Genomic DNA, 55,390 nt, shown 5'->3' on the forward strand with positions numbered 1-55,390 from the left:
AGAATATCTATTCTTCCTTTTTGTTCAATAAAAGATTGAATAAGCTTTTCACGTTCATCGGCCTGCAATACATCCGCCTGAAAAATAGTGACACGACCGCCGAGCTCCTTTTTTGTTTTCTCTAACGACTCCAAGCCGCGGGCAGCTATTGAAACATCTGCTCCTTCTGAAAGAAAAACCTCAGCAATGGCCTTGCCAATCCCCTTAGACCCTCCCGTAATCAGAACATTTTTTCCTTGCAGCTGTAAATCCATTAGACCATCTCCTACTCGTTTTATGTATGACAAATGTGAAAAATCACTTTGTGCAACATCTCTTCCCTTTACTGCTATGTAAATAGTAAAAACCTCTCTTTTGCCTAAACAAGCAAAGACGAAAAAACTTATATTTATCATTAGCAAAGCGAGACGGATTTCCTTTTTTACTTGTCTGACCATTCACTCATTCCATTATAACAAGAAGTTTCCATCCCTTCTTTATAAACACGATGAAACTAGATTTTCATCCTGCAAACAAATAAAACAAACCTAATAGGGAGATACTAACGGATATGAAAACTATCACCTGAGGTGCAGACATGCGAAGAAGAGTAATCATTGGAGTTTCCATCTTCCTTTTAGGAATCGGCGCAGTCATGATGGCAAATTTAGATAGACCATCAAGAGAGCCGGAAATTTATTCTCGCGCGGGAATGGATGAAAGAAGGGTACAAGTACAAAACTTGCAGCATAAGAGTCCACACATTCAAAAGGTGGACACGATTCAGGCAAATGAGATTTTAAAGAAGAGATTAAACAACGATCCGTCTATTCAGATGATTCATCACAACGCTCAAGACAAGAGCCACTATTATGCCAACGAGGTCGTTGTAGACTTTAGTACTACCCCAAGCGGAACTAGTCTAGATAAAATAGCTAAGGACATTGACGGAGCTCTTAAGGAAAAACACAATTCTTCCTATATCTTCAAATCTTATAGTAAAACAACAACTGAGTTGATTCAGTATTTCAAACAAAACCATCAGATTAGGTTCGCGGAGCCTCATTACATTTACTTACAAAATGAGGTGAACGATACTTACTACCAGAATTATCAATGGAATTTACCCGCCATCCGTACTGAGGTAGGCTGGAACGTAACCCGTGGCTCAAAAAAGATAAAAATTGCTGTGGTAGACACCGGGGTAGACCTTAATCATCCTGACCTTTCTCGCCGGTTGACAAAGGGCTACAATGCGCTCTCTCCTAAAGATCCGCCACAAGATGATAACGGACACGGTACACATGTAGCTGGCATCATTGCTTCCGTACCGAATAATGGTGTGGGGGTAGCTGGTATTACTTGGTACAATCCAATTATTCCCGTCAAAGTGCTTAATTCCGAAGGGACGGGCGGTTCCTTTGATGTGTCAAAAGGAATCCACTGGGCAGCCGATCATGGCGCGGATGTGATTAACTTAAGCCTTGGAAATTATCAACCGTCCGCTGTGATGGAAGAAGCGATTCGCTACGCAATGAAAAAAGATGTAGTCGTTGTTTCCGCTGCTGGCAATGATAATTCCAGCCAGCCAAGCTTTCCGGCTGCCTACCCTGGCGTACTCGGTGTAGCCGCTGTAGATTGGGAAGGCCGGAGAGCACCGTTTTCGAATTATGGGGATTATATCGATATAGCAGCACCTGGTGTGCACATTGCCAGTACCTTTTTTCAGGGACAGTATGCCAGCCTGTCAGGTACCTCAATGGCGGCCCCTCATGTAAGCGCCTTGGCCGGGCTCATCCGCTCGATTGACCCTAACCTAAGAAATACAGAAGTCATGAACATTATGACACGAACGACACAACAAACAGAACGACCGCGCCCCGCCGTCTACTACGGCAACGGAGTCATTGACAATACAAGCGCTCTGGAGGCGGCTTACAGAAGAAAATATCCACTCGGCAGAACAAGTGAATGGTTTAATCAATTTTTTGGAAGATAGAATCATTTAATTCCAATAAAGATGAAAAGGCGTGATCTGTCCACTATTGGACTAGATCACGCCTTAAAATGTAGACAAAGACTATTTTGCATGTTGCCAGGTTGATTCATTTAAGGCTTTATTCATTTATTACTTAGGCTCAGTATATTTCTTGGCTCGTTCACTATCTGCATAACCTTTAGTTGTAGGATCTTGCACAATTCCTAGCATTGAAAGAATAACGAGTACAGCATTGATGACTGCTAGAAGCCAAGTGTTGAATTGATCCGTCCATGAGAAATGAATGAAACCTATTTGATTTAATCCGCCTGTAATCAATTGAGCAAGAATTAAAATTTGAGAAAAAAAACTAACGACCCAGGCAGGATTCTTAAATCTTAATTTCCAGTTAATCATTTTATATCCCTCCTACTATAAGATATGTCCTGCATCAAAAGTTGTATAATGAACAAGCCCTTATAAAAGGAGGACTTTCTTTAACTTGCTGATTTTCAACTAGTTAATCACCTAAGTGATAATTGCCATATAATAGCCTGTTTCTTATCCAAGCAATCCGAAGAAAGGGCAAACACAGAGAAATAACGTCGATCTAATTTTTGCAGCTGCTTTTCTGCATTCTATTTGCTCGCTTTCTGTCGGACGTTAAACAACTAATTAATCTGTCCTCGTTTGAAAATAAGAAATTCCCAAGAACCCTATTCTGTATTCTTAATCACTTACAAGCAACTAGCCAACCATCTTTTATGATCTCTTCGTAAACATAGAAATCAGCGGGCTGACATGGCCGTATATACTGCTTAACTGCTTGGCTGTTGCGGTCACCTTTGCCAAATCCATCTTCCCTTCCTGGTCTTGAAGCAACGATAGCAACCCTGCTTTTGGCGGTTGTTGTGGCCCTCGTCCTGGCCGGCGTCTTGGACCAGGTGAATAAGGAGCCATAGGTCGTCTCGGTCCTAAAAACATTAGCATAGCACCTCCTTTTTATTCCTTATTCCATCGTATTCATCTAGTCCCTTTCTGAAAGGGTGTGTACCCCGGGGTTTCAAAAATTGCAGATTACCGGATAGGAACCTTTAGTAAAGAAAAGCATATTCTATTAGATGAATTCACGATTGAAGGAGTGTAGATGTGAGCGTTATTCGAACCGACGAGTGGCTGCTAAATTCCTATAATAGACCTCTGGAAATATGTGAAAAAATAAAGGATTACTTTGATGGGATTTCAGCATTTGAAATTTTTGATTATTTTTCGCTTCACGGGATGTATCGCCAGCCGGTTCAAAACGATTTAGCGTTCGTAAAAAACTTGCAGCGAAACAACGCATGGAAGATCGTTGAACAGGAAGAAAAGCAGCTTCGAGCGAAATGGAAAGGACCTGAAGTCCCAATCTTTATTTTGCCGTCAAACATCCATGAGAAGAGAATACAAGTTGAATCTAATGGAAAATCAGGATTGTCTTTCAAGGATAAATTGTTTTTATTTATTTCAGAACATAATACCGAAGAAGAAATCAAAGCCTTGCTAACCCATGAATACCATCATATTTGCCGGTTAGAAAAATATAAAAAGGATGAAAAAGATTTTACCTTGTTAGACACCATTATTATGGAGGGATTAGCGGAACATGCAGTTCGGGAAAGGCTTGGGGAAAAGATGGTATCCTCTTGGACCGCCTATTATTCAAATAAGGAATTAGAAAGAATATGGCGCCGCATTATCTTTCCTAATATTAACATGCCTAAGTCTCACCATAAGCATAATGCTCTGCTGTATGGCTTACATGTCTATCCGAAAATGGGCGGGTATTGCACCGGCTATTATCTCGTTGGAAACTGTCTTGATGGCAATGGACTGACAACGGATGAATTGATCGATCAGCCCTCTGAAGTAATCGCTAATATTCCTCCCTCCTTATAGCAGAAACGAGCAAGCAAAATAAGCAGAAAGAGTCTGTAAAGCCTATTTTCCCCGACACCTTTCTGCTTTCTTCTCATACACTATATACATCCAGAGAAATATCCTTTATTTACTCTCTTAATGGAGAAAAAGTCTCCCTAATCGGTGGGTGCAACAGTAAATACAATTATATCTTTTTACAACTAAAATCGGATTACCAGAGGAAAAAGGGAAGTAAAACAAGACCAGTAATGGCGCCTAATGCGATTCCGTAGCCGAACCCGGCTCCAAATCCATAGCCATAACCATAACCTCCATAACCATAGCCCCCTAAGTTGCGCGTACCACGAATAGGCCGGATAAATACTCTTTGATTATTCGCATATTGAATAATCCCTCTATGCACTCTTCCGTCACGCGTTCTAATCTCAACAGCTTTGCCTCTATAACGTTGGCAAAGTCCATGGTAACGTTGTATTGACATTTTCTCACCCCCATATTCTAGTGCGCTATATGGTAGTATATGTCTTGCGCCAGTCATTGTAATGGACAAACATAATAGGATATATGTGGAAAAATGGTTTAACCAAAAAATCCTTGTCTATTTTTGATAAATGAGGTAATAAAAAAGCAGAAAATCAATAGAACGATTTTCTGCTTTCTATGTTTTAATTTAAGTAATGAATAAACCAAAACCTCTTATTAAAAATAATGGAGGCTATTTTATTGCTAGACATAGCAGGATAGAGGCATCCTGCCATTTCTAAATATGATGTTGTTTACAATAATGATTCACCAATTCCTCAACCTGATCATGCTCAGCAAATTCTCCCGAAAACTCAAACTTGATCTCCTCTATAAATTCACCTTCCCGATAAACATGGATGGCTCCGTTCTGTTTAATCACGCTGTATTCCGGCACAAACCGATAGCCGTTGCGTTCAATGGCTCCCATGCTGGCACCTCCTTTTCTTTTTTCATTAGTATGACCCGGAAGCCCCTCACTAGCCCATACAATATGAGCTTCTTGGGCATATTAATCGTGAAACACACGCAAAGGAGAAGAAAATATGACGAGAAGAAATAAAATTTTAGTCCCGGAAGCACGCCAAGAACTGGACAAGCTGAAGGCGGAAGTGGCCCATACTAACGATCCGTCTGCAGCCAAATTTGAAGCCGCAAAGGAAGTCGGCATTCCACTGAAAAAAGGATACAACGGCCATTTAACATCAGAGGAAGCTGGCAAGATTGGCGGCCGCCTCGGAGGCTCTATGGTCCGGGAACTAATTAACATGGCAAAGAAAAACCTGGATTAACCGATATGAGGTGAAGAAATGAAGATGGAACGTGTGCTTGAAATCCTGCAATCAGAAAAGGACATCCCTGTTCATTACAAAGGTGTCCCTATCTGGATTGAGGGTGTGGACAAAAATTCATGCTTGGCCACTATCCAAGCTAGAGGAACCCACGACGAAAGCCGGGTTCTCTCCATTGATGGACTAGAGGAAATATAAAGTGCCATCGTTTAGTTTGCTAGCATTATGAATATAAAAAATGGGCTGCTATCTTCGCAGCCCGCTATAGTTTATTTGTGAATCCAGATAGCTCCAGCCGAGTTGTCGTTCGCTTCACCAATGACCTCGAATTTCAAGCCATGATTTGGTACACTGCGGCCCGCATCAGGAATCAACAAATTCATGTACGTTTTCGAATCGTCAAATGCGGTAACCCCGCTTAATCCTTCGTATTCATACATCCCTCGTGTCGGGGAATGAATGGACCAGCTCGGCGCTGTATCTAAGCTGAAGGCAGCATCTGCCACTTGGTAGCGCGTGCTCTGATTAATGCTAGGTTTTCCATTTAACGTCCCCACAATGGCTTCAGGATGAGCATCCACTATTCCTAAGAATCCTTCGCCTGGATGGATGCCCGTCCAATTGTCCATATGGCTTTCATCGCCATACCACACGACTAAGCCTGTATTATAAGCTACCCCCCGGGAATGCATGAGCGCTTTATCAGATCCAGCGTAGTTTCTCCATTCTAAGTAATAGTAGTTGTCCTTTTTAAACGTTCCATTTGACACTTCAAAGCCATCTGTTGTGAATTTAGGCGCACCTTCAGCACCGTCTTCAAAAACTATATTTCCATCGACCGTCAGCTTGGCATTGTCGAGGGCAAATCCGTCAAGAGACAGCCCGCCATCAGTCACGTACTCAAACACCAGTTTTACTTTTGTGCCGGTGAAGGCGCTCAGGTCATAAGACTTGTCCACCCATTGCCCTTTGGTGGACTCGGCGCACGTATCGCCGTCAGTATCTTCATCACCGATTATATCAATCATTACTTCTTGCCCGTCACTCGTAACGGCCTTCACATATAAAAAGTCATAATCGTATTCAATGTCATAATAGGCTTTATAATCAAATACCGCCGTTTTGGCAGCTGTTAAATCAAATTCTGGTGACAGTAAAGTTGTGTAGAGGTCGTCACCTTTCTTGCTATAGTAATATTTTTCACCGAATTGCGGGGCAATGCCCTTAACCGTTTTTTGCGGTAAATTCACTTTTACCGTACCTGGATTTCTCGACTTTGTTACGCTTTGATCCAACACAAAGGCCATCCCGTTCTTATCTAAGTCCTTGTAGCCCACTTCGACCATATTGCTCCAGTTTCCACCCATTACTTTTTGGAAAAACTCTTTGTTTTGAGGAGAGAAGCTCGTTGGTTCTGTGCCAGCAATCTTGCCATTCCAACTGCCGCCGCTCATAATTGACCAAGAAGCAATTGGTTCGCCGTGACCTGTATATTGTGTATCATATTCATCCGGCAATCCCAAATCATGGCCAAATTCATGCGCGAATACGCCAACTGCTCCATCCTCAGGCTGGATTGTGTAGTCAAACGCTGCCATATTGCCGCCCCAATAATCCACTTTTGCCTGTGAACCCTGAACACGATAAACGCCATCCAAAGTCCAGCGATGGGACCAAATCGCATCATCTCCAAGCTTGCCGCCGCCAGCTTCCTGACCAGTTCCGGCGTGAATAATCATTAAATGATCAACAAGTCCATCCGGTTCATTTTGATTACCGTCTCCATCCAGATCATATTGATCGAATTGATCGTATTCGGATAAGTCAATCCCTGAAGCCACTGCTGCATTTAAGGCCTCTTTCACGAGGTCCCGAGGACCCTTTGGATTCATATTATCGTGACCGCCGTTTGGATTGTCGTCCCCATATTCCTTTGCTGTACCAGGGAGCGTTAACCAATCTGACACCGTGCCATCTACCGTATAGCTGCCACCAGATTGCTCTTCGTAAAATTGTTTAAACGTCTTTACTTTATCTCCATTAAATAAAGTAAATTCCTGATCGCCGAACATTAATTTCTCATAATGCTCTCTGTTAAAATTGTCCGCATACATATAGCCATCTTCCTGAATGACATTATTATGTTTGAAATCGCTGAACTCTGTTAACAGAACCAATACTTTATCATGCCGAACATTCCCTTGATAGTTTGCCTGTTTAGCAGAATCAACTTTTACCGCGCCGTTTGGCTTCCCTTTTTTAAAGTTTTCATGCCCTTTATTCAACTGCTTTGCCAGTTTATCTTTTTGCTTTGTCAAAAAGCCCTTCGTCTTTTTATCGAATTCTTCTTGTTCATTGCTGTATTTCTGATGAACCCCAGGCTGTTTTTCACCTTTCTTTTTCTTAATATAGTCCTTTACCGCTTCCTGAATTTCCGCTGAAGAGGCATGTTTCGATAACAGTCCCCGGTCTTGCAAGCTCTTGGCGATTCTCTCTTCGTTAATAATAGTTAAATCAATAGCGGAAGACTCCATTGCCGCTGCCTTCGCAGCCACCGGATGAATGTTAACGCTTACAAAATTACTTGTAAAGATAGCTGATGCTGCAATCGTACTGGCCGCTAAACTTGAAATAAACCTTGAATTCCGCTTCTTCCCCATGTTAACCCCCTGTTAAACTATTATTTTGGTACTCGAAACACTTTGATTATATATCTGTTAATAAATGGTGTAAATGTATAAATAAATCTTTGGATAAAAATGGTTAAATGTACACACGAGAATAGACTGCCAGTTTATCTTTACGGGTATTTATACTAGCTGCAGCATAAGCAAATAGGCTGTATGGCGGTTGTTTATAAATAAGCAGAACAGGCAAACAGGGGTGTGTGACATGATTTCAAATTGAAGAAAATTTATTCGTATAGATAAGTTGAATAATTAATCCTATAATACATATCCTATTCCTGCTTAGGAGGTGAAATTTAATGACTAATCAAAGAAATAATCAAAACCAACAAAATGACAAAAGTGTCGCAGAGAGCATTAAGAACACAGCAGGCTCTGCATTTGAAACAATGCATAATGCTTTAGAAACAACTGAAAATGTTGCAATGAATGCTGTTGATGCAACTAAAAATGCCGCAAACAATTTAACAGGCAATACAAAAAACAATCAAAACAAACAATAATGAATGAAGATTAAACGCCATTTATCTGGCGTTTTTTCATTTTTGCATACATTCATTTCAAACACGGAGAAATCAAATGACTCTTATTCAGGATAAATTAATACACTATATCTTCTTAACAGCGTTCTTCAACTAACGTGCTCCGTTAGCTCACTAAGAAATATACTTGTGTTTGTATGTAATTATATGTATAAATTTAGAGCATCTTTATTTTAATAACCATGTTTTAGTTCCATTGTTTCAATAGCATTATTATTTTTTATATAAAAAGAGCGCCTATACCTTTTATTTGGTATAGCTGCTCTTTTTACTGTTATATAGGTCTCAACTTACTTTTACTCTTATTGCCAGCTTGATCTTGAACGTAAATTGTCAACGTTGACCCTTCTTTTGTGCCTTAATTTTTACATTGCAGATTCCTTTTTTATCTATCGTTCCTTGTCCGAGCTTGTTCTTTCCATTGTAAATATAAACTGTTATTTAATAATATCGCTATAGGAATAAACACCTTCTTCGCTTTTTATCTAGACTCCTGCTTTTTTATCCCTTATAATCACTAGTATATTTCTAAAAAACGAACATTAAGGTGAAAATCATGAAAAAATATATGGAAGTTTTCCAAGGTACTGCTTTTTCCAGTAAGTCTCCTAAAGAAGTTCAAATTTTAAAAGACCATCTTTTCTGTGTTAACAATGAAGGGATCATTGAAAAAGTCGTAGCGCCAGCAGATGCGGATTATCAAGCATTGTTAGCAGCTTACGAAGGAGAGGAGAGCTTTCATCGTTTAGCGGAAGGCCAGTATCTCTTACCCGGATTTGTTGACTTACATGTTCATGCGCCGCAATGGGCTCAATCGGGAACAGCCTTAGACATTCCGCTCTATGATTGGTTAAACACGTATACCTTCCCCATTGAAGCTAAATTTTCAGATCTTGACTTTGCCAAAACGGTTTACAACGATGTAGTCAGCACCTTGCTTGCTCATGGAACGACGACAGCACTTTACTTTGCGACTGTGCACAAAGAGGCGAGTTTGCTGCTGGCTGAAATATGTGCCAAGAAAGGGCAGCGCGGATTAGTTGGAAAGGTCGTGATGGATAACCCGGAACAAACTCCTTCCTATTACCGTGACGCCGATACGCAAACGGCGCTGGCCGATACAGAGGAATTTATTGTAGCAGTGAAAGAATTAGCGAAATCAACGAAACAAGGGGTCTACCCGGTCGTAACACCACGCTTTATTCCAAGCTGTACCGATGACACGTTAAAGGGCTTAGGGAAATTGGCGGCCAAGTATGATACCCATGTGCAATCACACTGCAGCGAAAGCGACTGGGCTCACGGTTATGTAAAAGACCGATTCGGCAAACACGATGCTTTTGCATTGCATGATTTTGGCTTATTGCGTGATAAATCGGTCATGGCCCATTGCAACTTCTTAGATGATCACGATGCCGAGCTATTTGCTGAAACCGGAACGGCGGTTGCTCACTGCCCAATATCCAACGCTTACTTCGCCAATAGCGTGATACCTATCGCTCACTTTCATTCTAAAGACGTTGAAATTGGGTTAGGGTCCGATATTTCCGGCGGTTTTTCACCTAGCCTTTTCGATAATGCCCGACAAGCAGTAATCTCATCGAGAATGTTAGAAGATGGAGTCAATCCCGCTCTTCCTGCCGAAGATCGCGGTGTCCCGCAATCACGCATTACTATCAATGAAGCCTTCTATTTAGCAACAGCTGGCGGCGGCGAAAGCTTAAGCTTGCCAATTGGCCGCCTGCAAGAAAATTTCGCATGGGACGTACAAATCATTGATACGAAAACGGCAGCTGCCAAACTGCCGATCTTTGAGGCAAATGAAGACTTGCATGACGTCTTTCAAAAAATAATGTATTTGGTCCGTCCGGAAAATATCCAGGAAGTTTGGGTTCAGGGTGAGAAAGTGCATTCACGTCAGAAATAAGTTAATTTTCTTGCCATATGAGGAGGCCAATACCATATGTTTGGCCTCCTGTTCAATTCTTCTCATTCTTTCAATCATCTGCCGAAAAAAGGCTCTAAATAGACGTCTGTCTTGTATCTTTATTGATTAATAAGTAAGGTCAAAGATTAAGCTTTTTGCTGCTTGGCCCTTCTGACCAATTTGCCGCCATCATAGAACCTGCCGTTTTCTACTACATACTCTTTAGCTTCAGCCGAAGAAGGGATTTTACCCACTGCTTTCCACGTATGAAAGTACGACTTTACATTTCCGCTATAAAAAACCCAACTAAAAAACCTCCTCGAAAAATTATGGAATCCCTTTGTTCGAAAGCGGTTCATTAACTTGGGATCTTTCCATACAGTCATCGTTTGACCTACGCCGCCTTGCATCTGTCCTGTTAATTCCGCGTAGAGGAGATTTTCATTTTTAACTAGAGCTTTCATAATAAACTGATTCAATATCCCATTGATCATTAACCGCGGAATATTAAAGTTTTCACCCCTCGTAACAGATATAACGGCCCCTTTTGGCACCTCTATGTCTTTATTCCCTAATGTAAAGGTAGCGCCGTATTTATTGTTTGGATCTTCATGCTTTACCCATTCTCGTTTCATTTCTTCACCCCTAATAGTTTCTTGTAGTACAATACTACCAAAAAAATGAAAAATTCGTACAATTTTCTTAAAACTTTTAATGTCCATTGAGCAACAAAAAAGAGGAAGTGAATCATCACTTCCCCTTGTACTGCTTCCTATTCATTTGCTTGTGACAGCTTTTGGCTTATCCTTTAATGGCAATGGATCAACACTTTGATCATTTGCTGTTAAATCAATGCCGTAATCTTTTGCAAAAACCATGTATGTATCGACAAGCACATCTTCTTTCTTTTCGTCTAAAGTGAACACTCTAGCGCCACGCAGTCTATTTCTTTCTGCTCCCGAAAGTCCGTAAGCACCGAACCCGCAATTACCTCCATAGCCAAGCATTACCCCATAATAATTTCCCGCATATGTGTTGATATGGTCGTGTCCACAGAAGACGCCCTTTACATCACCACGGTGCAAAATGGCAGAGAACATGCCGCTATTGATTGGTCCTGGACATTCATCTTCATTTCTTTCCCCGGTGATGCTATGCTTTTTCACCGCAAGCGCATGCTTCGCTTCAGACATTTCCTCTTTACTGGCAAACCACATATACCGATGCTCCCATAAAGGAATATGCATGAACATCAAGGACGGCACTTTGCGATTAAATCGTTTTTCTAATTTCTTAGACATTTCATAATACCAATTCACTTGATCAAAGCGCAGCCAATCCCAATCCGGATAACCCTCGAAATTTTGTCCGGCAATTTCATCTGGAGCATATCTTCCGCTATCTAGTAACCATAAGTTAAAAGCAGGTGTCGTTCCCTTAGAATTATTAATCAACAGATGGGAATTTCCTGTTCCTGTTAACCCTTTTTCACTAGGCTCGTTCATATTGTGAGGGTATGACATATAAATCTTAAGCATCGCGGCCTCATCAAGCCCGTTTTTTGGAGTGGAATCTTCATCATGATTTCCAAATGTCACCGCCCAATGAATCTTTCTCTGTTCCATTGGCTGAGCAAGATTGTTAATTGCTTGTTTTACTTCCAAAGGCGTATCAGGCCCACTTGCCAACATATCTCCATTGATCACTACAAAGTCAGGTTTTTCAGCGTCTAAGACTTTCTCCATTAACTGAAGGGTTCTGCGATCAATCCGTTCATCGTCCTGCGGGTCATTAAACTGCACGATTTTAAATTTTCCGTCAGGATTAAATTTTAATTTAGCCGTTTGATGATCGTTAGCAAGGGCGGCCGTGCTGCCAAATAAATCTCCAGGCAGTCCACTAGACGCAAGCGTTAAAGCAAGTGTACTCATTCCTCCAATTTTGATAAAACTTCTTCTGTCTAACCCTTTGCTCATATCTTGATTACTCATTTAGAATACCTCCACCCATTTTTCCTAGCCATCCAATAAAGATGTGTTCTCCATCTTCCCGCTTTTGATCATAAACTGCCAATATTAGCAGAATATGAATTCGAGTCAAAAGATAAGTAAAGAAAACAAAAAGATCGAAGAAAACAAAGTCTCCCTAAATTCGGAACCGCAGCCTTCCTAAGAAGGAGGAATCATCGTTTTCATAGTCAAAAAGACAGACGAACCAGTGAATATCTCTTTTGTTTTACCAAATATTTTTGAAAAATTAACGTTATTGAAACCCTTTCTTTATAATCCATTTTTATAATGAAGGAACAACAAGAAAATGGTAGAAATGTGGGAGAGAGATATGAATAAGTCGTTAATGTCAGAAAGATATAAAGTCATTTTACGAGAATTGGATATGAAAACGAGAGTTAGTGTCATCGACTTAGCTTTAAAACTAAACGTAACACCTGAAACGATTCGGAAAGATTTAAGCGCACTTGAAAAAGAAAAAAAATTGCGCAGAATTCATGGCGGTGCCGTTAAATATGTAGGCGTAAGCAATGAGCCTGACTTCAATCACAAAGTTAGTCTTGCGCATCATCAAAAACAATTAATCGGAGAAGCGGCGGCCTCTTTTATCAAGGACGGCGAAACGATTGCGCTGGATGTCGGGTCCACTACCTTACAGATCGCCAATTCCATTAAAAACGTCCGAAATGTTTCCATTGTCACCAACTCTTTAGCGGCAGCCGTGACGTTAAATAATCGACTAGAAGCGAATCTGTTTAGCGGAAAAGTTATTGTCATTGGAGGAACATCGAACCCGCGGCAGCGTTCCATTAGCGGTTCCATCACCAATCAACTGCTAGAACAATTCTATTTTGATAAAGCGTTCATTTCCTGCGGTGGAATAAGCCGGAACGGAATCTGTGATTTCGATGTAGAGAAAGCAGCGGCCTCTTCGATCATGATTAAGAAAGCAAAGCAAGTATACGTTGTCGCCGATTCCTCTAAATTTAATCAGAGCGCCTTTTTTCATATGGATCGCTTATCATCCATTGATGTCGTGATTTCAGACCAGGACATGCCAATACAGTGGGCAAAGTATGCGAATATTGGAAAATTGGATTGGGTGAAGGCGGATGAAAGGATGTATGTTGATTGATGAGTTGCTGCCGCTTTTTTAGTTATAAGATAGAAGGCTAAAATAAAAAACAGTCCTTGAGGTCAAGGGCTGTTGGGTATGATTCTGACTGGGTTTGGGCTAGTGACCTCTGCCATTTCAACAAAATCAGTAGAGGACCATTCTATTATATTCAGAAATCAGAGAAATTAACTATATAAGTATGACTCAAGCTTTCAACATAGCTAACGCTCCAATTAGCTGGAGCATCTAGACACTTGCCTAGATGCTTCATAAATGAACGGATGGATGCACAAATCTCTTTTTATGTGGCGTAAAACAGATTGACGACCACGCTGCCTTTTAGCCAACCTTGCATAAGCTCAACCGCATTGAGTTGGGAAGAGTACGGCGGCAGGAAAAGCAGTGTAAGCCCGGTGGCCCTTCTTTTTCCAAAAAGGCTCCAACAGCTTCGTGTGATGAATTCAGCTATTGTCCAAAATCATGACCAGCTCTTTTTGAAAGGCTTCCTGTTTCTTACGGTCTGCACGCTTTAATATATACGCCGGGAGAGTGCGGCTGAAGCCCAAGCGTTTCAGCATTTTGCCAATGCCTACCTGAGTCATCGAAATCGAATAGTTCTCTTCCAGGGCATGTTTCAAAATGCAGGTATCCCAGCTTGATTCATAGCCATAGCCTTCTTCAGCCGATGTGCTATGCTCAATCATCCGTTTCACTTCGACTTCCTGATCTGGTGACAACAGAGAGGGGCTTGTCCGGAGAGGAATCGCGGTGAAGCAGCGCTTCCATACCGCCTCGGTTAAATTTTTTGATGTAGGCGGAAACTGTATCGCGGTGAACATTCAGAAGCCTGGCGGCGAACGAAGAATCACTGGAACGGTTTCTCGTCTCCCAGTTTGACCAATACAACCAGCGTTTCGTCAATCGCTGCTACTGGGGATTCCATCAGGCGCGCTTAGAACTAGCGCGATGTCTAAAACAAAAAACTAGAGAGAGTTTAATAAGAAAAAGCATTCTTTATTTACATAAAATTATTAACGGCCCTCGGCAGGTGACAAGTGCCAGACACCTGTTACTTTGAAATTAAATTATTTATTCATAAAAGCTTTGATTTCTTCTTCCGGCATGGATGAATCGCATTTTACGTTTACTGTGTCACCATTAGTAAAGATAAAACCCGGAACCGTTGGAATGTCGTATTCCTTACGGAAGGCCATAATCCCTTCTATATCAGATTCTTCCACACTATCGACATAATAGATATGAGCATCAGTTTCCTCAGCAACTTTTTTAAGTTTTTTAACGAAATTTTGACAATAAGGACATACAGCCTTGCCAATATAGATAATGGCTTCGCCTTCCCCTTTTACTAATTCCTGTGCTTTTGCAGAATTAATTTTATCAAAACTAGCTACATTTTCTTCATAAGTAGTAACCATCACTCAATCTCCCTTCTCTAATGTCATTATTGTACAACAACGTGTAAATAATCAAATAAATTATGCTTACACTTTTGAATGTCGAACCTTATCGAAAGCTGGTGTAAAACACAAAAAATTAATTTCAGTCAAAATATCAAGAGACTGAAACGTAAAGATATAAGTTCTTTCTAAAAAAATCAATTATTGCAGAACAGTTTTGAAGTATCAGAAGAAATGCCATACATCATTTTAAACAATATTATATTACTCCTGTCTCTGCCGTTGCAAACCCACGTCCTGTTAGTCGTAACCCTGGTTTGACTAACTTCAATTCTAATTTTGTAATAGTTCCGGGAATAAATAATGTATTATATGCATAGTCAAACGTCGAGACTTTCCCTTGTATGGATAGATATGCATATACATGGATGGGTTAAAGTTCGCTTCAATAATTCCATAAGCATCTTTATTAGCTGCAGGAGCTTCTTTATTTGCAATAATCAAATCGATGCCGCTAATTTTAGCTCCAAGTGCCGCTACCGCATCCACCGCTATTTTTTTATAGTCATCAGGAATTTCATCTGTCACATCAATCGAGTCTCCACCCGTGCTAATGTTAGAGTTTTCACGCAGATAGATGATTTCACCAGCTTTTGGAATCGAGTCCATTCGATACCCTTGACCTTTAAGCATAAGGTTCTCCAATTCACCTAATTGTATGCTTTCTAAAGGAGTCCTATGGTCTCTTCCTCTTAACGAATCGCGGTTCTTTTGAGTGACTAACTCTTCGATGGTATGTTTCCCGTCACCTTTCACGTTCGCAGGAATTCGCAATAAAACAGCATAAACTTTATCATCTAACACAAAAAATCGATATTCTGTTCCATTAAGAAACTCTTCTATTAATACGGAAGAATCTTCTTTAAATGCAAGTATGATTGCTTTTTGATAATCCTCGTAATTTGCCCCTTCTTTGAAGATCGATATTCCTAATCCATAGTTTGTTGTTTTCGGCTTGACAACAAATGGCTTGGCAGAAAATAGATCATAGGAACGCAAAGCTTGTTCTATTGTGTGAAATTCCTCACCTATCGGCACACGGAATCCATGCTGCTGAAGAATTTTCTTTGTTACTGTTTTATTTTCCATAATTAAAGTAGATACATACGTATCTTTACTTGTCATATTACCATTTTTCACATATTCGATATGGTCTTTTAATTGAAGCTTCAAAAACTGATCTTGCCGATCCAGAATTTCGACCCGGATTCCTTGCTGAATAGCATCAAACATTAAAATCTGGGTGGACAGCTCCATATCAGTAAATCCTGTTAATTGATATGGCTTTTCCCATGATTTCTTATAGTTTTCTTTAGCAATGCACGTAGCCACGTGAGCTTGACTGCTCTCTTCACTTTCTTTGCAAAGCCTTCCAGCCAAAGTCTTGCTTGGGTCCCTCAGCATTTCCCTCAGATTAACAAATAACGAATCCGAGATAGTTAAATCTAAAGTTTTTACTAACTGTTCCATCTCATCCACCATATGGTGAGCCTCTACTGCAAATTGTGTAGGCTCTAATGGATGCTCAAGAGCCACTGCATCATTGTAAAAATCGCCCATTTCTACCCACTCATCACAATGATTATCTTCATCTTTCCATAGTAAATAAATTAAGAAAAGATGTAGAAACTCTGCTTGTTCATAGCTAATACCATACGTTTCAAAAGGATTTAAATCTATATTACGCAATTCAACATAACTAACACCGTGTTCTTCTAAATCGGAAACTTGATGTCCGCCTCTTAAACGGATAGCTGAATAAAATTCTTTTTCTTCTATTAGAAGCCCTCTTTTAACCATTAAAGAGAGATCTGATATATAGTTTCGTATACTACTATATGACACTCGAACATCATCAGAGTTAGTATACCCATATTTACTGCTTCTAATACTTCTTACTGGCTCATTCAAAGAACCTTCTTCAAAAAAATTCTTTTCACTACTAGGAGAAGCTCCATAAAAATAAGTCACTAACCAGCGATAACGTAAATAGTTTCTTGTGACTTTTAAATAAATCTCTGTTTTAAAATGCTGATAATCTTTTATCTCCGATTGTAAGTTAAATAACGATTGGATTAACTCATCACTAAATTCAAAGTTGAAATGAACACCACTGATCATCTGTTTACGGCGGCCATAAGAATTGGATAACGATTGACGGTATAGAACATTTTCAACACTTTTGAATTTCGCAATCACAATATCTTCTTCCTTTTCTGGTAACTGCGGTGGCATGCTCAATGGCCAGAGCATTTCATTATCACCCATAGAACGATAAGCAACATCATGAATAGCTGCTAAGTAATTAAACAGTTCCTCTAGCGTTTCAGTAACAGGTGTAATTAATTCCATCTGTGTTTCTGAAAAATCCCGCTGAATATAAGGATGTTCATCTCTTATCGAAATACTTTTAGGATGATCCGTCTTAGCTAAATTTCCTGATAAGTCAACTCGTTGGCCTTCTTTTTCAATCCCATAACGGGCTTTTAATAAGTATGGTTTAACACGGTCATTGACTAACATTTTTTTCATATCCATATTATCTGTGCCTCCTAATTAACTTATCTTTAAATAGTAAACTTAAAACACGACAAAATACAGTAATAGAAAATATCCACATTTAGTCACAATGTGGATATTTTCCATTCCATATTTTATCGTAAAAAGAGTATCATCTTAAGTACTTCATATGGAAAGAGAAATGGTCGTCTAAGAAAGTAGCAATAAAGAAATAGCTATGATCATAACCTTCCTCTTTGTTGTAACTTACTTCTTGATTATTTTCTCGAGCGTTTTCTAAGAAGATAGTTTCTTCTAATTGCTCTGGATAAAACGTATCTTGAGCCCCTTGCGTAATGAGAATAGGCGGCATGCCAGTTTCTTTGACCAGTTCTGAGGCATCCCATTCTTTCCAAGAAGCTTTGTCTTCGCCTAAATAAGCTGAAAAAGCTTTTATTCCCCATGGGACGTGACTAGGACTTAAAATAGGAGCAAAAGCAGAAATCGCTTTGAATCTCGCAGCATTTTTCATGCCAATTACTAAAGCTCCATGCCCTCCCATTGAGTGGCCCATAATGCTTTCTTCCCCTGAAAAATTAGGTACCAAAGTTGGCGCAATAGCTGTTAATTCCTCTACTATATACGTATACATGTTATAATGCTTGGCCCATGGATCTTGTGTCGCGTTTAAATAAAAACCTGCCCCTTGTCCAAGGTCCCACGCTTCATCATCAGCAACATCATCTCCACGTGGTGAAGTATCTGGAATCATGACGGCCACTTGATATTTTTCAGCCAATCTTTGAAATCCGCTCTTTTGACTAAAATTATCATCTGTACAAGTTAAACCGGATAACCACCAAATAAGAGGGATTTTTTTCATTTCTTTATTGGACGGCAAGTAGATACTAAATGTCATATCACATTGTAAGGCTTCTGAATAATGGCTGTACTTACATTGTTCTCCGCCAAAAGAGCGATGTTTTTCAATAAGCTTAAGACTCATTTTCTCACTCTCCATATGTTAAAATTGTACGGATCGACTCACCCTTATGAAGCAAATCAAACGCCTCATTGATATCTTTAAAATTTAAGTGGTGTGTGATAAATGAATCTAAATCAATTTCACCATTCATATAATCTTCAACCATTCCTGGCAGTTGGGTTCTCCCCTTAACTCCTCCAAAGGCTGATCCACGCCATACCCGGCCTGTTACTAATTGGAATGGACGAGTATGAATCTCTTTGCCCGCACCTGCTACACCGATAATCGTGCTTTCACCCCAGCCTTTGTGACAACATTCAAGAGCAGATTTCATTACTTCAACATTTCCGATACACTCGAAGCTATAATCTACTCCTCCATCCGTCATTTCAATGATGACTTCTTGAATTGGTCTATCAAATTTAGAAGGATTTATAAAATCAGTTGCCCCCATCTTTTTAGCCAATTCAAATTTATCCTCATTTAAGTCTATCGCAATAATTCGGCTTGCTTTTGCTTGAACCAATCCTTGAATAACAGCTAACCCAATAGCTCCAAGACCAAATACGGCTGTTACAGCTCCTTCTTCTACCTTTGCTGTGTTATGTACAGCGCCAATACCTGTAGTAACCCCGCATCCAAATAGACAAACTTTATCAAGCGGCGCTTCTGGATCAATTTTTGCTAAAGAAATTTCAGGAACGACTGTATATTCACTAAATGTACTTGTTCCCATGTAATGATAAATAGGCTCTCCATTATAAGAGAAACGTGTTGTTCCATCAGGCATTAAACCTTTACCTTGAGTTTCTCGCACAGCACTACATAAGTTTGTTTTACCCGAACGACAGAATTTACATTCTCCACATTCAGCCGTATATAGTGGAATAACATGGTCCCCTGGTTTTACTGAAGTCACTTCATCCCCTACAGCCACGACAACACCAGCACCTTCATGACCTAATACAGCAGGAAATACGCCTTCGGGATCGTCACCTGATAAGGTAAAAGCATCTGTATGACAGACTGAAGTATAAAGAATTTTTACTAATACCTCTTTTGCTTTTGGTTCTTCCACATCGATTTCTACAATTTCAAGTGGTTCTCCTGGTTTGAATGCAACAGCAGCTTTACTTTTCAAATGAACCCCTTCTTTCTTTATTTTCTGATATTTACATTCTCATAATTACATATTATAATTCAGCATACAATACTGACATTTTTGTCACTATAGACACAATATTATATAGAAAAGAGTGAATATATATATATGGTGATTCATTATAAAGAAAAAGCTTATTTTAATAGCAAAGATTTGGCCTTATCCGTTATAGGCGGACGTTGGAAAATAGCTATTATATGGTGTTTATTCCAACAGTCTCCACTAAGATTAAGCGAAATACAACAAAAACTCCCCCATGCCAATCAACGCATGTTAATTAGACAATTAAGGGAATTAGAAGAAGATCAAATCATTACTAGATTTGTACACCCTGTTGTTCCTCCTAAAGTGGAGTATCAATTAAGCGAAATGGGGCTTCGTCTAGAATCCGTTGTCACTTCCATTTGTGACTGGGGTGATAGTTTTAGGGACTTTTTGCAAAATGATACTAATGAAACATCAGTTGATTAGCAAATTTCACAAACGGTTCTGAAAATGAAAGCGACGAAACGCTGGTATGAAGGCGTTTCGTCGCTTATTAAGGATTCCAAAACGATCATTTAGGAATCTTTTTTCCTTTAGGATGCGTATTCTGTCCCTAACATATTACCAAATTATTTATTTTTATTATGGGTAAATTTCCGAGAAAATAAGCCCCTATTGCCTATCATTTTATTTAATAAAATATTGCTGAAAAATGTATATTCAGAAACACAAAAATTATTAGATACTCCTCTTGCACCATCAACCATGCTCTGTAAAACTGCATCGATTAATTCATTATGAATCCCAAAGACGGATTTTAAGAAATTGTTCTCTCCACCATCTTTTCCGGTTGGAGAGACTACTGTCTTATACCCTTTTATCTCTAATATAGAAGCGACTAAATCTTGAAGTCTATGACCGCGAAATCCTTTTCGATAGCTACTCTAATTTGATCGCACCCGAGAGTTTCCCGATCAACATCTTCTTTGTTATCCACAGAAGATGGAATTTTCCCCAATACAGCAGCTTCGCCTAAAAAAGCGTTTACAGCCGCCGGTATGCGTGCTTCCGTTTCATTACTATGAATACGACATACTGTTAGAAATGCTCCTAGTGAATAGAGTAAGTCCTGATCCAATCTCGTACGTGTCATATCCTTTGTAATCCATTCTACTTTTCTCATGTGGCTTGCTTCTGAACTAAGATCAGTTTTATACATGTATGCGTCATTAACGGCTCCAACTGCAATCGCCGGCTCTTATTTTAATGGGAAGACAACAATGTCTCCCACTTTAATTTCAGATCTAAATCTCCACACTTGGTTAGCTTTGTTTTCAATCGCTTTTGGCTTACCATCAGGATACGTTTCTTCAAATAATTCAAGTAAACTTTCCTTATCCTTGATTGTTGAAAGATCCCCCAAGTTCATCCCAGTCAAACAGGCCTTTTATACTAACATCTAACGTTTCATTTCCCTTTCTCATTGCTGATTTTTCTTTATTTCACCATAGAAGTCTCAATTAGCAGCTTATTAGCTTCAATAAAAAACATGGCAGAAAGATAAAGCCTATCTTATAGGAGAACTCTCTTTGCAATTATACGAGCACTTTGACTCTACAACTTTTCTTATACCCCACTTGTTTACTAGTTCTATTTCCATGGTATTATAAACCTATTATTACCCACAAACTAGATTAGATTTCAAGTTAAGGAGTTAAGATTTTTATATGTAAAGTAATCACTTATCTTATTATCTAATTATAAAAATGAAAAGGAGCAAATTAAATGAAGAGATTATTTAGTCTATTGTTAGTTTGTTGTTTAACTTTTACAAGCACTACCTTTGCTTCAGCTGCATTTAAGGATGTTAGCCGTGATTATTGGGCAAAAGATGAAATCACATACTTAACGGACAAAAAAGTCATTAACGGTTTTTACGATAATTCATTTCGTCCACAAGCACCGGTTACCCGATTACAAGCTATAACGTTGATGGCTAGGGCTCTAAATCTAGATTTATCTAATCGTCCCAATCCAGGCTTTAAAGACTTATCAACCATGAATAGTAGCTATAAATATGCTGCAGCTATCGTGGACGAAGGTATATTTCCAAAAAGTGCATATTTAAAACCAAATGAACCTATGACTCGTGAATTAATGGCTAGAATGCTTACGTCCGGATTTAAATTAAAATCGACAAAAAAAATTAGTTTCAAAGATGTTCCTTCAAGCCATTGGGCTTATCCATACATCTCTGCTTTAGCCGAGAACAATATTACTCTAGGGTATCCAGATGGAACATTTAAACCAAGCACACCACTTACACGTGCTCAATTTTCTGTATTTCTAGCAAAAGCTTTAAATGACAATTTTAAAACCTTTACTTTTTCTAATGATAATTATCACTTTAAATTAGAATTACCAAACTACATGAAATCCCAAGTAGTGTTTGACGATGGATTAGGTATAAGTGAGAATAAAGTTTTTTCGGTTAACTTTTATTATAACAATGCTACTTATCTTGGTTACACACCGTTCGCTGGATCAATTCATATCATTCCTGCTTCATTATGGAAAAACTTCTTCGAAGATGCACCTTACTATCTGATTAAAAAAGCAAACAACTACTATTACTGTTATCAAGGTCAAAGTGAGGATCCTTATTATGAGGTAGGCAAACAAGGATCTAGAGAAGCTAAAACATACATGAGTATCCATGATAGACTTGAATATGCCATTAAACATATGAAAATCAATTAATGAACAAGCCCGCTGGTTAGTTTCCAGACGGGCTTGTTCGTTTATAAGGAAGAATAGGGATATTCTTCAATTATCAAAGCTGCACCTAGTTTTCAGTCATCTTATAAGCTGGTCAAGAGAAGTACATTATACTTAAATAAGAGCCTTCACCGTAAATAAAAAAGCGCCAGAAACGCTACTTTCATAACGTTCTGACGCTTGCGTATGATTCCGACTGGGTTCGAACCAGCGACCTCTACCCTGTCAAGGTGTCAATGTAGGCTATTTCATAAATTCATAGGGTACAAAAAGCTTTATTTAACAACGCTTAAAACTCATTTTGATAAATTAAGATTCTTTAAGAATTATTATGTTGGTCGGCAAGATGTCGGCAGAGTGTCGGCGCAAAATAAAGATGAAAAACTTAAAAGATAATTGCTAAAATCATTAATACTCCACTCAATAACAACAAATCCCTCTCTCCTTCTGTTAACCATTGTGTCCTCACAAAATAAGATCCATATGAACCTTTCACTTTCACTAATTTAATCTTACGGACGGAGCTGGATGGTAAGACCTCCACCTGATGTTCGGACTCTACCGCGAACCTCCCTTTCTTGTCTCGGGATCGACTGCTGACATCTCGTTTGTTTGTCTTCTCTTCTTCTTTGTCCAGAAGTTCCAACAAGTTCTTCAGTTGACGTCTCTCTTCTATTGTAAGCACTGACGTCCCCCTCCTTCTCTTTGATATCCGGATTCTGTTCCCTCCACAAAACAGCCTGATTCATCGACCAGTTAGGACGGGGGAGAGGGACGTCTTTCTTTTTATTGCTGTGAAGTATAGATTGAAATTCTTTCGAATGAGCTGCCGCGAAGAGAGCAGCCCGGACAATTTGATTGCGATCCAGGTGTGTTGCTTGGAAAAGCTCATCTACATATTTTTTGAAAGTTGAATGGTACCTGACTGTCGGCCTGTAAACCATTGACGTCCTCCCCTTTCGTTATGACGTCTGCTGACGTCTTTGTAAATGATATGTAAAACCACTTTGTATTATCACAATCAAATTGTTATTTTCAAAATCATATTGTGAAAGGGAATGATAATGCAGTTCACGAATTTATATAGTGGGTGATAAATTATGATGATTAGTTTAATTGGGCATTGGATTAAGCAGTCAAAGCTCACTAGAAAGGAATTATGCGAGGTCTTTGGGGTTTCGCAAAATACACTTTCAAATTGGTGTACAGGAAAGACTTTCCCAACAATTCCACAAGCATTCAAACTTGCAGCACTTTTTAACGTAAAAGTAGACGATCTATATCAATGGAAAGAAGAAACGAAAAAACCCCCTCTCGAATGAGAGGGGGTTCAATGTTTAAGAAATTAATAATTCGTCTATGTCATGAGCATCCCGTTCAATAACATCGCACAATTCTAACACTTTTCTCGTATCGTCCAAATCTAACTTCAATATTCTATTTGCATCCAATGAAGACAGATAGTTCAATACCCCCATAAAATCTTCCATATTCTCAATATTAGAGGACTTATACATTAGGTGTACTTTTGTATCGTTCTCAATATTTTCAAACATGAACTTTGTTTTAGCAAGCCATTCTGTATTTTTTGATGGGCCTCCAATGTAAGGAATTGCTTGGAGATAATTCCACACACCATTTTTATAGCCAAAATCGATATTAATTTTAATAATATCTAAATCTTTTATCGGTGTAATCGAAAAGTCCTGCATCACTTTCCTGTCTAATAATTTTTTCTCCTCGAATAAACCCTTTAGCAATCTTTTCGTACTAACTTCTTTATGTTCAGTCTCTAAATAACTTATTCCTACATAGGTTTCAAATAGGCTTCTAAACACCCCTTCCAAATTTCTAGTTAGAGAAAATTTTGGCCTAGACAGGAATAGCTTCTTATCTTTATAATGCTCGTAAAGTTTATCTAAGAACTTCTCGTCCATTAATGAACCTATCTGTACATCTCCGACAATGCCCAGCAAGTTCTCTGTGTTTTTGGTCATATAATATTCAAGCGCATCTTTGAATGTTTTATAAATATTAACTTCTACTTGAGAGTCAGTAATCGCACGGATTTTGGGAGAGTTTTCGCTTATTAGTTGATACTTTATTAATGCTTTTTCTTCAATTGAGTGTAAAATAACACCGACATTAACCACTTCGCCTGTTAATTCATTTGCACAATAACGTACTATACTGTACCAACATGCCTTGCGGCTTTCCATTCTAAAACACCTCCCCTGAAATTTGAAAAAGCCTCTCTGTCTGCCAGCCTTTGAATTATAAAACGCACTAGATCTTTTTGTTTCATTATAAAATATTTATAATAAGCAATTTGGCTATTCTTGTCTACAAACCACGTATTAGGAATAGCGCTGAACCACTCGTCAACTACTGCCTCACTCAATCCTTCTATGCAACTCACGGCATCTTGAAACGAATGATTTGATACATTCTCTAGTTCAATATTATTCTCTATAGCACGAAACACCTCTCCCAACCCGTTTACCGAACCATCGTTAATATTATTTCTAAGAATAAAATTAACAAATGTATCAGTATATTCTGGCGTCGCACTGGGGAATTTCAAATAATTGATTTTATTTGTATTCCAGGTAGGACCAAAAAATGAATGCCCATGATCAATAGTAAATACCTTTCTTTCATTATTTTCTTCTGCAATCAGAAGGTTTCCTGTGTTACCGTATCTGTCAAAATTTGCAATGAGCAAATCAAACGCAATTATCCTTGATATATCCTCTGGATTTTTTATATTATCAAAAAAACGTTTCCATGATCGACTAACATAAGGCTTTCTCATTTTCAATAAATCTAGGTAGTTCTCTTTTAAATTCTCTTCCTTTTTGCTTAATTCTTTCGAGGCAAAGTGTACTCCCGAATAAAATCTGTGCACAAACGTAATTTGCGGATCGGCATCGATTAATCTTTGATCTAAATGTGCAATAGCTGCATCTGGAACTGGAACTTCTAAAAATTTAGCAGCTTGATAGGCAATTAGCTCATTCAGAAACATGCAATCATATGTAACTAACTTCCCATCTTCCAAGACCTTTTGAGTTTTCAAAATGTATTTGTAAGAGTCATCCCCAATTATTAGAGCTGGCCTACTTACACCTTCTCCCAAATAGCTCAAGAACGCATCAACATCTATTTCTTTAATCACTATATTCCCCCTCTCCCCAACTATCCCTTCATCAAGTAATTTTATTTCAAGTAAGAGATGTATTCAATGAATTTATTAATAAAATTTGGTTTTAAAAAACAAAAAAGCCCCTCTCTAATGAAAAGGGCTAGGCACTAACAGAACTTACCGCCAATATATCTATAAACGGTACCTTTCTAACATCTCCATACTTCTCTTCCACATGGATCAGTTTTGTTTGGCCGTCCATTTTCGCAACTTTTCCTTGGATTTGCTCATCTACCTTCCAAACAGACAATATTACTTCTGTTTTCTCTGTGAATGCTTCTGTTAATTGGTATGCAATTTCTTCAAGTTCAAATTCATCGCGAGCTGGGCGTTGGGGTTTACTTTGTTTTTTAGTTTTAGCCATTATATATCCTCCTTAATTTTCTTTATATTCCAATTATACAGAACAAACATTCTCTTTTCGACAAAAAACACGAACATATATTCTTGTTTTTAAAATAAAAAAGCCTCCCATCCGCTAAGGACAGGAGGCTTTTACATCAACTTTCTTTTATATAAATTGTCCAACCAAACGTTTTTCTAATAGTCTCTGCGTGAAACTCAGCAACGTTCCTGCCAACAAACGTGCCAGTGAACAGCCGCAGCCCTGGATTAAACTGCAAATCATCTGCCCGTTCATAAATCATCCAGTGAGGATAAGCTTCTTTAAGCTGTTTCTTCGCTTTCGCTAATGCAGCTGCATCCGGAAAAGTACCTGTGGCCAGACGATATGTTTTATCATCACTTGGAGTTGGTGCTCTTACAATGGATGTAGCCTTTACCTGTCCCTTATTTAGAAACCATTCAAGTGTCTTAGTTCCAATCAATGTATTCAGGTCCACATTCCCATTCACACCCGCCAGCCGCCCTGTTTCTGTATATTGATGTAAATCGCAAGGATAATCAGGTTTCTTTCCTCCATAACGAGGAATCCAAACAAAGTCTGCTTTGATTTGATCTGCTCGGAATAGCTTGTACGTATGATGCCCAACATACAGACCGACTCTTTTTGCTCCTAACCTTTGCAGTTCGTCAATAAATGCCTGTGTGCCAGCGCTCATATCATTCATAGTTTTGACTTCTACATCAGCTACCCAGAACAAGGCTTCCTTATCCCCTCGTTCCCAGAAGTCTCGGGCCTCTTTTTTTGCATCATCAATAGAGACAAAACGACAAAAAGCGTAATTACCAAACGGCACCCCGTACTTCTTCGCCCCTTCTACATAGCTTTTATACTGCCGATCCCGAACTCTACTTCCGTCCTGGACTCTGAGAATAGCGAGGGATAATTCTTTTGAAGCCTTGCCCCAGTCAATGAAGCCTTGATGATGAGATAAATCTGCAATTTTGCTCATTATTTCAGCCCCTTCCCTTCGGTTCTTTGTATCTCATGGCTAGATCGCTGTCTCCCACGCCTTTTGTTGTCGGATCGTTTAATGAATTAAATACACTCATCCCCACAATAAACAGCACATAGGGATTGGATAAGGCTTTAAAAGTGACATCAAATAAAATAGGCCAAGACGTAATGTCCTGACCTGTTAATCCGAAATATGCACCGACTGGAACGACGATTGACAAAAACAGTTGAAACCAAAAAAGCGGGTTTTTCGCCCGCACTTTCCAGTTAATATTCAATTGAATCCCCTCCTAGTTATTTATTAAGTTGAAAATAACGGTAACGACAAGCCCTGTGAGACCGATACTGGCCGGCACCACAATGCTGATCCATTTAAAAATTTTATTGGATGCTTCCTGCCGATCAGCCTTTCTCTCCGCAGCACTCTCGCGGAATTTGCTATATAGCCGATCGATATCCTCTTTGTGATCTGCAATGAAATCAAGAGCTTTATTTGCCTTGTCATTTGCAGCCATTGCTGTTTCGGCAGCACCTTTCGCCATGACTTTAACATCTTCAATTTTGTTGTTCATGTGATTGAGCTTTTCATCGATGCCTCGCATCGTGGCAGACACTTCCTTTAAATCCCCTCGCAGGCCGCCGATTTCTTCAAACATCTTCAAGGCAAAGCTTTCTGTGGTCATGAGACCGCCCCTTTCTTCCGACACACCCACTCACCCCTTTCTTTATATAAACAACTTCTCTCTCTTTTCCTTGCATAAAAAAACACCTATTCTTTAGGTGCTTTGCGTCGTATTATCGATCTAAGCCGACATTTATTGAGTTGCTATTTGTTGAGATAACTCATCATATTCTACTTGTGTTAGGCGATTATTTAATAGAAAAATATCCAATTTACTTTGCATATCCTCTTTGGTTGTATAAGACTGACGATCAATCATTGATTTACAAGCTTTATAAGTTAACGACATATTAAAATTCCTCCTAATTTAATAAATTATAATAATCCTAGTTCAACCATCGACAAACGAAAATCAACATCGACTAAATAGTCCATCTGTTCATTCATTGACTCGCTCAACGACTTCTGATAAACCGGCGCTGCGTCTGGCTGGTCGGGGTCAGGGTATGCGAATTCTATAGCGTCCGCTTGCCTGTCTGTTGGTAACGTCTCCAGCAGGTCTACATTTACGCGAGCGTCTACAGCTTCTATAAAGTCTTGACTACGGCGTCCAAAAGGTAAATCAATTACACCAAAAGACTCTCTTTCTCGCTCTGATAGCACTTTATAAGACGCTATATCTTGCTCGACTGTCGTCTGAACTACAGCGCCCAGCTTTTCGCCTGTATTTACTAACAAATTGCCTGTTGCTTTGTCGTAAAACAATCTGCGGCCTACTTTATTAATCATGAACTTTCCTCCTTATTCGAACGCTATCCAGTTAGCTGTTACGTTTAGATTTGTACTAGGGAACGTTAATGTCTTGGTGCTTTCATCCCATGTAAGAGCGTTTGTTTTAATAAAAGTACCGCCGTATGAAGAATAACTATTACCTTCTGACGTTTCGACCCTTATACCTTTTTTAATATCTGCGAATGTTCCGTAGTTCCAGCTATCAGAAGGAATTGTCGTAGAACCGTCAAACATGGCAGACGCCGCAACTAATACAGACGGTTTAAAGGCTAGGCCGTTAAACACTACAGGGCTGCCAGATTTAAACGCGACTGTTCCGCTGGCCCATCTTACGGCAGGAAGCAGGCTTAAGGCTTTTATGATTGTGTCCAGGGTATCGTTATCGTTTATTGTCCCGCCCTTAGCTCGTACTGCAGCTATTAAATCTGTTTTCCTTGCCGCTAAAAACGGCGCGAGCTGTTTTAAACCTAAATTTACAACGTCAGGAGTCTTCGTATCGTCCGCCAGGATTTTTGTAAAGGTCCATGTACGAACGCTTGGTACATGCGGCGGGTTATTGTAATTATCATTAATCTCGACTGTTACAGTATGTGTGCCAATAGATAAGCTATCCCATTTAGAAGCTGTATTCAGTGTTTGCGCTCCCGTTCCTATAAAGGTACGAAGAGTTTCCCCGTTCAGCTTTTCTGTGACAGTGATCGGGTCGCCTTCCTTGTCTGAAAGCGTGTAAGACTTCGTAAGAGCTGCTGCAAAAGCTCCTAAATACCCGTCGGCCCCGTCCATTTTAGGCGTTTCATTTGTAACAGGAATAAAGAGTAACGACGTAGACGCGCTATAACCGCCCCCTGAAATGGGAATATTCATTTCGGCGCCTGTGTAGGACGTTCTTTCATGGTTATAGGTAGTCTGCATTGCCATTTCCGTAGCGGTCGTAACACTCTCTAAACGAAATATACGGGTAAAGTTTGGCGCTTCGTGCGAACCTATGTCCCTAGAGCCGCCATAAGTCATGAGAATATTTAGTAAAAGGCCGTTAGGTGTTAAGCCGCTTACAGGTTTAAAGCTGGGATTAAGAAGGTCTATACCGTCGGTTCCTACAAAACTAAAGTCTTTTACATTTCTGTAAATATGAGTCGAAGCGATACCGTTCAGGTAAGCGTCTGCCCCGCTTGTAAACTTCGTATCTGTTTCGTTTCCTACAGCTCTTTTTGTTAAAATCGCCATTCCCATGTTATTAGTGCTGTAGATTTTATTGCTGAATAAGGTCCAGCCGCTGGGCGGTGTTATAGTTTTAACAGTCCCGAAACCATAATGAATGAAGGCGATCAGAAGATCGTCTGCTTGCGCTCCTGCTGGTACAGGTACTTTGTTTTGATTGATAGAGTCTATAAGTTCGTTTTTAGTAGCGACTAACTCTACCTGTTTTTTATCTATTGTCGGAAGCGTATATTCAATGGTTATAGTCGGACGTAAGCTTCCGGTCGCGTATTCCGTAGAGCAGTAAGGATAATCATTAGTGTTTATCTCGCTCGTTTTAATGATAAATCCAGTAGCATTTCCGTTTACCATTTCTTGTACAGATTCCGTTATATCTAAAACTGTAGGTGACGGCGCAGCTGAAAAAGAAGCAGTAGAACCTTTCGCTGCATTATAAGCAGGTGCATTTTGCCAAGTCACCGTATCATGTGACCAAGCTCCTGTGATTGGATGTGTATTGATAACTAACGGCGTTGACCTAGACGCAAGTAAAGAAAGCGTTATACTTGCGCTAGTGATAATTGCGTTATTTGGTATAAACCCCTTGTCGAAAGTGTAAAGCAGCCTGCTATTTCCGCTTCCTCCTAGAGTTAACGAATCATAAGCATAGAAATTCGATGTAGGATACCTGTTATCTATTTGGGTATCGTATATTTTCGCGTTAGCGTAACTAAGTGTAACTTTTGGCACCCTCTCGCCCCCTTACATCTGAATAATTTTGTTAATTTCTGTAATCATGCCCTGTCTATCGGTGTCGGTTAAATCACTCCCTTCACCCTGTAAGATAAAATTTACGCCGTTATAAACGAGGGTATACACGCTGCCTGCCTTGAGGTTGCCAGAGCCTACGTCCGTTCCATTCGCCTTCTTAATCGGCTTAGCACCCAATCCGTTCACATTGACAGTTGATGCTCCAGTATTATCTGCGTTTATCTTTAGACGTAGAGAAACACCCTCGGCATATGCGGAGAGTGCTGGCGTAAGTGTGGCGATATATGCGTTAGCTGTTCCCGTTGCAGATGCGTAGCCTGTGTGAGTCTTATAATCTGCCAAATGCGACGTAAGGGCATCGTTGCTTGCTGACGCATCTGCTTTATTCAGAGAAGCTTGAACATCGGCCGCCAAGTCTGCTTTTGGTATTCCACTTCCTGGTTTTGTGTATCGACTATTGGCATTATCATTTGCTTTCTTAACGGCGTTTGCTGTAGCTGCTTGTGTAGTCGACGTGCTTGCCGTGCTGTCATTTAGCTGGACAACTCCTTTTGCAGCAGTCGTAGCGTCAGGAACCGATTGCAAGGCCGAATCTGCCTTATTTAACGAGGACTGGACAGCTGTTGCTAAGTCTGCTTTTGGAATACCTAATGCTGGCTTTGTATATTTACTCGTCACATCTGTTTGAGAAGCAGCATTCGCCTCAATAGCATCGATTAACAATTGATGGTTAGCCAGATTGTGTGTATCTGTTTCTTCTGGTCGAGGCAGTTTTAATTTAGTTGTATATTGCATGTGACCAGCTCCTTTCTAAATTCTTCTTATTTCTATTGCTTTTCTTTCAATGGTAGGTGTGCCGTCAAGCAGGCCATACGCTTCCACATAAAATGTCCCTAACTGTTCCGCTGTGTAGTCACAGGCAATGGTATACCCATCTATCACAATTGCCTGGCTCAATGGAATTTCTTTTAGCTTTGTCCAGTCGCTTTTATACACGATAAATTTGATATCTGCAGGAATTGTTGGTTGCCCCTGCCAATCCTTAAATTCTGCTTTAAGCCGTATGGTATCGCCAAGCAGATAATAGGGTCTATTCAATGCTTATCACCCCTGTTCTCGTTTGCGGATTTATCACTTTTGCGCGAGCCGCTGAGTTCATCTCCGTTCCCCTTGAAAAAACAAGCATATTTTGCTTTCTCTTGGTCAGTTCATAGTCAGGTGAACGGCCGTAAATGGAGAAATCCACTACTCCTTTTAATGGATTGCCGACGATGTTTATGGAAAGCTCTGCTTTTGGCGCCACATTCCCCACTTCATCTTCTGCTACCGCATAAAAGGTAGTGATCCCATTAGGAAAGTCATTAAATCTCACTTCGCCTACGTAGTGATCTTTTTCATGGAGGAATGTCACATCATGGCGATCTCCTAAACTGTCAATAAAGTAAAATTCCTGTTTTGAGCCTAATACCTCATTCCCCTGCACGACGACTTTGTTCCAGTTATCTCGCCCGGCGTATGAGGGAGCGATAATGCTTATCTCTGGTGCGGTTGTATCTAATTCGACAGTAAAAAAAGACACCTTCTCTCCCTCCTAGCTTTGGTATGGTGTCCATTCGTTTTTAGCGTTCTTTCCATAAACATTTATCCTGTATTCGCGATCTCCCCATGTCAACTCGTTAAAATCCACATCGAAAATACCAACTGGTATCATGGATGGAGATGATAAACTCATTCGTGCTTTATTTGTCAAGCCGCTAAAGTGGAAGCTGAGACTGTCACTGATATTTTCTGGATGCGTCTTGATCAACCACTCTACGTATTTCCATCCATCAATAGGCTTCACCGTTAAATACGGAGTATTAATTCTCTGGCCCGGGTTTTGAGCCTCTGTGTTGTCTGCTGTGTAAGCTTTGATCGCTATATCGCGTTCCCAAGCTTTGACCCAGACGCCTACCAGATAATAGGTGTCTGATTTTTGAGGAGCTTTATCCTCATAACAATACCAATAAGCGGATCCGTCTGTATTGGCATCTTCGAATGTAGCAACGACTGCCCCAGCAACTGGCCCGTCTTGTGTATACATGATATTTGTGTTGTAACTCTTCACCCAGCTCGGGTCATCAATCGATGGATTAAGCAAAATATTTTCTCCAGCCGGCAATGCGATTGCTATATCTGCCCACTTATAGCGGCGTGCATTCAGCTGGCTCCAAGATAAATTCTGGGCATCCCATTGTTTCCAACTATCTCTCACATTTTCTGCAATACCTACTAAATCTCCCTGTCCGACCCCTTGCCCATCTGCTCTTGCTTCCCAATTTGCCAAGGGCTGATCAACTGCAAAAACTACAGTTGACCGATTTACCCCTGTCTCTTTGCTTATTTTACTTCTTGAAACACTTTTAATAGTGATAACTGGCACCGGCATTAAAACACCACCCGCTTATTAAATTGACCAGTTGCCTGCATCGTCTTGGACAAAGACTTTGATCGTTTTATTTCCGTCACCAGACTTAGCTGCTTCTAAATCTGCTCCTTTAACCGAACAGTTAATAACAGTACCAGACGCAAAAATTCCTGTTCCTTGCATATTTTCAGATCCATTGACAATACCGATTTGAACATTGGTTCCCGTGTCGTGTGCGGCACCGCTAGAAGCCACGTACATAACCTTGTAAGCCTTAAAGTCCGAATCAACTGTAAAACTAAAGCTCACAGTATCTTTTCCTGCCTGCTTAGAAATCTTAGGAACATCTGGACCGGTAATTGTCACGATTGGACGAGTAGTGTCTAACGTAATACTGTCAGATACCTGGGCTGATACGTTGTACACATCATCTCGGAGCTGTAAATTGATTGTTTTATTGCCATCTCCGTTAGATAACTGCAGCTGTTGAGACGCTTTAAATCCAATCCATAAAGCGCTGGCTACATCCACTGCTGTTGCGGCAGCGCCTACTAATCCGTTTGCTTTCGCCCAAGCCAGGTCAATGTCTCCCCAAATCTTCATTTGGTATCCGGTCTTATCGGCGTCGTTCGTATTGATTGTTGCTGTAACCAGCGCTGATGTAGAGTATTGCGCATTACTGTTTAATAAAATTGATGGATTCGATGGTCCGGTTGTATCTAGAAGCACCGTAAAAAAGTTCGGCATGTATTTTCCCCCTATACTCTCTCAAATTGACCCCATGTCAAATTCATGGTGTCCAAGTCACTCCAAGTCCAATTTCGTTTATCAGATTCTCCCCAAGTTAAATAAGTAAATTCATAGAGCAGCTCTAAGTGGGCCGGAGTGATCTCGCGTAAAGCTTGTTTCACATCCGGTAAATTTCTCGGTATCCCGCGATTAGATATAAATCTTACTGCTATGGCTCCGTTTCTTTCTTCTGCTTTGACTTCACCATTTACCCAAGATTCTGCTGTTTTCTTGATTAGTTCAATTGTTACTGTACCGACCCCGATGTGTTTAGCTAATACGACAGAGCGGCGTTCTTCTAATGGCTTGTTTAAATCAATCGGGATGCCGTACATGACTTCCCACTTGATTAATTTCTCGCTGTCAGCTGTTAAGATAGAATGACTGTCTACATATCGAAAAAATTCCACAGCGAATAACGCCAGTTCGTCTGCCGATCTGTCGTGTAGGTTTTTCATTTCTTTTATGTCTTGCCAAAACAGAGGGATAGCGAATCTTAACCGTTCACGGATTTCCTCACGGCTGAACATTCAAAATCACGCTCCCTAGCACCGGAACTGAACCTGCAGGGATGACAACGTTCGCTGTACCGCCGTTTACGGTGAAATTTGTAAAGTCAATGATGCCCTCGGTGTCCAGCAGGATATTTTGCAGACGGACAACTCGAACCGTCCTCTCTTGATCGAAGCCCGGAGCTCCTTCTGTTTCCCCTGTAGCTAAATCCTCCAAATAAGCAGTGGCCGCCGCTGTATACTCTGTTTGCACATCCATTCCATTGGTTTGGACGTTTGCTGTAATATTGATCGGGATCTCTTTTGCTGCTTCTACTGTAATCGGGTCGTTTTCACTGCCGATCACTGGCCGCACACTGTCGATGTATTCTTTAACTTCTGCTACCTTCTCAGGTGTTGGAGCACCATAATCAGATGATAGGACAATCACTTTCACTGTGTTTGGCCCGTTCCACACGGGGATGACATAAGCATCCACAATGCCAGGTACTTCTGTAGCCCATTGATGATAATGGTTGGGGTTGCCGCTTGTTGCCGGACGCCTGCGATTGTTCAAAAACCTTTTGGCTAATTCTTCGTCTGATTCTTCATCGAAACCGTTATCTGTTTCTATTGGGTTTGTAACTGTTATAATATCTGCTAAATCACCTACAACACCGGTAATAGCGCCTGCTGATACATTCCCGTCTGCACCTTCAAAAACGGCTGTAATCCCCACTGTAACTCCTACAGGCGTAGCGGTTACGTCTTCATTGGTGACAAAAAGAATGTTTAGAGTTGCCGGAGCAAAAAGCTGTGTTCCTGCTGGCACGGGTGTTGGTTCATCTGCTTTTAACAACGCTTGTCCCGTTGCTCGGCCGCCTGACTTGCGCGTTTCTCCCCACATCGCCACAAAACTATCTAACTTATTGCCAGACATGGTGACTTCGCCGCTTTCATTGACGATAAACCCCTCTTCCTCCTGCGCTTTTAACTCTGCATAGAGGTTCATGATCTCGTCAGCGATTGGAGCTGCGGCTGTATAAGTCGGAGTCCCCTCCCGTGTATCAATGTCTGACGGAGTATTATTGAGCATGTTGGTTAATATCTGTGCCGCTAAACTGTCATCCATTGTGTAAATCATCGGCCGATCACCACTCTTTCTTCCTGCCCATTCACTTTAATATCGATAAACGCTTTCTTCCCTTTGAATTCTACAGTTGTAGTCGCATTTCTTAGTTCCTCATGCTGCTGTGCTAATTCCACGACCGCCCGGGCAATCTCTCCTTCTATGATTTCTCTAGGAAGCTGTTCCTCAATTAATCTTTCAAAGAGCGCGCCAAATTCATCATAAATCGTGTACTCGTATTTTTCCGTCATGCAGCCGATCTTCAGCCATTGCACCCCTTTGTCCTGCCCAGTGATCTTTTGTGAGGTCCACCGCCCATTTTCAAAGTCAATGTAATAGTCTGATTCTCCATTGGCCGTCTGAGCTTCTTGATTTTCTAATACTTCTGCATCCGCTTCAATTTCTAGAATGTTTTCTGGAATGAGAGCCATGCTACACCTCCACCTTATCCAGAATAAAACCAGTTATTTTGTTATCAGTATCGTCGTAAATCACTGCTACTCGGTCGTTTTGATCGAGCTCATTGTCAATCATGATAGATGCTTCCCTTTGTCCTAATGAGTCGTTAAAAATGATATGAGCCGGATAATATGCAGGGAGTAAATGACCGAGCGGCACAAGAGTGGATGTTTCCAAGCCGGTATCATCTAACTTTACAGTGAGTGGATCTGTCTTCGTCACGATACCGAACGCAAGGGTTACATCTTTGTTGTGTCCCGTTTTCTTTATCATTTTAGCGAAGTCTGAAAAAGGATCGCTTTTTTCTCCAGGTACATGGCGCATAACATCACTTCCTTACAACAAACTGTTTATTTGCATAAAATGTTTTCCCCAGTATCCATTGCTGTACGAGTGCTCTTTACAACCGCTTGAAGCCAAACTAACACAGTAACCTTTTCGTGTAACAATGCCGACGTGGCTGACGGCGTTCTTTCCTCTTTCTTTAATGGTCCCTTTGAAGAAAACTAAATCCCCTGGCTGTGCGGCTGATTTTGTTATTTTCTTTCCTTTTGTTATCTGCGACACAGTTCCATGGCCAATATTCACCCCGGCTGCTTTCAAGAAAATATGATGAGAAAAACCAGAACAATCTCCGCGGCCGGAAGGAATATTTTTTCCGTTCCATTTATATGTGAGTTTGCCAACGTAACTTAAAGCCATCCGCACAACCGCTTCTCGTTTGTCAGATACTTTACCTAATCTTTTGTCTAACTTATCTTCTTCCTCTTGGAGTGCATCAAACTTCTTCTTCCACTTCGCCGAAACACTGTTCCAGTTGTTCGCTTTCGTGCGTGCATCCGCTTTGCCTTTCCCTTGCTCCAATACCGCTACTTGTACGTCTCTTCGCCCAAATGCCATCGCTTGGTCAGGATCCACCGCAATGTCAATTCGTTTTCCTTTGATCGCTCCTCCGGTGTCCTCGGCTAGATAGATACCGCTGTATCTTTCCATTGAAGGTACATAGATAGCGACAATAGAGCCATAAGGAATGAGTTTAGGATCCACCGCAATGGTTCTGTCCTCTCTGACTGTTGTGCCAGATGCCGTAATGCCGTTTTTCTGCTTGTTGCCATTGATGCCACCTAGTTTCCACGCATAAGCGGTTGCGACATATCCTGCTGTGTAGCTCACATTCGGCAGTTTCTTCGATAAGTCAGCCGCACCGCCTCCACCCTCATCTTTCGTCGGATCATCATATCTTACAAACTCCGGCTCATATACCTTCGAGAGTTCAAGGGACATAGTGCCATATCCGTTATTTCCTGTATGAGAATGAGCGGTCACGTAATAATAATCACTCGCTCCTGTCAAGCTGTCATACACTTCTATTACTGTTCCTGCTCGGACATAGTAATCAGCCATTGCTTCGACTGTGATATGGTCAGATGCCACACTCAACTTCTTCAACAGCACTTTTGCTTTTTGCTGCAGAGCGGATGAACTGGTTTCCTCGTCGTCATGGTCAGCAAACGTCATGAGACCGTATTCTGCTTTCGCTACATGATCGGTGAAGACTGCTTTCGGTCCTGTTAATTCGTTACCGGCACTTAGAATAACTTGAGTTTTGGTTTCCTCAATGGAAATTTCTCTGGACGAAGAAAGAAGGTTCTCTCCTCGCTTGATAATTTTCCTGTCAGCAGATAGCGTGACTTCTTTTAAGGTCAAAAACCCTTTTTCATCCGTCACTTTATACCGCTTGCCCGTTCGCAGAAATGTTTCAGTTAAGACGGTTTGAACGATCTCCCAGAGTGTTTTACGGATAAAGGTGAGGTTATCAAACACGTAACCTGTATTAACAAGCTTCCCTGTCTTCACTCCGGCTTTTTTCGCAAGAAAGGCAATTACCTGATCTGCTCGCTGTCTCTCGAATACGTGTGTTAGATAGTTCTTAGCTAAATAGCCGTTGTAATCGTGGGTGCGGATCGTTTCTCTGCCTTCTCCGTCAATCTGTGTAGTGACGATAACGCCCCTATATAGCTCCGCTTCTCTTCCATCCTTGTAGATCATGACCTTTACCATCCGACCACATTTAAAATCAATCTGGCGGCGCTCTTTAGCTCTGTTATGAACGGTTATGTCAAACGTTTCGGCAGCGGCATCAATGTCACCGCCAAAATCATGTGATGTGACCATTTCGCTAATGTGGTAGCGGTAATCCTTGTCAAAATAATAAAACCGAAGCTTCGGGCGGTCGGCTTCGGTGTATACCTCTTTTACTCGTTCTATCTTTGTTGCCAAACAGCCCACCTCACTTCGGTATCGTTAGTTTCTGACCAGGATAGATTGTGTACTTCGATTTGGCTTTACGCTTTTTATTTTCAGCATCTATCACTTTTTTGTTTGCGTTATAAATTTTGAGATAATCCGCTTTGCCATAGTAAGCCACCGCTAATTTCCCCAGTTGATCGCCTTTTTTCACCGTGTACGTGCGGGGCAGCGCGACTTTCTTCGTTGGTTTCTTCTTAGGTGGCGTTGTGGTTTTCGCACGCAAAAAGACACGGGAGTATATTGGCGGCTTGTACACTTTTAATTCAAGCGTGTACCAAACATCACCAATATGTCCGTGTCTCTCTTTATCGTAATTCAAATTTTCAATGACTACTGTTGTATTAATGTTGGCCTCTTTGCAGTAAACCCGAAATGCCTTCTCGCTGTTTTTCCAGCCTTTTAATTTCTCGATTGAAGCATAAGGCGGCAGGTATTTAGAGGCAGTCACATAACTTGGATCATGCACACGAGGAAAAAAGGATTCAATCGTGAAGGTTTCCAGCTTTTCTCCTCCGAACACAATCCGTTCACCAGCTCCAAGAATTTCAACTGTTTCCGCTCTACCTGGCGCTTCAAAGGGGAAAGATTCAGGAGGAACAGGCAAAAACATCTTGTTCGCCGTATTACCTTCCTCCCACATGGCGAGGTTCAACATTAGACCACCCCCATGTTGATAACGTGCTCAATGTTCTGCACCAGTTCACGAGCCATTTCTTTGGTTGTTTTCTGCGCACCATGAATATGGATGCCGCCGTTGATTGTGATAGTTTGGCGTGTAGGAGCGGCGTTCCCGCTACTTTGAGAACCAGTAGACTTGCTTTGCCCTTTATTTAAAGCACTTGTGTCTAATACAGGACGTTTACCGTTAGACTTCAATACTCCTAATTTCCGGAGTGTATCAGATTGCTCTGCTGTTAATACACTTTCGTTACGGTGAAGCAAAGCTGGAAAATCATCAAACGGTACTCTTTCTAACCCTGTTGCAAACCCTTGAGGTTTGCCTGGATCACCAATCCTTGTTGGTACTCTGCTCGGTGTTCGGAATGAGGTAGGTGGTTTAACCGGCTGCGGCTTGTGATTCTTATTTCCTTTTGGTTTTGTTTCTCCCCAATCTACCTTCGCAACAATCGGCACATTTACACCCGGTATTTTGTTGATAAACCTAATCAATTTATTGATATTTGTAATGACTGTATTAACTGCTTCTGCCGCTGATCTTTGAATGGAACTCCAAACATTTGCCCAAACAGATTTTGTTTTATCCCAGCTGTTCATCATTTCTGCAGCCGCCCCTATAATTAATTTAATAGGAGTCAAAACGAGTCCTGCCACACCGTCCATTTCTTTCAGCTTTTCCCACAACTGTTGAGTTTTCTTTTTGACAGTATCCCAATTTTTCCACAACAATACACCTACTGTAATGAGTGCTGTAATTCCCGCTACTATCCATGTAAGAGGATTGGCTAATAAGGCAGCATTCCATCCCCATTGAACAACTGTTACTCCGGTAATGAGATTACGAAGAGTTGTAAAAGTTGTATAAATTGCTTGAGCTGCAGCAATCCCTAACAAGATACCTTTGAATGTTAAGAAAGCTGTACCAGCTGCCAACACTGTATTACTGATAAGCGGCCAATTTTCATAAACGAACTTTGCAAAACCCTTTACTGCATTGTAAGCCGTAGATACAGAATCTTTAAGGTTTGTTCCAAACTCCTGTATAGCTTTCGGGTCAATCCCTTCTGAGAAATCAGCCATTTCTAATGCAATCTCTTTAATAAGAGGAAGCATTGGCTGCATAACTGCAATCTGCATGGTTTCCATCGCTCCAGAGAATTGTTCTATCGCTCCGGCCACATTATTCATTTTTTCTTTCGCTACATCAAGAGCGGTAACTTTACTCATTTCTGATTGAAACTCTTTAACACCTTCTGCTCCTTCTTTGAAAAGGATATTAGCTGCACGAATGGCATCTGAACCGAATAACGTTTCCATAGTCGAAAGGCGTTGTTGGTCGGTTAATCCTGCCATTGATTTTTTCAGGGTGCCGGCTATGTCCTTTAGGCTCTTTAACTTTCCTGTAGCATCAAAGAAGGCGTTTGATCCATCTTTCGCCATTAAGCCAAGATCGAAGAATGCTTCTCTTTGCGCTTTGGTTGCTGGCTGTAAATTCATCAACATCGTTTTCAAAGATGTACCGGCATCTGAACCTTTTAATCCGTTGTTTGCAAATAAACCTAGAGCGATGTTTGTATCCTTAAAACTCATGCCCACGCCCGCTGCAACTGCAGATACAGCAGCAAGACTATATTGTAATTCTTCTACCGATGTTGCAGAAGCGTTCGCTGTGCCAGCTAAGATGTTTGCTGCATCTGCTGCACTCATAGCATCGTCTTTATAAGCATTTAGAGCGGTAGACATGATTTCTGCCGCTTTCGCCAGGTCTAAACCGCCTGCTGTAGCTAAATTAAGCGCCGCTTCGAGTCCGCCTGCTTGTACGGTTGCTGGCGTAAGACCCGCTTTCAACAATTCTTCAATTCCTTGTGCCGCCTCAAGTGCTGAGTATTTCGTTTTGGCACCGAGATCCATTGCAAGGTCGTTCATCTTCTTCATTTCTTCTGCGGTGGCTCCGGTGAGCGCTTTAATGCTTGATAATTGTGCTTCAAACTCAATAGCCTTGCCAGCAGGAGCAAGCAAAGCTCTCATACCAAAGTATCCACCTGCAGCACCGGCAAGTGCACCGGCCGCTCCTGTAATTCCACTCATAGACGGCATTCGGATTCCGCCAAGCGACGTTCTCAATCGCCTGGCTGCTCGTTCTGCATGATCAAGAGAATCACGCATTCTATCTGCATTTTGTGCATTTCGTCGTAAAGAGTTATCTAAGCGACTGGACTCTCTTGTTATATTTTTAAAGTGATGTGCCGCTTGCTGGGAAAGTTGTACAATCTTTCTCATGCTGGAGACGATGCGATTCAGTTGAGCGTTCAATCGTTGCGCTTCTTGTGCCATTCTTTTCATGTGGTGGCTAGCCTGATTCAAATTGCTAACAAAAGCGCTATTGATCTTCGGTACTTTTATTTGTTTGGAACTGTTCGATGCTTTTTGAGCGTTTTTACTAACATCCTTGAAAGCGCGGGAAAGTGTTCTTGCTTGTGTTGTTGCTTTCTTAATTGATTGCGCCATACGAGTCATACCAGTTGTAGCTTGTCTCACGCTTTTAGCTAAACTTACAAAAGATTGATTGGTTTTTTTGACTTCAGACGATAGAGTTTTAACTTCTTTCGTTCCTTTTTTGATTGCCGGAGAGAATTCGTCGTCTACTTTGAACTTCGCTCGCAAGTCAAACGCCATTTATTTCACCTACTTTCCCTGCGACTTCTTTTTCTCTTCTATCTCTTCTGCTTCTAATTTCAATGAAGCGACTAGCAATTTGCGCCGGTATGGATCCATTTCCAACACGTCAATGATGTCGTACTTATTTCTTGTGCTTATCCGTATACCGTGCGCTATATATAAGTGATAGTCGCTTTTTATTAGTTTTTTAACTCTTCAACCTCTTCCTCTTCATCTTCTTCATTAAATCCTGAGATTTCTTTGATAATCTCATTCGCTTTTTTGATTTCTCCTACTGAAAACAGTTTGTTTACTGCGTCCTCTGTTGAAGTAAAACCGTTTTCTTGTAGGGTTTCTGGATTATTCAGATCAAGCGGCTCCCCGTCAGCAGAAACAAGGGAACGAGCAATAATAGCCGCTGTATAAGCATCCTCTTCGAACCGCTCTTTTCCTTTTTTTAATTTGACTGTATGTTCTTTAATTAACTGCTTCTGCTCACTCCATGTCAGCGCTTCAAACTCTAAGTCAAATCCGATCCGTGGGAAGTGTTCTTTCTTTCTGATCTTTACATCCTTTTTCAGCCATTTACCTAATACCGATTTACTCATCTATAGTTCCTCCTCATTTTTCCCATCAAAAAAAGGACCGACAAATTGTCAGTCCTTCTAGTTATGATAATGTAATTGGTGCTTCTACTTCTTTTGTTTCACCGTTTGCATCAGTTACTTTGAAGTAGAGCGTCATTTTTTTAACTGTTTTAATATCCGTGCCTTCTGGCAAGCGGAACAAAACCATACCATCTTTATTGGTGTTTGGCTTCATTTCTTCTTGCAAATATTCACTAAAAGCAAGATCAATATCTAATTGCTTGCCACTCTCTCCAACAAGTGTCGCATCCATGAAATCTGCAGTAACAGGTTGGTCATTTTGGTTGTTCAACCCTACACCGATCATAACACACGGAATGCCTTGTAGATCATCAGCAAAGTTTGGATAGTTGGTTGCCATATCTTCAAGTAAAGAAACGCTGTACACATCCGTTTTTAAACCAAATGTCTCTTGTTCCCACTTGGTACCTTGATATTCCAAATAACCGTCATTCTCGACAACCCGGCTATTATCCGTTTCCTTTACAACCTTGTCACCCTTTTGTAACCCCTCATCAGCGGGCTTGTCTGACTCTTCTACTTTTGCTGGTCCCGCTTCGGTTGCCTTTTCTCCTGCTGAACATGCGGCTAACACTAAAGAAAGCAACACGAGCATCCATACTCTCTTCATAATCTTCCCCTTCTTTTCCTATTTTTCCATATTATACGATATGTCAAATAGAAAAAGAAGGAGCGGTAAGAACAGTTAATCTAACGAGCGGCGATTTCTTCTACATATTCATAATCTCTGAACGTAAACTCGAACTCTAAATCCTCCAGGGAACCATGCTCAAATCCGATAATTGGCCACTTCGTAAACTTTACGCCATATAATCGGACCTTTTCATAACCAATGGCAGCTGGATCTTCTAATGCTACAAGCCAGTCCGTTACAAAAGGCTTTTGATTCGGATCCTTCGAGCGAGCCAAGCGTTTTTTAAATTCTGTTTCATAATGCTTGCACACCGCTGTCCCTGTGTATTCTTCCCCCATATACTTTTTCCCCATGGTATTGTTTCCGGCTTGGGGAACATCTGCGTATTTGGCTTCTGCGTCTGTTTTAACTGAATGGAATTGAGCAAGCCACTTACCTTCTTCATATACTTTTCCATACGTGCCGGATATAGCTTCATAATCTTGATATGGATTCATTAATTACCGCCTCCTTGCGACACCGTGATATAAAATTCTTCCATTGTTTCGAGATCAACAGCGACTACCTCAACTACTACCTGCCTTTTTCCTGGTCCAGGCAATACTTTCAACGACCAGTCCGAATCAATTACTTCTCGGTCTTCATACGTTTGCATGTATTGAGATTTGATAGAACCTTCTGCTGATAAACGTTGATTTGGTCCATTCGGAACCTTCCCGATAAACACTTCTTCCAGATAAAACTTGATATCTCGCGTAAAAGCTTGTTTAAAGGCGAGATTCTTTAACGATGTACCCGCTGTTGTAACTCCTCTGACAAGCCGCACCTTGCGTCCGTTGTATTCGAACACCATTGCCCCTTTGGACAACGCTTCGACGATCTGAGGGTTTGTCAGACGTACAGAAACATCCGTTGCTCCTTCTACCTCTGCATATGTGAGAGATTGAGAGAGCGGGGTAGATGCAAACTTACCAGCAATCCAGTTAGCCGCTTCCCACGACTTCCACGTTACATCGCCAAATACAGGAGCATTGATTGCCGTAGCTACTAATTCGCTTTTATCTGCAACCGCACGAGCAATCCCTGCAGCTGTGTCGGTGTCATCATCTACGCCGTAAAAAACAGGCAAATAACGTTCTTCTTTTGCTTGGGTTGTGGCCCAATCTTTCCAGCTTGTGACTGCCGCTGCAGTAAGCGGATGATCAAATGTCACACCTTCAAAGAAACGCAAAGAAAGCGCCGTTTGGGCGCCTGTGTAGTCGTATTCTTTTTCTAGTCCTTCTGGTGCTTTCAGCGTGTACACAACTACTTTGCTGGCGCCGCCTTTAAATGCCCGTCGGATATCATCCATTTTTGATGTGCCGATAATCTCTTTTGCTTCTGTTAAAGTAGTAAACTCATAAGCCGTATCCGCTGTAGCAGTAGTATTATAGTCTTTCTTGACAATTGCTACCGCTCCGTCTGATCCTTCAATTGCTTGTTCCACAACAGGTGCAAAATTGAACCAGACGCCCGGCCGGCCTTTATTCATGTCTGTAAATGACATCATCTAACCTCCTTGTTAAATGCAATTTCCTGCATCATTTCAAATTGCTCAACGTTTCTTACGCCTTTTGTAATTGTTTCTAATTTTGAAAACGTGTATTTTAAATCACTTTCATTCTCGAAAATCTTGCTAGGTCTAAATGTTTGCACGCGGATATACCACATCTGTCCATCTGTATCCATATAAGGAATAGTGATCCCATGAACGAATGCTTTCCGTAATTTTTCTGTTCCTTCCACTACTCTTGCAGCGTGACTATGAAAATAAAGTACATCCCATGTCGTAATAATTCGTGACTGAAATCCGTTAATGATTTGTTCGTCTGGTACAGGATTCATTAATACCACTAGGTCACTCGCTGGTACTTTTGGAAGGTTTAATAAAGCGATTTGAGCGGTAGGCAAGGTTTGTTTACAGAAGGTCTCTAGTGCATCGAGTAGAGTCAATGTTTTCATGCAATCACCATCCTTTCCCCCTCATTTTTTGTACAATTGTCCTCTCTACTGTTTCGAGAGAGCGATCAGGGTCGTTCGTTACTTTTAGCCATTCAAGAGATTTACCTGCTTTCTTTGGCTTGTATCCTTTCTGGCTGCCTACTTCATGCAGATAGTAGGCATAATTAAAACCGGTGCTAGAGTAGGCGTTAGAGATCAACGAGCCTTCCATTAGCGACCGGTTTATTTCGGTTTCTATTTCATTTTTCAAGTTGCCTTCATCAACAGGAGCTACTTTTTGCGCTTCCATCATCCATTCTTGGAGAGCAGCATGCACCCCATCGACAGCGGCATTTTTAAGGTCATGAGGCAGCTTCTGCAACTCTCTTATGGATTCTGCATAGTTGATAAACTCAATCATCAGCAGTACACCAATGTCAAAGTAGGCTTGCCGCTGAACATGCGCACTGACTCGATCTTAATTGGCTTCCGCTCAAGGGTGACACCTAGTTCATTCGTGTACTTAATGTCATCGTCATACCGAATGTCAGCAAGCTTATCCAGATAGATTAACATGCCACTGATAACTTCTTCTCCCACTTGATTAGTCACCTTGTTGATTGTTTCCTCGACCCGGCATTTAAAGGTGAGCGGTTCACCGTAATAAATCGGTTCACCATACTTATCTTCTCCTGCCACACGCCACACGGTGATCGTTTGTTTTAATGGTACGAGAGCCATTAGATCAGCCTCCCAACAAACGCACCGCCGCTCGTGTTTGTCTGCTCAATGAGCGCAATCACATCTGGGGCAATTGCTGTGCTTTTGTCATCGAAAGAGAGGGAAATACCCTTAACTCCGAGTGACTTGATGCCCTGCCGCTTGTACTTGGCGTATTCATCCTCTTCGCCTTCGATCATGTATTTTGTTTGGAGCGCAATGATTTTAGGTGTGAGGATGTCTGCCGGATAGTATGTGGTTAGCAGCTCATAAGCGGTGAATACACGCTTTTCCCGTTCCAGTACGTCAAACTCTTGGTACTGCTCAGTGTAAGCTAGTGAGAACAGGTAAGTGTCAACGTCTGTGAATACATACATGCCGATCACTCTTTTTCTTTATTGGATTTTTTAGCTGCAGCTTTCTTCTCTACTTTGTCACCTAAACGATTTACCTGATCATCATTTAAATCTACTGAATCACCAATATTCACAATTTGACCGTTATGAGTAAGAGTTGTTTTTGCGATATATTCAGCCATTTCCTATTCCTCCTTTACAAAATAAAAAAGAGCCCGGTTAAGGACTCTTTAAACAGATAGAATGACGATTGACTGCGGACGTTGCAATGCTGGGAACACAGCTTTACCGACAATGATTGCTTGCCCTGGTGGATCTTCCATGATCTTTGGTGTAACGAATTTCCCTGGCTCATAGTTGTTTTCAACTGTTGGCCCTGTCATCGTCACCCCTAATTTCGCCCCAAGCAGAACAACTTTGTTGTCCTCAAGCAATTGAACCTCTCCAGTTTCAAGCGCGATCACATCATCGTTAATTTCGTAGCGCGGTAAACCAAGTGCTGTGAAAGCAGCTTGAACGTCATTCGGAGTTAGCAAACGACCGCCATTGCTTGTGCCATAAACTTGGGTGCGAATTTGCTCGTTTTGAAGCAATAATGCTTCTGTCGCTGATGTCATATGCATAACAGCAGGCTTCTGACGACGATTTTCTTTTTGATATTGCTTCACAGCTGCTTGAAGATCACTTAATGGTTTTGCTGCAGGATCAGACCATGCTGTAGTAGTCGTCATCTTATTTCCGGCAGGAGCATCGAATTCAAAATTGATATGGACATCGTTTTCATTGTCATCATACTTCATAGCAAGAGTATAGATCGCTTGAGCACGCATGAATTCCTCGATGTCATCCACACCGGCCACTAAATCATCTGTTGTGTCATAGACATAATCAATAACCTGTGCACGCTCTTGGTCAGACCGTGGACGATTAAAGGCTAATAGTTCCTTTTCATCAAGTCTCTGTCCATGTTGGACCTTTGCTACTTCAGCAAATTCTTTTTCCAAAGCTTTTTTATCACGCAATGGAGCGGAAGCATTCCAACCTGTGATAGATGCAGCTTTAGCATATTCCCCGTTAATAACGTTGTAAGCAAAGTTAATATCAGATGTTGGTTTTTCTGGCATGAAAGCTCGTAGTTTGTACTCGCGTTGCGGCGGAATGTTTTCGATATATCCCTGAAGCTGTTCTCTTTGAAATTCATCTAAATGTAATGGCATATTGTTATTCCTCCCTTATTTTCTTTTATCACACATCAAATACAAGGCGGCCTTTAGTAGCTACCTTGAAGTTAGCAGTAACACCTGTGCATTTTGACTCAAGCGGATGACCGGCAACTAGAATACCCACGATTGGATTAGAACCAGCAACCACTTTCACATCATGGGCGGTTAATCCAGCACCTTCCATTGTGGCCGGCGTCGCTTCAACTACTGGCTTATAAAGTCCGTCAGTATCTTTGAACACCGCTGTTCCGGCTTTTACGTAATCTCCGGCAGTAAAAGAAGCCGCTGAAAGCGTTGCGCCCGCTGTTTTAAATTCCATCCCGACTGAGTTACGTAAAAACTCTTTTTGGCCGAAAATCGTTTCGCGTCGTGGTTTTAAATTCATTTAGTTTTCCTCCTTTTTCTTGTGCCGTTCTAATGCCTTTTGGCGACCGGCTTCTTTCGGGTCTTTTTTCTTCATCTTGTCATTGCCTTTTTGGCGAGACCCTGGCTTATACCCGCTGTGTTTCTTTTGTTTTTTGTCGTCTTCATCCTCATCGTCCTGTTGGCCAAAGAACTCAGGGAAATCTTCTTGAATTTCCTCAAACAATTCATCCAAGTTTTCCGGCTCACCATCTTCATCTAGTTCAATAGCGTCAATGTCGATGAGTCGAGCAAGCAATTTAGGGTTATAGCCATTGTCAGCAGCAAACTCTTTCACAGCCGCTCGTTTTTCTCTACGTTCAGCACGCAGGAGCTTTTGTTCTTTCTCTTTAGACAGAGAATCCGATTCTTCACCATCTTCTTCTTTGTCTTTGCCCTTCTTTTTATCAGCCTGTTCTTTGAGTCGGCGATACTCATCCGGATCAATATCGGCGTATTTCTTCATGCGTTTGTTTAGTTGCTCTTTCAGTTTGGCTTGATATTGTTTCTTAAACGCCGGGTCTTTCAATAAATCATCCAGATTCATTTCATCGGCTGAATCGTCACCGTCATCGTCGCTGTCGTCATCATCTGAACCGCCATCTCCTCCCTCTGCAAAGAATTGTAGGTTGAGCGGCAGCCATTGTTTAAATAATGGAGCGGCGAATTTTTGATTTTCGTTAAGTTTCATGTGTCTTTCTCCTTTCACACTGTTTTACAGGTACAGGCACCTTTACTCATGCAGTTTATAGCGTCGCCAGCATGGTTATGGACAAAAGAAAAAGCACCCTAATTAGAGCGCTTTTCGATAATCCTTAATTAAATTTTCCTTCTTGATAATCATTGAGTAACTTTGAACGAACCAAACTTCTGCAACTTGATGATAACGTCGATCTTTGGTTATGAACTAAATCTCCATAAAGCATTCCATCTAAAAACTTTACTATTCCTTCGAACTCTCTGCCTTTTTCAGCGTCGTATCCTGCCACTTCAACAAACACCGACTTATCGTTAACTCGTTCAAAATCAACTATACTCACAGTATGGTGATGATCTGCATACATTGCTGTTGCCTCCTTTTCCCTAATATAGTTAATACAAGTTGTGTACAAGGAAAAGCAAGCATTTTTTATTAAATTATTGTTCTTCTACACTGATAATCTCCAAAAAGCAACGACACTCAATATCTAAAGAAGCTACCCCAAACATTCTTGGTCCTCTCGATCGATATCCACTCACATGAAAATAGCCCTCTTTATCTGCAATTTGCCCATGTAAAACACGATGAGCTGGACGGACCACGCTGTCTTTCAAGCTGTTCCATCCATACTTGATAAAGACACCTTGCTTTTTAGCTTCTTCAAAACTCTTAACCTGTGCTTGTGTTTGCATTCGTCCTGTCTCATGTCTGACAATCCGTTCGATCCGCTTCTTGTCCGATCCGACAACTTCCTCCACTCGTTTCATGAGCTGATCCTGTGTTTCGCCTTTCTTCCAGCCTTCCTGAAAAGAGCGGCGTAGCTGCTTAAGTGTTTTCCTTCGGTTGTAGGTCATCGTCTTGTTGAGCGGATAACCCTTCTTCATTTGCTCTTGGATTGTTTTCTCTGCTAGTTCCTTGCCGAGTTCCCATCCGACTGCCTTTGAGTATTCTTCCATGTACCGCTCATAGGCATGTTTAAAACCGCCTAGCGCTTTGTTTAGCGTGAGTTCTTTTACTTGGCTGTAATGCCTCGTGAGAGTGGATAAAACCTCCGAAAAGAATTTTTTCTTGCGGTTCCTCCGGTTCATTTCCCGGTTGCTGAGTATGCCGTCCTTTGCATAGGAGCGGTAGGTTTTATATACCTGAATAGAGAGAGCGGCAAGAAGAGCGGCAGCTAGAACCTTTGCTTCAGGTGAGTTTTGATCTTGTTCCAGTTCATCTTGTAAGCGTTCATTGTCGATCATGACTGCCCACTATCCTCCTCAGGATAAGCATTATCGTCAATTTCATTTTCCTCATTAATCCGCTTGATCTCTTCTAGAATCCATTCTTCCGAAGCATGCGGGTTCATACGTCTTACTGTTGTTTCAAGCGATTGCACGCCATCCGAGAAAGCTGTGCTGTTCTCTTCTGACAATTCTTTCTTGCTAATCGGAATCATGGCGCGTAATTCGATTTCCGGCTCTTCAATCACGACATTTTCATCTTCATCATTTGCTAGCCATAAGCAGTTTTCAAATAGCTGCTGCAGGAAGTGAACGTATTCCGCTTGGATCTGTTCCGCTTTAATGATAGACAGCAACAAATCATAAAACTTCGCTGTTCCCGATTGAGCGGCGTTTCCACCTTCCATATAGAAATCAATCGCCTTTTCAGACGTTTTCGTTTCCATGAGCATGGCTTTCATGAGGTCTTTAATCCACTGCACACTGCCGATTTTGGTAATATCCAATTGAATTAACTCAATTGCCTTGCCGTCCTTATCGTAAGTGATAATGTTAAAATCTCGGTGATCAATCAGACCTGCAGCTTCTTCGCCATAACGTTTTATAGCCTTTTCCTGCGCCGCTCGGAATGCCTCTCTTGAGACAGCGATTTTCGGATCGCCATTCTTCGTAAAGACCATAGAATTTTTAGTGAACGTCCAGTTAATCTCATCCTGCTTGCCCAGCTGGCCTTTTAGACAACTTTGTCCATATGGGTCCTGATATGTTGGCTCATTAGCCCAATACACAACAAACGGAGTAGAACGGCCCGGATAATCCCTGTTCAACTCTTTCATTTTCAACAGCGCTTTCGCTTCCTCTTCTTCCACTTCCTCGGTGCGGTCGCCGGTTAACTTAAACAGCATATTTGACGTTTTCAGTGTGTAATTACGTTTGTTGCTTTTATCCCGCTCGACTTCCACTCGTTCTCGGTACACATGTAAATACTCATTTTCACCTATCGTCTTATGAAAAGCTAAGTCCACGCCCATTTCATCTTCATGCGGGTAATAGACATCACGCTTTTTAAAGTCGATACGCAAGCCTCGGTCATCATCAAACGGCACGCCAACTAATCCACCATCGATCTGATGCTGGACAATGTTTTGCCAATGAATAAAGGCTAATTTGCTTACTTTTGATATTTGGTCAATCAATTCCTGTTGCAGGTCGTCAATCTTATCATTTACCAGGTCACCATCTGGCCCTTCAATCATGCCGTCTGCCGCTCCGGTTGTTTGATTCTGCTCTTCTGTTGATTTTACAGATGTTTTGACTTTCCCAATAGAGCGACTAACGAACATAGCCGGGATCTCACAGATCAACTTTGAAATATTTGCTTGGATATATGGCGTTTTAACGTTTGGTGGTAACGTCTCTCCATACTTCATAGGGTCGTACACTTCGTTTTCTTTGAGCATTCTTTGTGCCCTAGGAAATAAATCAATATGGTCACCGTCGTATAGCTTTCGGTAAGCATACACATCACCGTGCGTCTGTTTGATCACATCGGTGTTCCACTCTTTCCAATCAATCATGTCATCACCATCCTCTCGAGCTGCTGATGCCAGCTGGAACGTATGATGCTTCAGTGTAAACGGCATAGCGAAGTGCATCCAGAACATCATCCCATTGCTTCACTGGCTCACCTGTATTTTTGTTCCACACATACATGTAAATCTCTTCCTTGAAGCGTTTAGCTGTATCAACAACGAATAGCTTTTTCTGCTTGAATCCTTTGGCTACTTCTTCAATGCCAGATATGACCGCTTTATTTGCATTCTCAGCATATAGCCCTTCTCTTTCGAACCGGTCGATATGCTCCGGGCGAGCGGTATCACAATAAAAGTTAATGCGCCCGTAATCTTTGACTACTTGTTTAGCGATTTTGACCCAATAATCAATTTCCTCGTGTTGAGCGGCATACTCTTTCACCATGTATAAGTTTCCGTTATCTGCTTGGCCGACAACTACAATGGATCCATAGTGCTCATATCCCCAGTCAACGCCAGCAAAGTATTTTGTGAAGTTAATTCGCTTTAATTCTTCCTCGCTGATGTAATGGACATCATCCGAGAAGTCTTTGTACACAATTCCTTCTGGCGCCACCCACCGACCGTATATGTCTCTTTCCGTAAACATGCCGCTAGGTGTGGAAGCAACGATACTTTCGATATATTCCGGATCCAAATGGTCATTATCAAACAGCGTAAAGTGAAAGGCTTTAATGTTCAGCCTGCCGCTTTTCAGCCGCTCACCGGATTTATCAATATAATCCGTTTTAATGCTGTGCATTGGATTCTCTGGGTTTGTATCAATAAAAATTCTCGCACCCGGATATGAGCAGCGAGAAATAACTTCTTTTACGAATGTGTCATGCAGAGCAGTCCCCTCATTCAAAAAGGCGCCGGCCGCTGTAAATCCCCGCGCTTTTTTCCATGCTGCCGCATTTGAACCGTCAAAGCAATAGACTTTGTTACCGAACACTTCTACAGCGCTCGTTTTGTCTAACTTCAACTCTTTGCCGATGATCCCTTCCAGATCATCCAGCACATTACGCCGTATACTCGCTTGTGTTGCCCCGCCGATAATGAATGACAGCCCTTTATTTTCAAAATGAGCAACATGAGAGGCAAACATCAGGTTCAATATAAATGTTTTACCTGCACGCTTTGCACCGCTGGCAATGAGGATCTTCGGGTTTTCCCTCTTTACTGATTCTAATACCTCATTCTGTTTAGCTGTTAGTCCCATTTGATCCACCTGCCGTTAATTGACGAAGCATAGCCGCCATTTCACTTTCTTGCGCACCCGCTCCTTGCTGACTATTGATCTTCTCAATTTCAGCTTTCGTTTTCTGTATATTGAGATTCATCTGCTCAACTTTCAGGCGGCGCTCATCATCAATATGAGCTAGTTCATCAAACTGCTTGATGAGAGCACGCAATTCACCCATAGCTCTGCTTTGAGCATTTAGGAAAGTCGCATGTCGGTCCCAAGCAAACTGGAACTCGTACTCTTCTTCGGTAACTGCTTTCTCAAGCCCACCGCCTTGATCTTTTGGCTTCTCAAAGTGATCATACTTTGCCTTTTTCAGTTCTTTGATCATTTCGCCTTTATCTTCAACGAACATGATCCGCTGTGCTCGAATAATAGCAGCATATTGGATTTGGATTTGATCCCAGATTAAATCAGCAGCAGAGAATTCGTTTATCGCATCCATAATCTCTTGTGTTTCCTCTGGGAGATACTTAGCGAAGAAGCCATGCTTTACTGCAGCACTGTTCCGTTTTGTAAACTGATTTTGTGGATGAGGGTTTCCACTCCTCTTCCCTTGTTTCTTCAAGGTTTTTACGGTTGCAACCTTCTTTTTAGGGGTTGCATCCTTTTTGGGTTTTGTTGCATACTTTTTAGTTGGATCTCTGGACCAACCTTCGCGACTTTTCCGGCTTTTTAAAGTCCCGAGTTTAATGTCATGCTTTTCAGCTAATGCATTTAATGCGATTTTTGTTGATTCCCATTCACGTCTGATTTCTTCCCAATTTATCATTTCATATCAACACCACCTCCACTAATTCAATTTTGGGCAAAGAAAAAAGCATCCCAATGGATGCTATAAATCACTCAATTTTCTCGTAATTCATAAAATGTTTAGGAGTTGTCCAACTGATTCTAATAAGCTTTACTCCTTTTTCATCTGATTCAGTATACGCATGAATATTACCAGGGTAATTCTCAGGATTATTATTATAATAATCTTTATGATGATAGCTAATCACATAATAAGTTAGATTTTCATCAGTATCTATTAACCGCTTAGTTTCTGGTGATTCGTAATACTTTTCTAATTTCTTTTTCTTAGGCAGATAACTTTTAATTATCTTTAGCGCTTTTTTATCCGATATTCTTTTCTTTTTTGTATGATCAATGTATATTTCTATATCATTGACACATTCATCATCACTATCATCAACATGTAATACACTTTTATCGTTGTATTCATATTGACCAATAGTCACCAAGTCTTCTTTTACTTTCTTTCCGTACTTCTTAAACTTCTTGACACTGTCACAATACCTTGGATGCTTTTTATTTGTTACTACAGATATCCCCGATAGCTTTTTTTCTTTAGCATGAACTGAATTGAAACCAATAAATGTTATCGAGAAAATCATACAAATCATAATAAGTAATTTTATATATTTCATTTTTCCCTCTCCTTTCGCCGACTTACTACTTTCGACAAAAGAAGCAGTTCTCCTTGTCCTTCTCTGTGATAAAATAATTACTGGACTTCAAATGAAAGGTGATCAGCATGGAAGAGAGAAAAGAATATGATCTAACTACCGTTTATGACTATAAAGAATTGCCTGATATTATCTCTGGCCGCTGTGACAACTGCAATAATGCACAGTTTAAGAGCTCCATGAAAGATGGTATTTTCCTCAGGGAGTGCCGGTATTGCGGCATCAAGAAAATCATTTAACCCCGCCAATCGGTAGAGTTTTTATTTTGAGTAAATAAACAACCAAAACATGAATAGCCCCAAGCTTTCGGAAGAACAATAAAAATATTCTTCGAAAGGGGGTTTTCATGTGTACCTAAAGATACGCTTTAAGGTAGAGTGCGACATAAACTTTCTGCTTATCGTTGCTCTACTTCTTTTTTTAATGTGATGTAATACACTGTACCTTTATAGTGAAATGCTCTATCCCATCTAGGGCATTTCATTTTGTAGTGCCTTACATTTGTAGTATGTCCATTACGTAATAATTTAAATTAAAAAAATAAAATCGTTGCTTTTTTACATTTACCTTTCAAAAAAGCCTATTGTATCAACACTTTCAACCATATAATAATTAATATGATAAAAAACGCCACCGCAAGGATGGCGCATAGACCAACCAAAGTCTTTCATATATAGGTGGCAAAGGTATGACAAGAATGCATATTTTTATCCAAGGCTAAGTAACATTGCTTCCATATTGCCAGTTTTAAAGGAAAGAAAAAGCCCTAACATTGCAGCTAGTCCCCCTAAATCTCTACTACCAGTTATCCTCCATACTATTCCACTTGGCAAGACTGCCCATATAATAGTAAAACTAAGGATAGTCATTACAGTAGGTACCAAGCTATTTATTATTTGTTCTCCTATTATTTCCACCATCTTCACCTCACTTTCATACCCAATACGAAATACCTATAAAATTGTTTCACCTTTTTCAAATTTTTTTATCACGCCAAGCAGAAAAGGCTCTCATTCATGCGCTTTGACAATTTGATCTCCGCTCGTCTCATGTTGGTTTGAACCGTTGATTTTTTGACATTAAGTAATTCAGCAATCTCATCATACGAATACAATTGAACCTTATTTAGGATAAATATTTCTTTCTCTCGTCTAGTTAATACAGACAGAGCATCATCAATTCGCTCCAAATCTGTTTGAGAAACCGTCCCATCAGGCTCATTTTTCACTTCGGAAGAAAATGCATCTATGATTTTCGGATCTTTCAATAACATCCGCTGGTAGGAATCTCTTCGATCATAGCCTCTTTTTGCTCCTGGAAGCCGGCCCTTTTCTAGCCACTCAATAACAAACTCTAAATCAGTAATAATACTACTAATAATCTTTTTATCCGCGGCCTGCTGAACGGTCAATTTTTTCTCTTCTGTTTCCTCAAAAGCTTTGTACATTTTCCGAGTTTCCTGTAGCGTCCGACGATATTCAAAGAATAAATCTTCCACCTGATAAGCTCCCCTTTATCCCTTTATTTATAAGCTCCGCCTTTGCCCCGTTTCAGCAGTTTCATGTTCATACCCATTAATTCTCTTAACTCCCAATCAGACAGCTTCTCTTTTTTCTTTACCGGCTTCTTTTTAGGCTGCTCTTTCTTTCTCTCTACAACTGCCTGATTTTTCCGCTTCCATTGCTGCAACTGATCCTTTAAAGTAGAATTCATATCCCTATAACCCCCTTATAAAAATAAAAGAGGACACCTAACAATAAAGCAGCTGCGGGCTGCTCTAAAGTTTTGGTGTCCTCCAGTTTGCTGGTAGAACTATTGCAGACTATTCCGGATGTAATCTATACTTTTTTTCGTAAGATTACTGTCTAGATCAATATAAGCATTTTTTAGAAGCGCTCGCTGTTTAGCAATTTTGCTTCTTTCATTTTCAAGCAGGAATGATCTAGAAAGAAAATTTCTAAATAAAGT

General features: G+C 40.8%; 71 protein-coding genes (2 of these 71 running past the window's edge). 11 read left to right on the forward strand and 60 right to left on the reverse strand.

Annotation, left to right across the window (positions count from 1 at the left end; all coding sequences use genetic code 11):
* Positions 1-254 carry the 5' end (the start) of an SDR family NAD(P)-dependent oxidoreductase gene (locus A8F95_RS11905; protein WP_065410699.1) on the reverse strand. The gene continues 508 nt to the left of window position 1, outside the view, so the window shows 254 of its 762 coding nt (coding positions 1-254); the start codon lies at positions 252-254; its stop codon lies off the left edge, out of view.
* A gap of 323 nt (positions 255-577) precedes the next feature.
* On the opposite strand from A8F95_RS11905, the gene A8F95_RS11910 reads away from it, so the two are divergent.
* Positions 578-1,978 (forward strand): S8 family peptidase, encoded by a 1,401-nt coding sequence (locus A8F95_RS11910; protein WP_065410700.1) that lies wholly within the window; start codon positions 578-580, stop codon positions 1,976-1,978.
* 129 nt (positions 1,979-2,107) lie between these two features.
* Here the strand turns inward: A8F95_RS11910 and A8F95_RS11915 are convergent, their stop codons facing one another.
* Both A8F95_RS11915 and A8F95_RS11920 read right to left on the reverse strand, forming a co-directional pair.
* A complete protein-coding gene (locus A8F95_RS11915) occupies positions 2,108-2,374 on the reverse strand; it encodes a phage holin (RefSeq protein ID WP_065410701.1) in 267 nt (88 codons plus the stop codon).
* A 345-nt stretch (positions 2,375-2,719) separates the two neighbouring features.
* Positions 2,720-2,941, reverse strand: a complete 222-nt coding sequence (locus A8F95_RS11920) for a YppG family protein (protein ID WP_065410702.1) — start codon at positions 2,939-2,941, stop codon at positions 2,720-2,722.
* A 165-nt stretch (positions 2,942-3,106) separates the two neighbouring features.
* Between A8F95_RS11920 and A8F95_RS11925 the strand changes: the two genes are divergently transcribed.
* Entirely contained in the window at positions 3,107-3,895 is a 789-nt protein-coding gene (locus A8F95_RS11925) for a DUF2268 domain-containing putative Zn-dependent protease (RefSeq protein WP_065410703.1), read from the forward strand.
* A 193-nt stretch (positions 3,896-4,088) separates the two neighbouring features.
* Here A8F95_RS11925 and A8F95_RS11930 read toward each other — a convergent pair whose 3' ends face one another.
* Both A8F95_RS11930 and A8F95_RS11935 read right to left on the reverse strand, forming a co-directional pair.
* Complete coding sequence (locus tag A8F95_RS11930) at positions 4,089-4,358, reverse strand: hypothetical protein (protein ID WP_065410704.1); 270 nt, start codon at positions 4,356-4,358, stop codon at positions 4,089-4,091.
* A 279-nt stretch (positions 4,359-4,637) separates the two neighbouring features.
* A complete protein-coding gene (locus tag A8F95_RS11935; protein ID WP_065410705.1) occupies positions 4,638-4,829 on the reverse strand; it encodes a YbxH family protein in 192 nt (63 codons plus the stop codon).
* Between the two features lie 115 nt (positions 4,830-4,944).
* Between A8F95_RS11935 and A8F95_RS11940 the strand changes: the two genes are divergently transcribed.
* Both A8F95_RS11940 and A8F95_RS11945 read left to right on the forward strand, forming a co-directional pair.
* Positions 4,945-5,190: an alpha/beta-type small acid-soluble spore protein gene (locus tag A8F95_RS11940; RefSeq protein WP_065410706.1), complete on the forward strand. Its 246-nt coding sequence runs from the start codon at positions 4,945-4,947 to the stop codon at positions 5,188-5,190.
* A gap of 18 nt (positions 5,191-5,208) precedes the next feature.
* Positions 5,209-5,388, forward strand: coding sequence for an H-type small acid-soluble spore protein (locus tag A8F95_RS11945; RefSeq protein WP_065410707.1), 180 nt, complete (start codon positions 5,209-5,211; stop codon positions 5,386-5,388).
* Positions 5,389-5,459: 71 nt separating this feature from the next.
* Here A8F95_RS11945 and A8F95_RS11950 read toward each other — a convergent pair whose 3' ends face one another.
* The gene (locus tag A8F95_RS11950; RefSeq protein WP_065410708.1) at positions 5,460-7,850 is read right to left on the reverse strand and encodes an immune inhibitor A domain-containing protein; all 2,391 of its coding nucleotides are present in this window, start codon (positions 7,848-7,850) and stop codon (positions 5,460-5,462) included.
* 326 nt (positions 7,851-8,176) lie between these two features.
* Here A8F95_RS11950 and A8F95_RS11955 point away from each other — a divergent pair, with 326 nt between their 5' ends.
* Positions 8,177-8,380 carry a hypothetical protein gene (locus tag A8F95_RS11955; RefSeq protein ID WP_065410709.1) on the forward strand — a complete coding sequence of 68 codons (204 nt, stop codon included), beginning with the start codon at positions 8,177-8,179 and terminating at the stop codon, positions 8,378-8,380.
* Between the two features lie 595 nt (positions 8,381-8,975).
* Entirely contained in the window at positions 8,976-10,346 is a 1,371-nt protein-coding gene (guaD, locus tag A8F95_RS11960; RefSeq protein WP_065410710.1) for a guanine deaminase, read from the forward strand.
* 146 nt (positions 10,347-10,492) lie between these two features.
* On the opposite strand, the gene A8F95_RS11965 is transcribed toward guaD, so the two are convergent.
* Together A8F95_RS11965 and A8F95_RS11970 are read right to left on the reverse strand one after the other, a co-directional pair.
* Complete coding sequence (locus tag A8F95_RS11965; RefSeq protein WP_065410918.1) at positions 10,493-10,981, reverse strand: hypothetical protein; 489 nt, start codon at positions 10,979-10,981, stop codon at positions 10,493-10,495.
* 141 nt (positions 10,982-11,122) lie between these two features.
* On the reverse strand, positions 11,123-12,337 hold the full coding sequence (locus A8F95_RS11970) for a metallophosphoesterase family protein (protein ID WP_065410711.1): 1,215 nt from the start codon (positions 12,335-12,337) through the stop codon (positions 11,123-11,125).
* Positions 12,338-12,686: 349 nt separating this feature from the next.
* On the opposite strand from A8F95_RS11970, the gene A8F95_RS11975 reads away from it, so the two are divergent.
* Entirely contained in the window at positions 12,687-13,490 is an 804-nt protein-coding gene (locus tag A8F95_RS11975) for a DeoR/GlpR family DNA-binding transcription regulator (protein WP_065410919.1), read from the forward strand.
* A 443-nt stretch (positions 13,491-13,933) separates the two neighbouring features.
* Here the strand turns inward: A8F95_RS11975 and A8F95_RS11980 are convergent, their stop codons facing one another.
* The 6 genes from A8F95_RS11980 to A8F95_RS12000 form a co-directional block, all read right to left on the reverse strand.
* Positions 13,934-14,209, reverse strand: a complete 276-nt coding sequence (locus tag A8F95_RS11980) for a helix-turn-helix domain-containing protein (RefSeq protein WP_245671282.1) — start codon at positions 14,207-14,209, stop codon at positions 13,934-13,936.
* Positions 14,169-14,378: a helix-turn-helix domain-containing protein gene (locus A8F95_RS23405; protein WP_176713679.1), complete on the reverse strand. Its 210-nt coding sequence runs from the start codon at positions 14,376-14,378 to the stop codon at positions 14,169-14,171. The genes A8F95_RS11980 and A8F95_RS23405 overlap by 41 nt, the downstream gene beginning before the upstream one ends.
* A gap of 179 nt (positions 14,379-14,557) precedes the next feature.
* Positions 14,558-14,908, reverse strand: a complete 351-nt coding sequence (locus A8F95_RS11985) for a DUF6568 family protein (RefSeq protein ID WP_065410712.1) — start codon at positions 14,906-14,908, stop codon at positions 14,558-14,560.
* Between the two features lie 315 nt (positions 14,909-15,223).
* Positions 15,224-17,488, reverse strand: a complete 2,265-nt coding sequence (gshAB, locus tag A8F95_RS11990) for a bifunctional glutamate--cysteine ligase GshA/glutathione synthetase GshB (protein WP_065410713.1) — start codon at positions 17,486-17,488, stop codon at positions 15,224-15,226.
* Positions 17,489-17,621: 133 nt separating this feature from the next.
* Positions 17,622-18,455 carry an S-formylglutathione hydrolase gene (fghA, locus tag A8F95_RS11995; protein ID WP_065410714.1) on the reverse strand — a complete coding sequence of 278 codons (834 nt, stop codon included), beginning with the start codon at positions 18,453-18,455 and terminating at the stop codon, positions 17,622-17,624.
* Positions 18,456-18,459: 4 nt separating this feature from the next.
* Positions 18,460-19,575, reverse strand: coding sequence for an S-(hydroxymethyl)glutathione dehydrogenase/class III alcohol dehydrogenase (locus A8F95_RS12000; protein ID WP_065410715.1), 1,116 nt, complete (start codon positions 19,573-19,575; stop codon positions 18,460-18,462).
* Between the two features lie 129 nt (positions 19,576-19,704).
* Here A8F95_RS12000 and A8F95_RS12005 point away from each other — a divergent pair, with 129 nt between their 5' ends.
* Positions 19,705-20,067, forward strand: coding sequence for a winged helix-turn-helix transcriptional regulator (locus tag A8F95_RS12005; RefSeq protein ID WP_065410716.1), 363 nt, complete (start codon positions 19,705-19,707; stop codon positions 20,065-20,067).
* 412 nt (positions 20,068-20,479) lie between these two features.
* Here the strand turns inward: A8F95_RS12005 and A8F95_RS12010 are convergent, their stop codons facing one another.
* Together A8F95_RS12010 and A8F95_RS12015 are read right to left on the reverse strand one after the other, a co-directional pair.
* Entirely contained in the window at positions 20,480-20,764 is a 285-nt protein-coding gene (locus tag A8F95_RS12010; RefSeq protein ID WP_065410717.1) for a hypothetical protein, read from the reverse strand.
* A gap of 75 nt (positions 20,765-20,839) precedes the next feature.
* On the reverse strand, positions 20,840-21,019 hold the full coding sequence (locus A8F95_RS12015) for a hypothetical protein (protein WP_065410718.1): 180 nt from the start codon (positions 21,017-21,019) through the stop codon (positions 20,840-20,842).
* Positions 21,020-21,366: 347 nt separating this feature from the next.
* Here A8F95_RS12015 and A8F95_RS12020 point away from each other — a divergent pair, with 347 nt between their 5' ends.
* Entirely contained in the window at positions 21,367-22,341 is a 975-nt protein-coding gene (locus A8F95_RS12020; RefSeq protein WP_065410719.1) for an S-layer homology domain-containing protein, read from the forward strand.
* Between the two features lie 530 nt (positions 22,342-22,871).
* Here the strand turns inward: A8F95_RS12020 and A8F95_RS12025 are convergent.
* Positions 22,872-23,303 carry a hypothetical protein gene (locus tag A8F95_RS12025; protein ID WP_065410720.1) on the reverse strand — a complete coding sequence of 144 codons (432 nt, stop codon included), beginning with the start codon at positions 23,301-23,303 and terminating at the stop codon, positions 22,872-22,874.
* A gap of 156 nt (positions 23,304-23,459) precedes the next feature.
* Between A8F95_RS12025 and A8F95_RS12030 the strand changes: the two genes are divergently transcribed.
* Positions 23,460-23,681 carry a helix-turn-helix transcriptional regulator gene (locus tag A8F95_RS12030; protein WP_077247342.1) on the forward strand — a complete coding sequence of 74 codons (222 nt, stop codon included), beginning with the start codon at positions 23,460-23,462 and terminating at the stop codon, positions 23,679-23,681.
* Between the two features lie 15 nt (positions 23,682-23,696).
* Here A8F95_RS12030 and A8F95_RS12035 read toward each other — a convergent pair whose 3' ends face one another.
* From A8F95_RS12035 to A8F95_RS12215, 39 genes are all read right to left on the reverse strand, one after another.
* Positions 23,697-24,578 (reverse strand): DUF3037 domain-containing protein, encoded by an 882-nt coding sequence (locus A8F95_RS12035; RefSeq protein WP_065410721.1) that lies wholly within the window; start codon positions 24,576-24,578, stop codon positions 23,697-23,699.
* Positions 24,545-25,537, reverse strand: a complete 993-nt coding sequence (locus A8F95_RS12040) for a HipA family kinase (protein ID WP_218060671.1) — start codon at positions 25,535-25,537, stop codon at positions 24,545-24,547. Before A8F95_RS12040 ends, A8F95_RS12035 begins: the two co-directional genes overlap by 34 nt.
* A 127-nt stretch (positions 25,538-25,664) precedes the next feature.
* Entirely contained in the window at positions 25,665-25,928 is a 264-nt protein-coding gene (locus A8F95_RS12045) for a YolD-like family protein (RefSeq protein ID WP_065410722.1), read from the reverse strand.
* Positions 25,929-26,064: 136 nt separating this feature from the next.
* Entirely contained in the window at positions 26,065-26,919 is an 855-nt protein-coding gene (locus A8F95_RS12050; RefSeq protein WP_065410723.1) for a glycoside hydrolase family 25 protein, read from the reverse strand.
* 4 nt (positions 26,920-26,923) lie between these two features.
* Positions 26,924-27,202: a phage holin gene (locus A8F95_RS12055; RefSeq protein ID WP_176713680.1), complete on the reverse strand. Its 279-nt coding sequence runs from the start codon at positions 27,200-27,202 to the stop codon at positions 26,924-26,926.
* Between the two features lie 12 nt (positions 27,203-27,214).
* Positions 27,215-27,637 carry a hypothetical protein gene (locus A8F95_RS12060; RefSeq protein WP_141676264.1) on the reverse strand — a complete coding sequence of 141 codons (423 nt, stop codon included), beginning with the start codon at positions 27,635-27,637 and terminating at the stop codon, positions 27,215-27,217.
* A 102-nt stretch (positions 27,638-27,739) separates the two neighbouring features.
* Positions 27,740-27,895 (reverse strand): hypothetical protein, encoded by a 156-nt coding sequence (locus tag A8F95_RS22485; RefSeq protein ID WP_176713681.1) that lies wholly within the window; start codon positions 27,893-27,895, stop codon positions 27,740-27,742.
* Between the two features lie 26 nt (positions 27,896-27,921).
* Entirely contained in the window at positions 27,922-28,335 is a 414-nt protein-coding gene (locus A8F95_RS12065) for a hypothetical protein (protein ID WP_176713682.1), read from the reverse strand.
* A gap of 12 nt (positions 28,336-28,347) precedes the next feature.
* Positions 28,348-30,285 carry a DNRLRE domain-containing protein gene (locus A8F95_RS12070; RefSeq protein ID WP_065410725.1) on the reverse strand — a complete coding sequence of 646 codons (1,938 nt, stop codon included), beginning with the start codon at positions 30,283-30,285 and terminating at the stop codon, positions 28,348-28,350.
* 12 nt (positions 30,286-30,297) lie between these two features.
* Positions 30,298-31,101, reverse strand: coding sequence for a tail fiber protein (locus A8F95_RS12075; protein WP_065410726.1), 804 nt, complete (start codon positions 31,099-31,101; stop codon positions 30,298-30,300).
* A gap of 15 nt (positions 31,102-31,116) precedes the next feature.
* Positions 31,117-31,404 (reverse strand): hypothetical protein, encoded by a 288-nt coding sequence (locus A8F95_RS12080; protein ID WP_065410727.1) that lies wholly within the window; start codon positions 31,402-31,404, stop codon positions 31,117-31,119.
* Entirely contained in the window at positions 31,397-31,885 is a 489-nt protein-coding gene (locus tag A8F95_RS12085) for a hypothetical protein (RefSeq protein WP_065410728.1), read from the reverse strand. Before A8F95_RS12085 ends, A8F95_RS12080 begins: the two co-directional genes overlap by 8 nt.
* Positions 31,886-31,897: 12 nt before the next feature.
* On the reverse strand, positions 31,898-32,734 hold the full coding sequence (locus tag A8F95_RS12090; RefSeq protein ID WP_065410729.1) for a hypothetical protein: 837 nt from the start codon (positions 32,732-32,734) through the stop codon (positions 31,898-31,900).
* An 18-nt stretch (positions 32,735-32,752) separates the two neighbouring features.
* Entirely contained in the window at positions 32,753-33,460 is a 708-nt protein-coding gene (locus tag A8F95_RS12095; RefSeq protein WP_065410730.1) for a hypothetical protein, read from the reverse strand.
* An 11-nt stretch (positions 33,461-33,471) separates the two neighbouring features.
* Positions 33,472-34,032 carry a putative phage tail protein gene (locus tag A8F95_RS12100; protein ID WP_065410731.1) on the reverse strand — a complete coding sequence of 187 codons (561 nt, stop codon included), beginning with the start codon at positions 34,030-34,032 and terminating at the stop codon, positions 33,472-33,474.
* A complete protein-coding gene (locus A8F95_RS12105; RefSeq protein ID WP_077247343.1) occupies positions 34,019-35,137 on the reverse strand; it encodes a baseplate J/gp47 family protein in 1,119 nt (372 codons plus the stop codon). The genes A8F95_RS12100 and A8F95_RS12105 overlap by 14 nt, the downstream gene beginning before the upstream one ends.
* A complete protein-coding gene (locus A8F95_RS12110) occupies positions 35,134-35,553 on the reverse strand; it encodes a DUF2634 domain-containing protein (protein ID WP_065410732.1) in 420 nt (139 codons plus the stop codon). Before A8F95_RS12110 ends, A8F95_RS12105 begins: the two co-directional genes overlap by 4 nt.
* Position 35,554: 1 nt before the next feature.
* Positions 35,555-35,854 (reverse strand): DUF2577 family protein, encoded by a 300-nt coding sequence (locus A8F95_RS12115; protein WP_176713683.1) that lies wholly within the window; start codon positions 35,852-35,854, stop codon positions 35,555-35,557.
* A 63-nt stretch (positions 35,855-35,917) separates the two neighbouring features.
* Positions 35,918-37,861 (reverse strand): C40 family peptidase, encoded by a 1,944-nt coding sequence (locus A8F95_RS23055; RefSeq protein ID WP_065410734.1) that lies wholly within the window; start codon positions 37,859-37,861, stop codon positions 35,918-35,920.
* A 10-nt stretch (positions 37,862-37,871) separates the two neighbouring features.
* Positions 37,872-38,546 carry a LysM peptidoglycan-binding domain-containing protein gene (locus A8F95_RS12125; RefSeq protein ID WP_065410735.1) on the reverse strand — a complete coding sequence of 225 codons (675 nt, stop codon included), beginning with the start codon at positions 38,544-38,546 and terminating at the stop codon, positions 37,872-37,874.
* Positions 38,546-41,245, reverse strand: coding sequence for a phage tail tape measure protein (locus A8F95_RS12130; protein ID WP_065410736.1), 2,700 nt, complete (start codon positions 41,243-41,245; stop codon positions 38,546-38,548). The genes A8F95_RS12125 and A8F95_RS12130 overlap by 1 nt, the downstream gene beginning before the upstream one ends.
* Before the next feature lie 182 nt (positions 41,246-41,427).
* Entirely contained in the window at positions 41,428-41,835 is a 408-nt protein-coding gene (locus A8F95_RS12135) for a phage tail assembly chaperone (protein ID WP_065410737.1), read from the reverse strand.
* Positions 41,836-41,896: 61 nt separating this feature from the next.
* Positions 41,897-42,505, reverse strand: coding sequence for a hypothetical protein (locus tag A8F95_RS12140; RefSeq protein ID WP_065410738.1), 609 nt, complete (start codon positions 42,503-42,505; stop codon positions 41,897-41,899).
* 80 nt (positions 42,506-42,585) lie between these two features.
* A complete protein-coding gene (locus A8F95_RS12145; RefSeq protein WP_065410739.1) occupies positions 42,586-43,026 on the reverse strand; it encodes a phage tail tube protein in 441 nt (146 codons plus the stop codon).
* On the reverse strand, positions 43,026-44,078 hold the full coding sequence (locus tag A8F95_RS12150) for a phage tail sheath subtilisin-like domain-containing protein (RefSeq protein ID WP_077247344.1): 1,053 nt from the start codon (positions 44,076-44,078) through the stop codon (positions 43,026-43,028). Before A8F95_RS12150 ends, A8F95_RS12145 begins: the two co-directional genes overlap by 1 nt.
* A complete protein-coding gene (locus A8F95_RS12155; protein ID WP_065410741.1) occupies positions 44,075-44,530 on the reverse strand; it encodes a hypothetical protein in 456 nt (151 codons plus the stop codon). The genes A8F95_RS12150 and A8F95_RS12155 overlap by 4 nt, the downstream gene beginning before the upstream one ends.
* Before the next feature lie 4 nt (positions 44,531-44,534).
* On the reverse strand, positions 44,535-44,930 hold the full coding sequence (locus tag A8F95_RS12160; RefSeq protein WP_065410742.1) for an HK97 gp10 family phage protein: 396 nt from the start codon (positions 44,928-44,930) through the stop codon (positions 44,535-44,537).
* Positions 44,930-45,250, reverse strand: coding sequence for a hypothetical protein (locus A8F95_RS12165; RefSeq protein WP_065410743.1), 321 nt, complete (start codon positions 45,248-45,250; stop codon positions 44,930-44,932). The genes A8F95_RS12160 and A8F95_RS12165 overlap by 1 nt, the downstream gene beginning before the upstream one ends.
* The gene (locus A8F95_RS12170) at positions 45,250-45,606 is read right to left on the reverse strand and encodes a hypothetical protein (RefSeq protein ID WP_065410744.1); all 357 of its coding nucleotides are present in this window, start codon (positions 45,604-45,606) and stop codon (positions 45,250-45,252) included. The genes A8F95_RS12165 and A8F95_RS12170 overlap by 1 nt, the downstream gene beginning before the upstream one ends.
* Before the next feature lie 5 nt (positions 45,607-45,611).
* On the reverse strand, positions 45,612-45,767 hold the full coding sequence (locus A8F95_RS22490; RefSeq protein ID WP_176713684.1) for a DUF7210 family protein: 156 nt from the start codon (positions 45,765-45,767) through the stop codon (positions 45,612-45,614).
* A 48-nt stretch (positions 45,768-45,815) separates the two neighbouring features.
* Positions 45,816-46,802 (reverse strand): major capsid protein, encoded by a 987-nt coding sequence (locus A8F95_RS12175; RefSeq protein ID WP_065410745.1) that lies wholly within the window; start codon positions 46,800-46,802, stop codon positions 45,816-45,818.
* Positions 46,803-46,830: 28 nt separating this feature from the next.
* Entirely contained in the window at positions 46,831-47,193 is a 363-nt protein-coding gene (locus A8F95_RS12180) for a hypothetical protein (protein WP_065410746.1), read from the reverse strand.
* Positions 47,194-47,901 (reverse strand): phage scaffolding protein, encoded by a 708-nt coding sequence (locus tag A8F95_RS12185; protein WP_065410747.1) that lies wholly within the window; start codon positions 47,899-47,901, stop codon positions 47,194-47,196.
* Between the two features lie 124 nt (positions 47,902-48,025).
* Complete coding sequence (locus A8F95_RS12190) at positions 48,026-48,274, reverse strand: hypothetical protein (protein ID WP_065410748.1); 249 nt, start codon at positions 48,272-48,274, stop codon at positions 48,026-48,028.
* Positions 48,275-48,347: 73 nt separating this feature from the next.
* Positions 48,348-49,154 (reverse strand): phage minor head protein, encoded by an 807-nt coding sequence (locus A8F95_RS12195; protein WP_065410749.1) that lies wholly within the window; start codon positions 49,152-49,154, stop codon positions 48,348-48,350.
* A complete protein-coding gene (locus A8F95_RS12200; RefSeq protein ID WP_141676265.1) occupies positions 49,151-50,779 on the reverse strand; it encodes a phage portal protein in 1,629 nt (542 codons plus the stop codon). Before A8F95_RS12200 ends, A8F95_RS12195 begins: the two co-directional genes overlap by 4 nt.
* Positions 50,718-51,929, reverse strand: a complete 1,212-nt coding sequence (locus A8F95_RS12205) for a PBSX family phage terminase large subunit (protein ID WP_065410751.1) — start codon at positions 51,927-51,929, stop codon at positions 50,718-50,720. Before A8F95_RS12205 ends, A8F95_RS12200 begins: the two co-directional genes overlap by 62 nt.
* A complete protein-coding gene (gene terS / locus A8F95_RS12210) occupies positions 51,913-52,725 on the reverse strand; it encodes a phage terminase small subunit (protein ID WP_065410752.1) in 813 nt (270 codons plus the stop codon). Before terS ends, A8F95_RS12205 begins: the two co-directional genes overlap by 17 nt.
* Before the next feature lie 70 nt (positions 52,726-52,795).
* The gene (locus tag A8F95_RS12215) at positions 52,796-53,383 is read right to left on the reverse strand and encodes a hypothetical protein (protein ID WP_065410753.1); all 588 of its coding nucleotides are present in this window, start codon (positions 53,381-53,383) and stop codon (positions 52,796-52,798) included.
* Positions 53,384-53,490: 107 nt separating this feature from the next.
* On the opposite strand from A8F95_RS12215, the gene A8F95_RS22495 reads away from it, so the two are divergent.
* Complete coding sequence (locus A8F95_RS22495; protein WP_095407467.1) at positions 53,491-53,661, forward strand: DUF8096 family protein; 171 nt, start codon at positions 53,491-53,493, stop codon at positions 53,659-53,661.
* Positions 53,662-54,129: 468 nt separating this feature from the next.
* On the opposite strand, the gene A8F95_RS12220 is transcribed toward A8F95_RS22495, so the two are convergent.
* The 4 genes from A8F95_RS12220 to A8F95_RS12235 all read right to left on the reverse strand — a co-directional run.
* Positions 54,130-54,342: a hypothetical protein gene (locus A8F95_RS12220; protein ID WP_065410754.1), complete on the reverse strand. Its 213-nt coding sequence runs from the start codon at positions 54,340-54,342 to the stop codon at positions 54,130-54,132.
* A 68-nt stretch (positions 54,343-54,410) separates the two neighbouring features.
* Positions 54,411-54,920, reverse strand: a complete 510-nt coding sequence (locus A8F95_RS12225) for a sigma factor-like helix-turn-helix DNA-binding protein (protein ID WP_065410755.1) — start codon at positions 54,918-54,920, stop codon at positions 54,411-54,413.
* Between the two features lie 23 nt (positions 54,921-54,943).
* Entirely contained in the window at positions 54,944-55,135 is a 192-nt protein-coding gene (locus A8F95_RS12230) for a hypothetical protein (protein WP_065410756.1), read from the reverse strand.
* 99 nt (positions 55,136-55,234) lie between these two features.
* Positions 55,235-55,390 carry the 3' portion of a coiled-coil domain-containing protein gene (locus A8F95_RS12235; RefSeq protein WP_065410757.1) on the reverse strand. It continues 714 nt past the right edge of the window, so 156 of the gene's 870 nt are visible here — the last part of the coding sequence; its start codon lies beyond the right edge, outside the window; its stop codon occupies positions 55,235-55,237.

Origin of the sequence: Pseudobacillus wudalianchiensis, assembly GCF_001685015.1 — a bacterium.
GTDB lineage: Bacteria > Bacillota > Bacilli > Bacillales > Domibacillaceae > Pseudobacillus > Pseudobacillus wudalianchiensis.

Excerpts from the sequence above, each read along its gene's own strand:
- A8F95_RS12100 (WP_065410731.1), bottom strand. The coding sequence starts at position 34,032 with ATGTTCAGCCGTGAGGAAATCCGTGAACGGTTAAGATTCGCTATCCCT.
- A8F95_RS12195 (WP_065410749.1), bottom strand. The coding sequence starts at position 49,154 with ATGATCGACAATGAACGCTTACAAGATGAACTGGAACAAGATCAAAAC.
- A8F95_RS22495 (WP_095407467.1), top strand. The coding sequence starts at position 53,491 with ATGGAAGAGAGAAAAGAATATGATCTAACTACCGTTTATGACTATAAA.
- A8F95_RS12075 (WP_065410726.1), bottom strand. The coding sequence starts at position 31,101 with ATGCAATATACAACTAAATTAAAACTGCCTCGACCAGAAGAAACAGAT.
- guaD (WP_065410710.1), top strand. The coding sequence starts at position 8,976 with ATGAAAAAATATATGGAAGTTTTCCAAGGTACTGCTTTTTCCAGTAAG.
- A8F95_RS12030 (WP_077247342.1), top strand. The coding sequence starts at position 23,460 with ATGATGATTAGTTTAATTGGGCATTGGATTAAGCAGTCAAAGCTCACT.
- A8F95_RS11930 (WP_065410704.1), bottom strand. The coding sequence starts at position 4,358 with ATGTCAATACAACGTTACCATGGACTTTGCCAACGTTATAGAGGCAAA.
- A8F95_RS12020 (WP_065410719.1), top strand. The coding sequence starts at position 21,367 with ATGAAGAGATTATTTAGTCTATTGTTAGTTTGTTGTTTAACTTTTACA.
- A8F95_RS12050 (WP_065410723.1), bottom strand. The coding sequence starts at position 26,919 with ATGAGCAAAATTGCAGATTTATCTCATCATCAAGGCTTCATTGACTGG.
- A8F95_RS12185 (WP_065410747.1), bottom strand. The coding sequence starts at position 47,901 with ATGAAACTTAACGAAAATCAAAAATTCGCCGCTCCATTATTTAAACAA.
- A8F95_RS12005 (WP_065410716.1), top strand. The coding sequence starts at position 19,705 with ATGGTGATTCATTATAAAGAAAAAGCTTATTTTAATAGCAAAGATTTG.
- A8F95_RS11935 (WP_065410705.1), bottom strand. The coding sequence starts at position 4,829 with ATGGGAGCCATTGAACGCAACGGCTATCGGTTTGTGCCGGAATACAGC.
- A8F95_RS12230 (WP_065410756.1), bottom strand. The coding sequence starts at position 55,135 with ATGAATTCTACTTTAAAGGATCAGTTGCAGCAATGGAAGCGGAAAAAT.
- A8F95_RS12165 (WP_065410743.1), bottom strand. The coding sequence starts at position 45,250 with ATGGCTCTCGTACCATTAAAACAAACGATCACCGTGTGGCGTGTGGCA.
- terS (WP_065410752.1), bottom strand. The coding sequence starts at position 52,725 with ATGATAAATTGGGAAGAAATCAGACGTGAATGGGAATCAACAAAAATC.
- A8F95_RS12205 (WP_065410751.1), bottom strand. The coding sequence starts at position 51,929 with ATGGGACTAACAGCTAAACAGAATGAGGTATTAGAATCAGTAAAGAGG.
- A8F95_RS11910 (WP_065410700.1), top strand. The coding sequence starts at position 578 with ATGCGAAGAAGAGTAATCATTGGAGTTTCCATCTTCCTTTTAGGAATC.
- A8F95_RS12175 (WP_065410745.1), bottom strand. The coding sequence starts at position 46,802 with ATGCCATTACATTTAGATGAATTTCAAAGAGAACAGCTTCAGGGATAT.
- A8F95_RS11915 (WP_065410701.1), bottom strand. The coding sequence starts at position 2,374 with ATGATTAACTGGAAATTAAGATTTAAGAATCCTGCCTGGGTCGTTAGT.
- A8F95_RS12025 (WP_065410720.1), bottom strand. The coding sequence starts at position 23,303 with ATGGTTTACAGGCCGACAGTCAGGTACCATTCAACTTTCAAAAAATAT.
- A8F95_RS12110 (WP_065410732.1), bottom strand. The coding sequence starts at position 35,553 with ATGGCTCTCATTCCAGAAAACATTCTAGAAATTGAAGCGGATGCAGAA.
- A8F95_RS12130 (WP_065410736.1), bottom strand. The coding sequence starts at position 41,245 with ATGGCGTTTGACTTGCGAGCGAAGTTCAAAGTAGACGACGAATTCTCT.
- A8F95_RS11945 (WP_065410707.1), top strand. The coding sequence starts at position 5,209 with ATGAAGATGGAACGTGTGCTTGAAATCCTGCAATCAGAAAAGGACATC.
- A8F95_RS12065 (WP_176713682.1), bottom strand. The coding sequence starts at position 28,335 with ATGATTAATAAAGTAGGCCGCAGATTGTTTTACGACAAAGCAACAGGC.
- A8F95_RS11940 (WP_065410706.1), top strand. The coding sequence starts at position 4,945 with ATGACGAGAAGAAATAAAATTTTAGTCCCGGAAGCACGCCAAGAACTG.
- A8F95_RS12200 (WP_141676265.1), bottom strand. The coding sequence starts at position 50,779 with ATGCCGTTTACACTGAAGCATCATACGTTCCAGCTGGCATCAGCAGCT.
- A8F95_RS12125 (WP_065410735.1), bottom strand. The coding sequence starts at position 38,546 with ATGTTGAACCTCGCCATGTGGGAGGAAGGTAATACGGCGAACAAGATG.
- A8F95_RS12135 (WP_065410737.1), bottom strand. The coding sequence starts at position 41,835 with ATGAGTAAATCGGTATTAGGTAAATGGCTGAAAAAGGATGTAAAGATC.
- A8F95_RS11920 (WP_065410702.1), bottom strand. The coding sequence starts at position 2,941 with ATGTTTTTAGGACCGAGACGACCTATGGCTCCTTATTCACCTGGTCCA.
- A8F95_RS11985 (WP_065410712.1), bottom strand. The coding sequence starts at position 14,908 with ATGGTTACTACTTATGAAGAAAATGTAGCTAGTTTTGATAAAATTAAT.
- A8F95_RS12045 (WP_065410722.1), bottom strand. The coding sequence starts at position 25,928 with ATGGCTAAAACTAAAAAACAAAGTAAACCCCAACGCCCAGCTCGCGAT.
- A8F95_RS11975 (WP_065410919.1), top strand. The coding sequence starts at position 12,687 with ATGAATAAGTCGTTAATGTCAGAAAGATATAAAGTCATTTTACGAGAA.
- A8F95_RS12155 (WP_065410741.1), bottom strand. The coding sequence starts at position 44,530 with ATGAAAACATTGACTCTACTCGATGCACTAGAGACCTTCTGTAAACAA.
- A8F95_RS22490 (WP_176713684.1), bottom strand. The coding sequence starts at position 45,767 with ATGGCTGAATATATCGCAAAAACAACTCTTACTCATAACGGTCAAATT.
- A8F95_RS12105 (WP_077247343.1), bottom strand. The coding sequence starts at position 35,137 with ATGATTTACACAATGGATGACAGTTTAGCGGCACAGATATTAACCAAC.
- A8F95_RS12115 (WP_176713683.1), bottom strand. The coding sequence starts at position 35,854 with ATGATAAAGAAAACGGGACACAACAAAGATGTAACCCTTGCGTTCGGT.
- gshAB (WP_065410713.1), bottom strand. The coding sequence starts at position 17,488 with ATGGATATGAAAAAAATGTTAGTCAATGACCGTGTTAAACCATACTTA.
- A8F95_RS12215 (WP_065410753.1), bottom strand. The coding sequence starts at position 53,383 with ATGAAATATATAAAATTACTTATTATGATTTGTATGATTTTCTCGATA.
- A8F95_RS12160 (WP_065410742.1), bottom strand. The coding sequence starts at position 44,930 with ATGATTGAGTTTATCAACTATGCAGAATCCATAAGAGAGTTGCAGAAG.
- A8F95_RS12180 (WP_065410746.1), bottom strand. The coding sequence starts at position 47,193 with ATGAATTTAAAACCACGACGCGAAACGATTTTCGGCCAAAAAGAGTTT.
- A8F95_RS11950 (WP_065410708.1), bottom strand. The coding sequence starts at position 7,850 with ATGGGGAAGAAGCGGAATTCAAGGTTTATTTCAAGTTTAGCGGCCAGT.
- A8F95_RS12140 (WP_065410738.1), bottom strand. The coding sequence starts at position 42,505 with ATGAAGAGAGTATGGATGCTCGTGTTGCTTTCTTTAGTGTTAGCCGCA.
- A8F95_RS12150 (WP_077247344.1), bottom strand. The coding sequence starts at position 44,078 with ATGATGTCATTTACAGACATGAATAAAGGCCGGCCGGGCGTCTGGTTC.
- A8F95_RS12220 (WP_065410754.1), bottom strand. The coding sequence starts at position 54,342 with ATGGTGGAAATAATAGGAGAACAAATAATAAATAGCTTGGTACCTACT.
- A8F95_RS12090 (WP_065410729.1), bottom strand. The coding sequence starts at position 32,734 with ATGCCGGTGCCAGTTATCACTATTAAAAGTGTTTCAAGAAGTAAAATA.
- A8F95_RS12095 (WP_065410730.1), bottom strand. The coding sequence starts at position 33,460 with ATGCCGAACTTTTTTACGGTGCTTCTAGATACAACCGGACCATCGAAT.
- A8F95_RS11955 (WP_065410709.1), top strand. The coding sequence starts at position 8,177 with ATGACTAATCAAAGAAATAATCAAAACCAACAAAATGACAAAAGTGTC.
- A8F95_RS12190 (WP_065410748.1), bottom strand. The coding sequence starts at position 48,274 with ATGTATGCAGATCATCACCATACTGTGAGTATAGTTGATTTTGAACGA.
- A8F95_RS12035 (WP_065410721.1), bottom strand. The coding sequence starts at position 24,578 with ATGGAAAGCCGCAAGGCATGTTGGTACAGTATAGTACGTTATTGTGCA.
- A8F95_RS22485 (WP_176713681.1), bottom strand. The coding sequence starts at position 27,895 with ATGTCGTTAACTTATAAAGCTTGTAAATCAATGATTGATCGTCAGTCT.
- A8F95_RS11970 (WP_065410711.1), bottom strand. The coding sequence starts at position 12,337 with ATGAGTAATCAAGATATGAGCAAAGGGTTAGACAGAAGAAGTTTTATC.
- A8F95_RS12170 (WP_065410744.1), bottom strand. The coding sequence starts at position 45,606 with ATGTATGTATTCACAGACGTTGACACTTACCTGTTCTCACTAGCTTAC.
- A8F95_RS12145 (WP_065410739.1), bottom strand. The coding sequence starts at position 43,026 with ATGAATCCATATCAAGATTATGAAGCTATATCCGGCACGTATGGAAAA.
- fghA (WP_065410714.1), bottom strand. The coding sequence starts at position 18,455 with ATGAGTCTTAAGCTTATTGAAAAACATCGCTCTTTTGGCGGAGAACAA.
- A8F95_RS12010 (WP_065410717.1), bottom strand. The coding sequence starts at position 20,764 with ATGAGAAAAGTAGAATGGATTACAAAGGATATGACACGTACGAGATTG.
- A8F95_RS11965 (WP_065410918.1), bottom strand. The coding sequence starts at position 10,981 with ATGAAACGAGAATGGGTAAAGCATGAAGATCCAAACAATAAATACGGC.